The organism is Microbulbifer sp. MCCC 1A16149 (assembly GCF_050368945.1).
Lineage (GTDB): Bacteria > Pseudomonadota > Gammaproteobacteria > Pseudomonadales > Cellvibrionaceae > Microbulbifer.
On the sequence record NZ_CP185959.1, the window covers coordinates 3185763 to 3230000 of the forward strand.

At 56.8% G+C, this 44238-nt stretch carries 35 protein-coding genes and 2 rRNA genes (2 of these 37 running past the window's edge); 14 read left to right on the plus strand and 23 right to left on the minus strand.

Annotation, left to right across the window (positions count from 1 at the left end; translation table 11 throughout):
• The 7 genes from ACONT6_RS13415 to glpQ all read left to right on the plus strand — a co-directional run.
• Window positions 1–403: the final stretch of a hypothetical protein gene (locus ACONT6_RS13415; RefSeq protein WP_428818970.1), read on the plus strand. Its footprint begins 902 nt before the window's first position; only the last 403 of its 1305 coding nucleotides appear in the window; the start codon falls outside the window, past its left edge; the stop codon is at window positions 401–403.
• Window positions 393–1475 (plus strand): VWA domain-containing protein, encoded by a 1083-nt coding sequence (locus ACONT6_RS13420; protein WP_428818971.1) that lies wholly within the window; start codon window positions 393–395, stop codon window positions 1473–1475. The genes ACONT6_RS13415 and ACONT6_RS13420 overlap by 11 nt, the downstream gene beginning before the upstream one ends.
• Window positions 1472–2473, plus strand: a complete 1002-nt coding sequence (locus ACONT6_RS13425) for a vWA domain-containing protein (protein ID WP_181252308.1) — start codon at window positions 1472–1474, stop codon at window positions 2471–2473. The genes ACONT6_RS13420 and ACONT6_RS13425 overlap by 4 nt, the downstream gene beginning before the upstream one ends.
• Window positions 2474–2522: 49 nt before the next feature.
• Window positions 2523–3179 (plus strand): hypothetical protein, encoded by a 657-nt coding sequence (locus tag ACONT6_RS13430; protein WP_428818972.1) that lies wholly within the window; start codon window positions 2523–2525, stop codon window positions 3177–3179.
• A gap of 104 nt (window positions 3180–3283) precedes the next feature.
• The gene (locus ACONT6_RS13435; RefSeq protein WP_428818973.1) at window positions 3284–3958 is read left to right on the plus strand and encodes a hypothetical protein; all 675 of its coding nucleotides are present in this window, start codon (window positions 3284–3286) and stop codon (window positions 3956–3958) included.
• A gap of 43 nt (window positions 3959–4001) precedes the next feature.
• Window positions 4002–5453 (plus strand): M48 family metalloprotease, encoded by a 1452-nt coding sequence (locus ACONT6_RS13440; RefSeq protein WP_428818974.1) that lies wholly within the window; start codon window positions 4002–4004, stop codon window positions 5451–5453.
• 209 nt (window positions 5454–5662) lie between these two features.
• The gene (gene glpQ, locus ACONT6_RS13445; protein WP_428818975.1) at window positions 5663–6775 is read left to right on the plus strand and encodes a glycerophosphodiester phosphodiesterase; all 1113 of its coding nucleotides are present in this window, start codon (window positions 5663–5665) and stop codon (window positions 6773–6775) included.
• 22 nt (window positions 6776–6797) lie between these two features.
• On the opposite strand, the gene ACONT6_RS13450 is transcribed toward glpQ, so the two are convergent.
• Window positions 6798–8762 carry a sensor domain-containing diguanylate cyclase gene (locus ACONT6_RS13450; RefSeq protein WP_428818976.1) on the minus strand — a complete coding sequence of 655 codons (1965 nt, stop codon included), beginning with the start codon at window positions 8760–8762 and terminating at the stop codon, window positions 6798–6800.
• Window positions 8763–9202: 440 nt separating this feature from the next.
• Window positions 9203–9982, minus strand: coding sequence for an enoyl-CoA hydratase (locus ACONT6_RS13455; RefSeq protein ID WP_428818977.1), 780 nt, complete (start codon window positions 9980–9982; stop codon window positions 9203–9205).
• Between the two features lie 313 nt (window positions 9983–10295).
• Here ACONT6_RS13455 and ACONT6_RS13460 point away from each other — a divergent pair, with 313 nt between their 5' ends.
• Entirely contained in the window at window positions 10296–11096 is an 801-nt protein-coding gene (locus ACONT6_RS13460) for a tryptophan 2,3-dioxygenase (RefSeq protein WP_428818978.1), read from the plus strand.
• 75 nt (window positions 11097–11171) lie between these two features.
• On the opposite strand, the gene ACONT6_RS13465 is transcribed toward ACONT6_RS13460, so the two are convergent.
• Together ACONT6_RS13465 and ACONT6_RS13470 are read right to left on the minus strand one after the other, a co-directional pair.
• Window positions 11172–11600 (minus strand): ExbD/TolR family protein, encoded by a 429-nt coding sequence (locus ACONT6_RS13465; protein ID WP_078085178.1) that lies wholly within the window; start codon window positions 11598–11600, stop codon window positions 11172–11174.
• Window positions 11601–11767: 167 nt separating this feature from the next.
• Complete coding sequence (locus ACONT6_RS13470) at window positions 11768–12238, minus strand: methylglyoxal synthase (protein ID WP_428818979.1); 471 nt, start codon at window positions 12236–12238, stop codon at window positions 11768–11770.
• 207 nt (window positions 12239–12445) lie between these two features.
• Between ACONT6_RS13470 and ACONT6_RS13475 the strand changes: the two genes are divergently transcribed.
• Entirely contained in the window at window positions 12446–12877 is a 432-nt protein-coding gene (locus ACONT6_RS13475; protein ID WP_428818980.1) for a hypothetical protein, read from the plus strand.
• 187 nt (window positions 12878–13064) lie between these two features.
• Here ACONT6_RS13475 and ACONT6_RS13480 read toward each other — a convergent pair whose 3' ends face one another.
• On the minus strand, window positions 13065–13997 hold the full coding sequence (locus ACONT6_RS13480) for a hypothetical protein (RefSeq protein ID WP_428818981.1): 933 nt from the start codon (window positions 13995–13997) through the stop codon (window positions 13065–13067).
• Window positions 13998–14120: 123 nt separating this feature from the next.
• Here ACONT6_RS13480 and ACONT6_RS13485 point away from each other — a divergent pair, with 123 nt between their 5' ends.
• On the plus strand, window positions 14121–14978 hold the full coding sequence (locus ACONT6_RS13485) for a hypothetical protein (protein ID WP_428818982.1): 858 nt from the start codon (window positions 14121–14123) through the stop codon (window positions 14976–14978).
• 85 nt (window positions 14979–15063) lie between these two features.
• Here the strand turns inward: ACONT6_RS13485 and ACONT6_RS13490 are convergent, their stop codons facing one another.
• From ACONT6_RS13490 to ACONT6_RS13500, 3 genes are all read right to left on the minus strand, one after another.
• Complete coding sequence (locus ACONT6_RS13490) at window positions 15064–18225, minus strand: efflux RND transporter permease subunit (RefSeq protein ID WP_428818983.1); 3162 nt, start codon at window positions 18223–18225, stop codon at window positions 15064–15066.
• On the minus strand, window positions 18222–19448 hold the full coding sequence (locus tag ACONT6_RS13495) for an efflux RND transporter periplasmic adaptor subunit (RefSeq protein ID WP_428818984.1): 1227 nt from the start codon (window positions 19446–19448) through the stop codon (window positions 18222–18224). Before ACONT6_RS13495 ends, ACONT6_RS13490 begins: the two co-directional genes overlap by 4 nt.
• A 243-nt stretch (window positions 19449–19691) precedes the next feature.
• Window positions 19692–20393: a cyclic nucleotide-binding domain-containing protein gene (locus tag ACONT6_RS13500; protein WP_428818985.1), complete on the minus strand. Its 702-nt coding sequence runs from the start codon at window positions 20391–20393 to the stop codon at window positions 19692–19694.
• Between the two features lie 466 nt (window positions 20394–20859).
• Here ACONT6_RS13500 and ACONT6_RS13505 point away from each other — a divergent pair, with 466 nt between their 5' ends.
• The 3 genes from ACONT6_RS13505 to ACONT6_RS13515 all read left to right on the plus strand — a co-directional run bounded on the left by ACONT6_RS13505 (window position 20860) and on the right by ACONT6_RS13515 (window position 26492).
• Entirely contained in the window at window positions 20860–22077 is a 1218-nt protein-coding gene (locus ACONT6_RS13505) for a TonB family protein (protein ID WP_428818986.1), read from the plus strand.
• A gap of 182 nt (window positions 22078–22259) precedes the next feature.
• Complete coding sequence (locus ACONT6_RS13510) at window positions 22260–24347, plus strand: M13 family metallopeptidase (protein ID WP_428818987.1); 2088 nt, start codon at window positions 22260–22262, stop codon at window positions 24345–24347.
• Between the two features lie 258 nt (window positions 24348–24605).
• Window positions 24606–26492, plus strand: coding sequence for an MFS transporter (locus tag ACONT6_RS13515; protein WP_428818988.1), 1887 nt, complete (start codon window positions 24606–24608; stop codon window positions 26490–26492).
• A gap of 91 nt (window positions 26493–26583) precedes the next feature.
• Here ACONT6_RS13515 and tpx read toward each other — a convergent pair whose 3' ends face one another.
• The 6 genes from tpx to prfC form a co-directional block, all read right to left on the minus strand.
• Complete coding sequence (gene tpx, locus ACONT6_RS13520; RefSeq protein WP_428818989.1) at window positions 26584–27078, minus strand: thiol peroxidase; 495 nt, start codon at window positions 27076–27078, stop codon at window positions 26584–26586.
• Between the two features lie 156 nt (window positions 27079–27234).
• Window positions 27235–28641, minus strand: coding sequence for a M20/M25/M40 family metallo-hydrolase (locus ACONT6_RS13525; protein WP_428818990.1), 1407 nt, complete (start codon window positions 28639–28641; stop codon window positions 27235–27237).
• Between the two features lie 64 nt (window positions 28642–28705).
• The gene (locus ACONT6_RS13530; protein ID WP_428818991.1) at window positions 28706–29053 is read right to left on the minus strand and encodes a hypothetical protein; all 348 of its coding nucleotides are present in this window, start codon (window positions 29051–29053) and stop codon (window positions 28706–28708) included.
• Window positions 29054–29056: 3 nt separating this feature from the next.
• The gene (locus ACONT6_RS13535) at window positions 29057–29824 is read right to left on the minus strand and encodes a TSUP family transporter (RefSeq protein WP_428818992.1); all 768 of its coding nucleotides are present in this window, start codon (window positions 29822–29824) and stop codon (window positions 29057–29059) included.
• Between the two features lie 17 nt (window positions 29825–29841).
• Window positions 29842–30477, minus strand: coding sequence for a 1-acyl-sn-glycerol-3-phosphate acyltransferase (locus tag ACONT6_RS13540; RefSeq protein ID WP_428818993.1), 636 nt, complete (start codon window positions 30475–30477; stop codon window positions 29842–29844).
• A gap of 57 nt (window positions 30478–30534) precedes the next feature.
• Window positions 30535–32118 carry a peptide chain release factor 3 gene (prfC, locus tag ACONT6_RS13545; protein WP_428818994.1) on the minus strand — a complete coding sequence of 528 codons (1584 nt, stop codon included), beginning with the start codon at window positions 32116–32118 and terminating at the stop codon, window positions 30535–30537.
• A 290-nt stretch (window positions 32119–32408) separates the two neighbouring features.
• Here prfC and ACONT6_RS13550 point away from each other — a divergent pair, with 290 nt between their 5' ends.
• The gene (locus ACONT6_RS13550) at window positions 32409–34178 is read left to right on the plus strand and encodes a M24 family metallopeptidase (protein WP_428818995.1); all 1770 of its coding nucleotides are present in this window, start codon (window positions 32409–32411) and stop codon (window positions 34176–34178) included.
• Window positions 34179–34185: 7 nt separating this feature from the next.
• On the opposite strand, the gene ACONT6_RS13555 is transcribed toward ACONT6_RS13550, so the two are convergent.
• From ACONT6_RS13555 to ACONT6_RS13595, 9 genes are all read right to left on the minus strand, one after another.
• Window positions 34186–35316: an alpha/beta fold hydrolase gene (locus ACONT6_RS13555; RefSeq protein WP_428818996.1), complete on the minus strand. Its 1131-nt coding sequence runs from the start codon at window positions 35314–35316 to the stop codon at window positions 34186–34188.
• A gap of 20 nt (window positions 35317–35336) precedes the next feature.
• Window positions 35337–36710 (minus strand): MATE family efflux transporter, encoded by a 1374-nt coding sequence (locus ACONT6_RS13560; RefSeq protein WP_428818997.1) that lies wholly within the window; start codon window positions 36708–36710, stop codon window positions 35337–35339.
• 81 nt (window positions 36711–36791) lie between these two features.
• Entirely contained in the window at window positions 36792–37316 is a 525-nt protein-coding gene (gene rimI, locus ACONT6_RS13565) for a ribosomal protein S18-alanine N-acetyltransferase (protein ID WP_428818998.1), read from the minus strand.
• Window positions 37317–37356: 40 nt separating this feature from the next.
• Complete coding sequence (locus tag ACONT6_RS13570) at window positions 37357–38154, minus strand: hypothetical protein (RefSeq protein WP_428818999.1); 798 nt, start codon at window positions 38152–38154, stop codon at window positions 37357–37359.
• A gap of 36 nt (window positions 38155–38190) precedes the next feature.
• Window positions 38191–39726: a 2-isopropylmalate synthase gene (locus ACONT6_RS13575; RefSeq protein WP_428819000.1), complete on the minus strand. Its 1536-nt coding sequence runs from the start codon at window positions 39724–39726 to the stop codon at window positions 38191–38193.
• Window positions 39727–40217: 491 nt separating this feature from the next.
• Window positions 40218–40712 carry a MarR family winged helix-turn-helix transcriptional regulator gene (locus ACONT6_RS13580; RefSeq protein WP_428819001.1) on the minus strand — a complete coding sequence of 165 codons (495 nt, stop codon included), beginning with the start codon at window positions 40710–40712 and terminating at the stop codon, window positions 40218–40220.
• A complete protein-coding gene (locus ACONT6_RS13585) occupies window positions 40709–41188 on the minus strand; it encodes a glutathione peroxidase (RefSeq protein WP_428819002.1) in 480 nt (159 codons plus the stop codon). The genes ACONT6_RS13580 and ACONT6_RS13585 overlap by 4 nt, the downstream gene beginning before the upstream one ends.
• A 601-nt stretch (window positions 41189–41789) precedes the next feature.
• A 5S ribosomal RNA gene (rrf, locus tag ACONT6_RS13590) occupies window positions 41790–41905 on the minus strand.
• Window positions 41906–42118: 213 nt separating this feature from the next.
• Window positions 42119–44238 (minus strand): 23S ribosomal RNA (locus ACONT6_RS13595); it runs 763 nt beyond the window's last position.

Consider the following 44238-nt stretch of genomic DNA (forward strand, 5'->3'; position numbering starts at 1 on the left):
AAAGCGCTGGCAGGAAATTCACAGCGATAGCGGCAACCTGCGGCTGATTACCAGTATGAGCGCTGCGCCGACTACCGAGGTGGCGGTTCAGGTCAACGCTGCGGCCGAGGCCGGCGCCACCCACCTGCTCTACGGACATCGCGCACTGGCCGCACAGCACCCGCTGTTTGTCAGTTGGCAGGAAGGCAAACTCAATGTCACACCCACCCCACCCAGCCACCCGGCAGCCACCATAACCAATCACGCAGGTCGACTTGCCCTGCGCGTGGATGCAGGTGCGCAACTGATGTTGAACGGCGAGGAAATCTCCGCGCCGGTCAACCTCACTGCCGGCGACCGGATCGGTGCGGCCAACTTTGATGATGTAATCACTGCGATCAGCGTGGAGCATTATGGCGCGTAAAAAACGGCGGTTTACAGCGTTCAGCCTGTCGTTTCTGGACATCATGTCCTGCGGTTTTGGCGCCGTCGCATTGATCTTCCTGATCATCAAACACGGCTCCGACAACGATATTCAGGCTGAAAACGAGGACCTGTCAGCGGAAGTGAACCTGCTGCAGGAAGAGGTCCAGTTCGGGCGCGAGCACCTCGTGCTGGCGCGCAACACCCTGGACACCACCAGTGATGAGTTGGCCAAGGCCCAGGGGCTCGCCCGACGCATCATGGATCAGATTGAGGAGGTAAAGGGCAACATTGCGGAGGTCGACAGCAGTACCGATGAAATGGATATCGCCCGCCTGCAGGAAAAACTAAAGAAACTCGAGCAGGCCAAGAAGCAACTGGAAGAAGAAAACAAGAAACTGGGCAACAACGTGCGCAAGTTTGTCGGCGACGGCGATCGGCAATATCTCACCGGGCTGCGCCTTGGCGGTGATCGCATCCTCATTCTGCTGGACTCTTCCGCGAGTATGCTGGGCGACGAACTGATCAAGGTGATCCGTACCCGCAATATGTCCGACTCGGTCAAACGCGACACGGAAAAATGGCGCCGCGCTAAACAGACGGTGTCCTGGTTGGTGTCGCAATTCCCCCAGGACAGCCAGTACCAGATCTACACTTTCAACACCGGCTTCCGCGCTGCCATTGTGGGCACTGAAGACCGCTGGCTGAATGTAGATGACCGGGACCAGATGGACAACGCGATGAAGGAGCTGGATGCCATAGTGCCGCAAAACGGCACCAGCCTGGAGCGTATTTTCAATGCGGTAAACAACATGTCGCCTCTGCCGGACAATATCATCCTGATTACCGATGGACTGCCCACTCAGGGAATGAAGTCGCCACGCGGGAACACCATTTCCGGCAAGGAACGCCTGAAGCTGTTCCGTACGGCGGTGGACGCCCTGCCCAAGAGCATCCCGGTCAACGTGGTCCTGGCCCCCATGGAAGGCGACCCCTTTGCCGCCAGCGAGTTCTGGAAACTGGCCATGGAAACCCAGGGGTCTTTCCTCGCACCTTCTAAGGACTGGCCATGAGTAGACGTAACAAACGACAACAGGAAGAGTTCAGCATCTCGTTTCTGGACGTGATCTGCTGCGGCTTCGGCGCCATCGTACTGCTGTTAATGATCGCCAAGACTGTAGAGCCGATCGTCCTTGAAGAAGCCGAACTGGATCTGGACGGACAGGTGCAGGAGCTACAGGAGCAGCTGGCGGAAATCCGCGGCGAGACCTCGGTATTGAATCGCGACCTCAATGCCAAGAAAGAGCAGCTGGATATCGAAACCAAGCGTATTGCCAAGCTCAAGGGTGAGCTGGAAACACTACATGCCCAGTACGCCAGGAAAACCGAGGGTGAGTCCGAGGAAGGCAAACTCAAGGGCGAGCTAACCATTGCCCTGCAGAGTATGACCGATGAAATGAAACGGCTGCTGGGAGAAAACTACCAGCGCAAGAACAACGTCATCGGCGGCATTCCCGTGGACAGCGAATACATCCTGTTCATCATCGACACCTCCGGCAGTATGTTCAATTACGGCTGGGACCGGATGATCGACGAGATGGTCAACACCCTGAACCTGTATCCCAACGTGAAAGGTATTCAGGTGATGAACGATATGGGGGACTACATGTTCTCCAACTATCGCAACCGCTGGATTCCGGATACACCGGGACGCCGCAAGGCAGTGCTTGATCGCCTGCGTTCGTGGAACCCGTTCAGCAACTCGAGTCCGGTGGAGGGCATCCAGAAAGCGGTGCGCACCTTTTACGACCCGAACAAGAAAATCAGTATCTATGTACTCGGGGATGAATTTACCGGCAAATCCATTCGCAATGTGATGATGGCGGTAGACCGGGTGAATGCCCAGCGTGGAGAAGACCAGCGCATGGTGCGGATCCATGCCATCGGCTTCCCGATCCAGTTCTCTCGTCCGTTGCACCTGCAGACCACCGGCCTGCGTTTTGCGGCACTGATGCGCGAACTCACTTACAGGAATGGCGGCACGTTTGTCGGCCTGAATGACTTCCGCTGACACACAGCAAAGGATATGCAGAGGGTTGAGAAAGACCCGGGAGCAGCACATGAATCGGATGTTCAATGGAATTGGCGCGCTCAGGAGACTGTCGCTGTTCGCGGTGGCTGGCCTGCTAACGGCCTGCGCTCACACCGTCTCGGTGGATGGAGAATTTCCTGCCCCGGTGGGAAATCCGCATCCGTTGACGGTAGGAGTCTACCTGAGCGATGACTTCAGCGATTTTACTTACAGTGAAAATCGCGACGACCGAGACGAATGGAATATCAACACCGGACGCGCACAGAAAAACCTGTTTGAGACAGTTCTCGGCTCCATGTTCAAGGAGACGATCAACCTGGCGCAATACCCGACTAACCTGCCACCGGGCCTCGATCTGGTGATTGTGCCGGAGGTGCGTGAACTCCAGTTCACCATGCCGCGTGAAACCCGGGTGAATATCTTCGAGGTGTGGATCAAGTACGACATGCACGCCTATAACCAGCAGGGGGATGCGGTGGCCGAGTGGGTCATCACCGCCTATGGCAAAACCCCTACTGCATTCCTGAAGTCACAGGAAGCCGCACTGGCCCAGGCCATCAATGTGGCGCTGCGCGATGCGGGCGCCACCCTGTATACCGGTTTTGAACGGGTGCCGGAACTGCAGGCATTCATTGACAACAAGCAGCGCGCCCTGAGCATGCAGCAGACGGGTGACAACGAATAGTTTCCTTCACATATAGGGAAACCAGGTAACCAGGAATCAGGAGATTCCGTTCGCGGGAATTTCGCAGCTGAAACCCTCGCGAGAATCACAAGGAGGATGTACCGGTGAAATTCCTGAGCGCATTTTTTTCAGTTTCTGTACTGGCATTACTTTCCAGTGGCTGTACTACCGTGGTGATCGATGAATACCGTCGCAGTACCGGCGAGCTGGCCCTGGGGGACTCGGTAGTGATCCTCGGGCGGCGCCACTCCAGCGACTATGAAACCGAGCCGGACCTGATCGACTGCGTGGGCAAGACATTGCATAACCCCAAAGCCGGGGTGAATGTGATTCCGGAGGGTCAGTTTGTCGATGCACTCTATCCCTGGTTCGAGCCGCGCACTGCACCCATGCATATCAAGTCCCTGGATCGACTGATGGATATTCCCGATGTGCGAGATCGCATGGAAAAGTACGGGGTGAAATATATTGTTTGGATTGATGGCTCCACCGAAACCACCTCCAGTGCGGGCTCCATCGGCTGCTCCATCGGCACTGCCGGTGCCGGTTGCTTCGGCTTCGGCACCTGGGACAAAGAATCCGATTATGAGGCGTCCGTATGGGATTTTCGCGATCAGGAGCTATCCGGGAAGATCAGCGCGGATGCCCAGGGTACGTCCTACATGCCGGCCATCGTAGTACCTATCCCTCTGATCGCACGCGTACAGAACAATGCCTGTAAAGGCATGGCCGCACAGCTGCAGGAATTCCTGCTGCCGCCGCAGTCCGCCAGCCGCTGAGCGGGTAACACTCGACTGGAAACAATAACGACAGGAGACCCAGATGCACACGATAAACAAACTACTGGCAGCAATCCTGCTAGCCACTGCAACCGGCTGCGCCTTCAATCCGGCCACCAACCGGCCGGACCTGGTGCTGATGTCGGAAGAGAAGGAAATCAAGATCGGGCGCGAAATGCACGAGAAGCTGGTTGCCAGCACTCCCATCTACAATGACCCGATTCTCAACGCCTACGTAGAGCACGTGGGTCAAAAGGTCGCCAAGGCCAGCGACCGGCCAGATCTTACCTATTACTTTACGGTGATCGACAGCCAGGATATCAATGCCTTCGCCCTGCCCGGCGGCTATGTATATATTAACCGCGGCCTGCTCACCTATCTGCAGTCGGAAGCCGAAATGGCCGCGGTACTCGCCCATGAGGTGGGCCATATCACCGCCCGTCACGCGGTGCGACAGAAAACCGCTGCCACCGGAGCCGGCGTGGCTTCGGTGCTTTCGGTGCTGGTCACCGGCAGCGGTGTTGTGGGCGATGTGACCAACCTGTGGAGTACTGCGGCGGTAAAAGGCTACGGTCGCGACATGGAACTGGAAGCGGACAAATTCGGTGCACAGTACATGTACAACGCCGGCTACGATCCACAGTCGATGATCAATGTGATTGCCTTGCTCAAAGACCAGGAGACCTTCGCTCGCCGACGCGCTCGTGTGGAGGGTAAAAAGCAACAGACTTATCACGGCGTCTTCTCATCGCACCCCCGCAACGACGTGCGCCTGCGCGAGGTGGTAGAAGCAGCGGGCGCGCTGCCCGAAGACAAGAAAATAACCAAGGTCGAGTATTACCGGGAAAAGACCGAGGGCATTGTGTACGGGCAGAACGCCCAGGAGAGCGAGAAAAATCGCTTCAACCACAAGAGCCTGGGCTTTTCACTGTTGTTCCCCGACGGCTGGACGGTAGAAAATCAACGCACTTCAATCGTGGGGACGGCACCGGATAAGTCCGCGACCCTGACGATCAGAGTAGACAAACGGGATGGCAACCAGCCCGCAGATATGGCATTGCGCGGTGTATACGACGTGCGTAGCCTGGAGCAGGACGAGGCACTGAGTCAGTATCGTCTTGAGGGGCACACCGGCAAGCTGCCCGTGGCCGGTGAGAATATACCGGACCGGGTCGCAGTGCTGTTTTACGGCAGTCGCCAGTACATCCTCGAAGGCCGCATCAACAACAAAAAGCAGGATAGCGAAGAGAGCAGCGAATACGATAACCTGTTCCTGAGCAGCATCCGCAGCTTCCGCCCGCTGCGTAAAACCGATGTGGTGAAACCCGATATCAAGCGGGTGAAGTATGTGCAGGCCAACGATAAAACCACATTCTCCTCCCTCGCCCGACATATGGAAATTGGCGAATACGCGGAGGAACAACTGCGGCTGTTAAACGGCTACTATCCGCGGGGCGAACCCAAGCCCGGCGAGTGGATCAAGATTGTGCAGTAACCTCCTTTCCACATGCCCGGGGTAAAACCCGGGTCTCAAACCAGGAGAGCTATTTCCGGCTACCCGGTTTGTATCTATCCTGCCGCAGGACTTTCCTGCGCATAAATATTTCAACCTCATGACAATGCGCTCGATTCAGCGCCCCGAGGTTTTATCCCTTCCCGAGTAACGGTATGTTTGCGCAATACAGATAAATTGCTGGACTGCCCATGCCCTTCAACCCCATCAAGCCGACGCTCCGTTCTTGCCTGATCGCAGTATTCCTCACCAGTTTTCTTCCACTGGATGCATCAGGTCAGCCGGAAAATACTCCCATAGTGATCGCTCATCGAGGCGCTTCAGGATATCTGCCCGAGCACACACTGGCGGCGAAGGCACTGGCCTATGCCATGCGCGCGGACTATATCGAGCAGGACTTGGTACTGAGCAAAGACAATCACCTGATCGTCATGCACGATATCTATCTGGATAACGTTACGGATGTCGCGGAGAAATTCCCCGGGCGTGCCCGTGCAGATGGACACTTCTACACCATCGACTTCACGCTGGCGGAACTCAAGCGCCTGCAGGTTTCCGGCCCTTTTGTATCCGCAGTAAGCCGGAACTTCCCGAAATATGCAGGACGCTTCCCTCTGTGGAAATCACGCTTTGAACTGGTGACCTTTGAGCAGGAGCTGGAGTTGATCCAGGGACTGAATGTATCTCTGCAATACGACACAGGCATCTATCCGGAAATCAAAAAGCCCTATTTCCACCGTGCAGAGGGACGGGACATTTCCCGCGAGGTACTGAAGACCCTTAAACGTTACGGCTATACCAGCCGCAAACAGAAAGTATTTCTGCAGAGCTTCGATGCTGAAGAGTTACAGCATATCCACAATACACTGATGCCGGAGCTGGAGATGAACCTGCCACTGATACAGCTGATCGCAGAAACGGAGTGGGAAGAGAAGCGTGTACAGCGGGATGGAAAGTGGGTCAATTACGACTACGACTGGATGCGCACCCCAGAGGGACTGAAAACGATAGCGGGCTACGCCGATGGTATTGGTCCCTGGCTTCCGATGTTGGTGGATGAAGCGGGAGGGAGCAAACCTTACGTACCCAACCAGCTGACCTCAACCGCCCACCAGCGCGGCCTTAAGGTTCATCCCTACACTTTTCGCGCTGACCCGCAGCAACTGCCCGACAATCTGGAAAGCTTTGACGACCTGCTGTCGCTGTATCTAGAGGATGTCGGGGTGGACGGGGTATTTACCGATCACCCGGACAAGGTGCGCAAGTTCGTTGACGATCAACGCACGCCCGCGGCAACTCCGTAGGCAGCGCCGGGCAGTCGTCCATTCAGGCAGGTTCCGGGCTTGGCGCTGCCAGCGTGGATTCCGATTCCAGCTCATCTACCAGTTCAATACGCGCCTGCGCCGATACTGCCGCGCCGTGGGGTTCCTGTTCCGGATGATATTCAACCACGATATTGCGCCCTCGCTCCTTGGCACAGTACAGGGCGCGATCGGCCTGCCGCAGAAGCTTTTCTACCGGGTCTCCGGGTGCCCCGTGGGCAACACCGATACTGGAAGTAAACTGGATAAAGCCATCCACGCACGACAGGCGCACGCTTGCGATATTGTCCCGTAGCCGCTCGGCGGTATGCAGTGAATCGGGTTTGGTCTCAGTCAGCAGAAGCGCAAACTCTTCACCGCCGAGACGGCCAAATACATCGGTTTCGCGAATTTTCGTCTGAATCGTCTGGCTGAACAGGCGCAAAGCCTCGTCGCCGACACCGTGTCCGTGATTGTCATTGATGGACTTGAAATGATCGATGTCGAACATCAGCAGGCTGATGGGCTCCCCTTTGCGCTCGGCCCGCTTGATGCATAAATCTGCCTCAGCGAGGAAGCTGCGGCGATTGCGCACGCCGGTGAGCGGATCCGTACGCGCCTCCATTTCCGCCTGAAGCTTGGCTTTTTCCAGCTCCTCAGTACGCGCGCGTACCTGGCCCTCGAGCTTGACCTTGGACTCTTCCAGATGACGTCGGTACTGACGCTCCGATTCCAGCCCCTGCAAACGCACCCGGCGCAACTTCAGCCCCATCGCCGCCATAATGGTCACCATTTCGATAAATGAGCTCAGCGGCGGCAGGTAGTAATTGACCAGATTGTGCTCGACCAACCCGAGATCTCGTAGCGCCTGGTAAAACAGCCCCATCAACAGCAGTGTCCAGCCAACCGCAAATACCGCCGCTTCGCTGGACCCCTGGCGCCAGCGCACCAGTGCGATGACTGTGGAAGCCGGATACAGCAACAGCGCCAGGGTGATACTGATCAATGCCACCGCCTTCACCTGCAGCAGTGCACTGACCAACAACACAGTCGCGTTGATCATCATCAGGATAAGGATGTAATCCAGCCTGGGCGTGTACTTGCGGGTTTGCAGGAAAAGCCGGTCGAAAATGACTCCGCACAGAATACTTACCGCACCGGCGGCGGACATATAGCTCCAGTGAAAACCGTCGCGCAGCACATACTGGTGGGTGAAACCGAGGATGGTTGCCCATGCCACGATTTTGGAAAGACCGTAAACGAAATATGCAAAGAAGCTCGACTCACCTGTGGTCATGCCAACGATCAGTGAAAAAAGCGAAATCAGGGCAATTCCCCCAAACAGGAATGCCACAATCGCCGTTTCACCGGTATGGGACTGACTCAGCTTTTGCGGGCTCCAGATACGCATGGAAGGAAAGACAAAACCGGCCTCTTCCGAGTCAAAGCGCACCAGGAATTCAACCGTTTCTCCAGGCGCCAGATTAACAGGCACCACAAAACGATTGTGGAAGATCGGGCGCTGGGAAAAGGCGTCTCCCATTACCAACTCGGCAATGGGTTCAAACCCACCCTCCGCATGAGGACCTGAGGCCGGACGACGGGCAAACGCCTGCAAGCGGATCAGCTGGTGATCCACATATTCCAGATTCAGGGGCACGGACTTTTCGGTGGGATTTTCCAGCGCGAAATAAGACCAGTAACTGCCCTTCTGCAGGCCTGTCGACCCCGCCCCCGGCAATGGTTGAAAGCCACCGTCTGCCAGTGCCTGCCGCGCATCCGCCAGATCCGCAGTACCGCTGACATCGTGCCAGATTGCCTGCTGTCCAGTCCGCTGATCACCGCTCTCGACTGCACCGATCGCAATGGGGGACAACGGGGTTACCGCAGACGCTTCAGCATGGGCCGCAACAGACAGCAGCAGGGGAATCAACAGGATGGAGACCCGCAATACCAAAGAAACAGCCGGGGAAATTAAAGATGTCGTCATCATTGTCCTGAAAGCCAGGTTGCCGCAGCAACACAACTGCGCGCATGAAGAGTCCCGGCTCATTATTGACTGTTATCCTTGAAGCTCTCATTACCGAGGCTACAAGCCGGGGCCTACCCGACCGGGAGAATATGAGGGGAGTGTACCGATTCGTAAAATTTTTATCATGCCCCTTTTCCCCTGCAGAACCTGGGGCTTCAGGAGATTCACGTTTTTCCGAAAAAGAATCTCGCACCATTGCATGCGAGGGCACAAAACAACCCGCGCGATTAGCCCTAAAGAGCTACTCACGAAGCCACAAAGAGAAATGCATCACACTTTAGTAGGCACAGGAATCGCCAATAAAAAAGGCTGCAAATGAGCAGCCTTTAGAACACTATCCCCAAATAAATCCACCTCTTAAACCTGGAGAACTAAAAGATAAATTTAAAATAGGAAAATCAGTCGAACTTTGAGAAGTCTGCGGGACGCTTTTCCATGAATGCGGTCGCTGCTTCGCGGAACTCATCCGACTGCAATCGCTTCTGGAAATGCCCGGCCTCTTCCCGAATAACCGCAAGGCCGTTCTCCATGGTTCCCTGCCTCAGCAGTTTTTTACTCAGGCGCACCGCTTCCGGTGCTTTTTGCGCGAGCTCACGAGCGTACCCCCGCGCACGACTGAGCGCTTCGCCGGAGTAAACAACTTCATTGAGGATATTTACATCCGCTGCGGTATGCGCGTCGAACTTCTTGCCCAGCAACAACAGCTCAGAGGCCTTTGCCTGCCCCATGATCCGCGGCAGCAGGAAGCTGGAGCAGTATTCAGGACACAGTCCCAGGTTGACGAACGGCATCTGGAACACCGCGTCGTCATCGGCGATGGACAGGTCGCAGTGCAACAGCATGGTGGTGCCAATACCCACTGCCGGACCGCTGACCGAGGCCACAACCGGTTTGGGGAAGTTGTACAGCGCCATCATGAACTGGAATACCGGTGACTCCTCTCCGGTCGCAGAACCGCCCAGAAAATCCGCCAGGTCGTTGCCGCTGGTGAAAGCCCCGCCGGCACCGGTGAGGATGACCACCCGGATACCCGGATCGTTGGCAGCATTATTGAGCAGCTCCGCCATGGCCGAGTACATGGCCATGGTCAGCGCATTCTTGCGCTCTGGCCGGTTGATGGTGATTTCCAGTACCCGGTCGGATACCTGGGCCTGAATTTCTGCACATGTACTCTGCATAGCGGACTCCGCAATCTTGCTGTTTATCACAGGTTATATAGCGCCCACTGGCAGGCGCCAGCTGGCAGGCGGCATGACCTAAAAGACAGATTATGGTCACAACCGGAAAGACACTAGTTTAGCCACTCCCCCTTCTCACACGAGGTCCAATTCGACCAGTTTGGGTTACGGATTCTGAAACGAACTCGGCAATCAGACTTTTCCAATCTGACCTGCATAGACCTTATAATACGACCAAACTTTGCCCGATTTACGCAATTTCAGATTCACAAGCCTGCAGAAACCGGTATAACCATTTCGAAAGCAGGAGAAGATGAGGGAAGCTCTCAATATGACCGTGACTTACAGCTCCTACCTCAAGGTAGACGACCTACTCAAATGCCAGCAGCCACTGTCTGAAGGCCCGGAGCACGACGAACTGCTGTTTATCGTGATTCACCAGAGCTATGAGCTCTGGTTCAAGCAGCTGCTGCATGAGCTGGACTTCCTGGTGCGCCTGTTCAATGCCGGAGAGCGCAATCGCGCCCTGCACACATTGAAGCGGATAGACGCTATTTACCGCACCCTGATCCAGCAAGTGGACATTCTGGAGACTCTGACTCCACTGGAGTTCATGTCATTTCGCGATCGCCTCTCCACCGCCAGCGGCTTCCAGTCCTACCAGTTCCGCGAGCTGGAGTTCCTGTACGGAGCGAAAGATGCGAAGAAGCTGGAAAACTACGAGCCGGGCTCAGAGCACTACCAGCGGCTGCAGAAGCGCCTGCAGGCACCGACCCTGTGGGATGCTTTCCTGCGGTTCCTGGCCCTCGAAGGGCACGAAATTCCCACGGCAGAGCTGGAGCGGGACTTCAGCCAGGTGGCCTCCCCATCCAGTGCCGTGCAGAAGGTGCTGATCGACGTCTACCGGAATGATCCACTGGTAAGCGATATCTGTGAGGCGCTGGTAGATATCGATACTTCCCTGCAGCAGTGGCGTTACCGGCACGTCAAGATGGTGGAGCGCACTATCGGTAGCAAAATGGGCACCGGTGGCTCCAGCGGTGTGGGCTACCTGCAGAGCACCCTATTCAAGCCCGTATTTCCGGACCTGTGGGCCATCCGCTCCGAGTTCTGAGGCCCAAACCGCAGACATAAAAAAAGCCAGCATTTGCTGGCTTTTTCATCCTGTGAGGGCAATACCGTCAGAGCATTATCTCTTGTCGTCGAACGGTACCAGTGAAACCTGAATGTTCGGGTTCACCTCTTTCGCCGCATCGGCGATGGTCACGTAAGTGTCCGCGCTGGACTTGTTGTGCGCGCGTACAATCACGATGGCCTGCGGGTTTTCCGCAAACATCTGAGCAATACGGGCACGTACAGCACGGCTGTCAATGCGGTTCTGGCCCATCCAGATCTCGTCGGCAGAGTTCACTGTAATCAGGATATTCTGCTTATCGGGATCGGGCGGAGTCTGTTCAGTCTGATCAGGATCCGGCACGTTCACGTCCAGCGCCTTCTCTTTTACGAAGGATGCCGTCACGATAAAGAAGATCAGCATGATAAACACAACGTCCAGCATGGGCGTCAGGTCAATATCGGCCTTTTCTTCTTCTACGGCCTTACCGCGTCGTCTACTCATAAAACACCGTACTGTTTTCTAATTCGAATTCGCCGGATACACCGGTCTAATCAGGGGGGGAAGATTGCCGGGAAATGGCCATCAATGCAAGTGCAACCTGCTTTTGGCGCTTATACTCCTTGAAAATCAAGGGGTTACACCATCCAAATCCGGGCAAGGCTCACATTTTATACAGCCAATTCGTCCTTTCGCGCCGCCAGATAGCCCTGATAGTCAGGTACTTGACGGGGGAAACTGCGGGTCATCAGCTCTGAATGGATCATCATATCGGCACTGCTGGCATTACAGGCCACCGGAATATTCCACACCGCGGCGATCCTCAACAGGGCCTTGACGTCCGGGTCGTGGGGCATCGGCTCGAAGGGATCCCAGAAAAACACCAGGATATCCACTTCACCCTGACAAATCCTGGCTCCGAGCTGCTGGTCCCCGCCCATGGGGCCGCTGAACAACTGCTCCACCGGCATACCGGTAGCCGCCTCGATTTTACTGCCCGTGGTTCCTGTACCCAGCAGGTGGTGCTGCTCGAGTATGCTGTGATGCTGACGACACCACTCGATCAGTGCGGTCTTGCGGTTGTCATGCGCCACCAGTGCAATGCGCTTCTGCGCGGCAATCGGCTGATCAATATAATCCACATAGCCCCCAGAGGAATCTGCTGTATTTGGTTTTGCACTCGCGATATGCCGGGAGCACCGGGTGATTATGCTAAATTCCGCGCCCTGCATCCAATGCGAAGGCTCAACGTTCAATGCCGGGTACAGCATACCGTCATGGTGCGTATAATCCGCCCCACTGTGAATGCATGCTCTGCTATGCGCATGCCTACCTATAAAGGAGTGAGTATGAGTGTCGGTGCCTGGGAACCAGACAACCAAGCTTCCAACGATCAGCCGCGCAAGGAAATCGACCACGCGCTGATAAACCGCATCATCGATGCGATCAATGAGGCAGACGGTGCGAACACGGAGGGGCACGACGAACCGGAACTCAAGTCCTTCGACGAAGAGCTGCAGTCTGCCAGCTGGCTTGCCGGCCTCCCCGCCACCCAGTGGCTGGAAGAGGCATCCCGCTGGGACAGTGCGCAGATCTGGGCGCTGATCCGTTTCTTCACACTGGCAGAGATGCAGTTGCAGGACTGGCAGGGTGGCGCCGAGTCACCGGTCATCCCTCTGGCCAAATCCCTGCGCCAGCGCAAAGCGCCGCTGCAGCGGGAGCAGTTGCTGTGGATTCGTCAGCATTCCGACAACCGCTACCTGCCTTACGGACCTCTGTAGTTCACCCAAGCCTACGCATTGCGCACTGACTCTTACGAGCTATTGTTTGGGAAGATTGCGACATAACCGCAATTGATACTGCCCAATAAAAAAGGCGTAGTGGAATATCCACTACGCCTTTTTTATTGGCAGCAGCCGTCTCTCGGGTGGAGCAAGTTCAGATGGACTCCCTTCGCAAAGATATCACTCAGTCATCGATGCGAAACAGCTGACCGCGCAGCGTCCCCACACTCGCCGGTAACCGGTAATTCGCCGAAAGCTCCCGCCAGAGGACAAAGCCCTCACAATCAATCAGCCAGGCACTGGGACGCGCAGCATCCCGCACCCACGGGCGCAGAATAAGCGGGGCCGCAGAGCGAGCCACAAACGCGGAAGTATTTTCACTATCTGCATCCAGCTGCAGCAACGGGACCACTTTGGCATCGCGCGCTGCGTCGCTCGCTACCCCATCGTCTTCACCATCCTCGAAATCACTATCCGTGCTGGCTCCTGGTCTATGACGGGGATAAATATCTGCAATCAACTGCGCGGGCCATTTGTGTTCCGGCTGGGTGCTAAACAGGATCAAGCCGATATCCCGTCGAGCCAGGTCCGGCATCAGCGCCCGGATCTGGTGCAATTGATCTCGACTGCCCGCGCAATAACTACCGCGCAAAAACACCGCCAGCACCCCACGCAACTGTCGCTCGCAACAAAAGTCCTCAGCCTGCCATTTTTGGTCACCCGCAAGCACAATGGCAGGAAACTGCGTATCTACCGCCGGCGTTTGCGGATGGCCCACGGCACTCAGGTGATACAGATAAACCAGCAATACGAATAGATTGCACAGGGACAGATAAATCGGCAGTCCGCGCTCGATATCCGTCAATAAAACAATTGCCAGGCCGAACAGCACACAGGAAAAAGCACCCGGTTCGCGCAAATCGCCCGTAAATGTTTCCGGTTTCAGATAACGCAGTAGCATCCATATTGGCAGCGCCCAGGCATTAATTAACAGCCCGAACCACGCCGATAGAGAAGTACCGGTATCCCCCACAGCAATCGCGTAAATAGCCCCGAATCCGCAGAGCAACAACCAGAAAAACGCGATAAATGTAAAAAAAACCTTAAATTTATTCATTACAGAGTAAAAACGCCCTTAAAACACTTGCATTCAAGCATATAAATAAGCTGCAATTAGCGCGATGAATTCCACTCATCCAAAATAACACCTAAATACTAAATTTAGATACAGGGATATTTTATGGCCGCACGTAAAACAGCCAAAAAAGTGAATGCCGTTGCGAAGTTGGAAGCGGAACTCGCCTCTTTGAAAGCCCAGCTGGATAAAGCGCGCAGCACGCAAGAAGCTGCTGCTAAAAAGGAAGCTGATAAAGCCTCCAAAGAAGCTGACAAAGCTGCTAAAAAAGCTCAAGCAGCTGCCGCCAAGGTGAAAGCAGCGCGGGCGAAAAAGAAATCTGCTGCTCAACAGAAGCAATTGAAAGCCGCTCAGACCGCCTCTGCAGCTGCTAAAAAAGCCGCCACCGCCGCCAAGTCCGCCGCTACCGATGCCAAGTCCAAGCTGGCCACCATCAGCGCCGACAACCAACTGGCCACCAAAATTGCCAAGGCTGTAGCCAAGGAAGAGGCCGCCATCACCAAGAAGCTGGCCGCTGCCGAGAAGAAGAAAGCTGCTGCTGCTGCCAAGAAAGCTGCCGCTGCTGCCAAGAAGAAGGCCGCAGCAGACAAGAAGAAAGCCGCTGCTGCCGCCAAGAAAGCCGCTGCCGCTGCTAAGAAAAAGGCCGCCGCTGCCAAGAAGAAAGCCGCTGCTGCCGCCAAGAAGAAGGCTGCTACTGAGAAACAGAAAGCTGCTGCTGCCAAGAAAAAGGCTGCTGAAAAAGCCAAGAAGGCCGCTGCCAAGACCAAGGCTAAAGCCAAGACTGCAGCTAAAAAGAAGCCAGGTCGTCCGGCCAAGAAAGCTGCGACCAAAACTGCCGCTAAAAAGCCTGGCCGCCCGGCCAAGTCTGCTGCAGCGAAGAAAAAGCCTGGTCGTCCGGCCAAGTCAGCCGCAGCCAAGAAAGCACCGGCTCGTCGCGGTCGTCCGCCTAAAGCCAAGTCCTAAACTGTCATTACTGGCAGATAGAACGAAAAAACCCCGGCAAGCCGGGGTTTTTTCGTTCTGGGCCAAAGTAAATCCAATAGCTTCCTCAGGCCTGGGACTTTTCGCGTATCCGCACAGAGAGAATCTTTCGAACAATGTCACCCAGTGCCGGCGGCAGTGCCAGCATCACCGGTGTAACAATCAGGGTCAGCAGGGTGGAAAAAGACAGGCCGTAAACAATCGCACTGGCGAGCTTCACCCAGAATGAAGCGATCACGCCGTTGACCACTACCGTGCGCCCCAGCATATCCACACTCACCCCCAGCGCCAGGGGTAACAGACCGAGAATGGTCGTTGCCGTGGTTAGGAACACGGGTCTCAGTCGCTGTGCAGCCGCCTTCACCGCCGCAGCGCCGTGCCCCAGCTCCGGCTCAGCCTTGCGCACATAGTTGTAGGTGTCGATCAGCACGATATTGTTGTTGACCACGATTCCCGCCAGCGCAACGATCCCCACACCGGTCATGATCACACTGAAAGTGCTCTGGGTCAGGGTCAGGCCCAGCATCACGCCAGCCGTCGACATGATTACCGATGACAGAATCAGCCCGGACTGATAGAAGCTGTTGAACTGGGTCACCAGCAGGATAAACATCAAGAATAAGGACAACAGGAAGGCCCCCAGCAGAAACACCAGCGACTCGTTCTGATCCTCATCCGCACCACGGAACAACAACTCGACCTGATCATCAACCGGGTGCTGCGTAAGCCACTCGCGGATTTCCCGCACCTTGTCATCCGCCAGCACACCGTCTTCCACGTCTGCCTTGAGCTGCATACGGGTAATACCGTCGATGCGCTCGATCTTGTCCACCTTGGGCCCGGCCTCGGTACGCACAAAACTGCTGACCGGCACCGCACCGCCGGCGGTATTTACCTTGAGTTCATCCAGCGCGGTGATGCCCCGCGCGTAATCCGGGTAACGGATACGGATATCCACTTCCTCATCGGAATCGTCCGGGCGGTACTCCGCCATCAGCACGCCGTTGGTTACCAGCTGTACCGCTCGCCCCACCCCGGTCAGGTCGGCGCCGTACAGAGCGGCCTTGGCCCGATCCACGCGGACTTCCCACTCGATTCCCGGCAGGGGTGCGGTATTGACGATATCCCTCAAGCCATCGAACTCGGACACCATCGCCCGGTGCAGGCGCCAGGTTTCCGCCAGCAATCGGTCGTAATCGCGGCTGCGCAACTCGAGCACAATATCCTTGCCCACAGGAGGCCCACCCTCAAATGGGTTGGCGCTTGTTTTGATCCCGGCAAAGTTTGCCGTGCGCTGACGGATTTCGGCAAAAATCTCCTTACTTTTGCGCTCCCGCTCCATCGAAGGCTGCAGTTCCACCAGCAGGTTCGCGATCTGGTCCGGGGATTTTTCGGTATTGCCGGAAATCCCCCCGGAACCGATGGATGAATACACCACGCGTACTTCTGGCACCTGCATTACCGCAGACTCGACCTGCGCCACCAGCACTTTCTTTTCTTCCAGGGAAAGGTTCCCCTGGGCCCGAACCTCGACATTGCCATACTGCTCTTCGGTCTCGGTAAAGAACTCCACACCGGGATTGAACGCACTGAAAGCGATAAAAATACCGATCAACACCAGGATGGTTGCGCCGAAGGAAGCAAATGGATGACGCACCACCGGATCCAGCATGCGCGCATAGAGCCCAGTAATCCCGCGCATTTCGGTGGGGTTACCATTTTCCAGCTGCTTGAGCTCTTGCTGGATGTTGATGTCCATATTGCTTTTGCCGAACACGGAGCCCAGCACCGGCGCGAAGAAGAGCGCGTAGATCAGGGATCCCGCCAGTACCGAAAATACAGTCACCGGCAGGTAGCGCATAAACTCACCGACCACCCCGGGCCAGAAAATAATCGGCAGGAATGCCGCGAGCGTCGTGCCTGTAGAGGCCACCACTGGCCAGAACATCCGCCGCACCGCTATGGAGTACGCGACCCGCGCAGACAGCCCCTCGGCCATCTTGCGGTCCGCGAACTCGGTAATCACGATACAGCCGTCAATCAACATGCCCAGCGCCAGCAGCATGCCGAACATCACCATAAAGTTGAATGAGTACCCCAGATACCAGGTGATGATGGAACCGAATAGCAGCGAAAACGGAATACCCAAACCCACCAGCAGGCCGGAGCGGAAACCGAGTGCGGCCACCACGATAATCATCACCAGCAACATGGCGGTGAGAATATTGCCCTCCATCTCACTGACCATATCCCGGGCGACTTGCGACTGATCAAAGACAAAGTCGACCTTAGCCCCTCGCGGCAGATAATCGCGTTCGGCATTCACGACCGCGCGCACGGTATCCGCAAGGTCTACGGAGCTCGCCCCGGTGCGCTTTTCCACATTAATGGCGATCCCAGGGCGACCGTTCACGCTGGTAAAGGTAGTCGCGTCCTTGAAGGTGCGGCGGATATCCGTCACCTGCCCCAGGGTTACCACACCGCGCTCGGACTGCTTGAGCGGAATCTGATAGACGTCGTCCGCCGATTCGATCAGGCCGGGGACCTTGACCGAGAAACGCCCCTTGCTCACATCCATCTCACCGGCGGGAATCAGCAGGTTATTGCCCAGCACGGCGTTGATCAGTTCGCCGCTGGTCACCTGGTAGTGCTCCAGGCGTACCGGGTCGATAATGGCTTCCACCACTTCTTCCCGGTTGCCGGTGATATCGGCACTCAGGACTTCACTGATATTTTCAATTTTGCGCTTGAGCAACTGCGCACTGCGCAGTAATTCGCGCTCGCTGATACCGTCCCCCGCCAGAGTCACAACGATCGCCGGAAAAGGCTGCGCAGATGCCTCCTCGACAATCGGCTCTTCGGCATCTCGCGGTAATTCCGCCTTGGCACGATCGACCGCATTGCGGACTTCATCTACAGCCAGATCGATATCCAGTGCCGAATCAAATTCAATCACCAGATACACCAGCCCCTCGCGAGCGGTCGCCATGACTTCCTCGACCCCCTCAATCGCCCGGATTTCCTGCTCCAGCGGGCGAATCAGCAGACGAACGCCGTCTTCAGGAGAGATCCCCTCGTGCATTACCTGCACGATCACAATGGGCGGGTTCACTTCCGGACTCGATTCCACCGTCATCGCGCCACGGGCAATGATCCCCACGATCACGATCAACAACATCAGGCTGATGCTACTGCGGAATCGATCAACCGCATTTTCCAGTAGCTTCATGGACGGGGCTCCTGGACACGCTCTGCGGCCATATCTGTGGCAGATTCAATCGCGGGCTCTACTGGACCATCGCCCACATCCGTTGCTTCCTTTGCACCCGCAAGCGGCGCGGGCAGGTCACCGGCGGACTCTTCCAGTTCCACCTCGACTTTTTCGCCCTCGCTCACATACTCCTGTCCCACGGTAATCAGCGTGGTATTGGACGGCAGTCCGGCAATCCATACGCCCTCGTTTTCATCGCTGACCAGGCGCACATTCACAAATCGTACACGCTGCTCCTCATCCAGGGTCCGCACCCCCAGATCCCCCCGGTCATCGAGAGTCAATAAAGAGGCGTTGATTCTGTGGGCCTGTACCTCGCCAGTAGGCAGGGCCATACGCGCGCTGATGCCACTGCGCAGCGCGCCATCGGGATTGGCCACAGCAACTTCCACCCGGTAAGCACGGGTTACCGGATGCGCTTCCTGGCTCACGTAGCGCAGTCTTCCCTCGACAAGCTGCCCCAACTGCAACTGGGCACTGGCCTTGGACCCCGGCTGCAGGTTTGCGACCTGCGATTCGGAGACTTCACCCACCACAAGTATCGGATTCAGATCGAGAATGGTCGCGCACTCTTCTCCGCGACGGACGAAGTCTCCCAGCTCCACGGCACGGCTGTTTACCAGGCCGTCAAACGGCGCGCGGATTTTAAGGTTTTGCACATCTACCTGAGCGCGCTTCAGTTCCGCCCGTGCATTGGCCAACGCCACTTCCTGCTGGGCCATGGCGGCCTCCGATTGCAACCCGCGACCCTGCAGTTTTTTGGCACCGGCAAAATCCAGCTCCGCCTTGCGCAGGGCCGCGCGCGCGCGCGCCAACTGCTCCGGTCTGTCTTCCGCAGCAATCTCACAAATCACGTCGCCCCGGGATACCCGCTGCCCTTCTACCACCGGCAAGGCTGCGATGACCCCGTCGAGTTCCGCCCGCAGGCGCACACTGCGATTAGCCTCGGTGCGGCTGTTGACCACCACCCGAGTCATGTAGGGTTGTGCCTGCAACTGCCGCGCCTTGACCCGCATGGCCTCAGCAGGCCGCGCATTTTTCTCGCCGCTCTCCCTGGCGGCCGTTTCTGAATCCCCATCACCTGCCAAAAGGCCGCTCAGCAGCCAGAGCGCTGACAGCAAGGCGACGATGGCTGCAAAACGGTAATTGCGCTGCCGCCAGAGGTTTAACAGAAAATTCATACCTGTAATTCCCGCGAGTTTCTGAAGTTATGTATCCGAGTAATCGGAAGGATACGTATTTTATGTGCAAAGCGATGACTGCATAGGGGCTAATGCTGCCGAATTGCGAAATTCACAGCAGATAAGCCCGCAAAAGGCGCGAATAAAAGCGAAGATTGATGATGAGGTCGATTCAGGAAATGTGCGAAGCGGGAAGTAGGGCGCGTGACCGGCTGGCCACGCTTTTTACGGACTGAGGTTTATTCAGGAAAGGATGGATTCGAGGAAGTCCGTCATGTCGGATTCTTCCGCAGCGAGTTGACCGCTGCCGAATTCCGCGTTCCAGTCCAGCAGGATTCGCGCCAGATCGCGCGCCTGTCCCGCCAGGGCCGCAAGCTCTTCCTTGCTGTTTTTGGGCCCGGTGTACAGCTTGAGCCGGCGATGACTGTTGGCGAGATCGTGCGTCGGGTATTTGGAGCGGTACACCTCAAGCTTCCAGCGCAGGGAGTGCACCATGTTGCGATAAAACACCAGTTTGGTGGGTAGGTGTAACAGGGAGAAGTCTTCCAGGTCACCGAACAGGGTGCAGTCCACAGCCAGTACCTGATTGTCCTGCCCTCCCGGTGCCGCGACAATCGTGGCACTGCGGGGCTCGGCCAGCAGCATTGAAAGATCCCCGAATACCTCACCGGGACGAATCACCGCCAAAGGCCGCTCTTGTGCGGCCGCCGCGGCATCGTCTACATGCACGTGCAACTCTCCGCGCAGCAGAAAATACACCCACTGGTCCACGTCTCCCGCATGCAGCAATGCTTCTCCCGGCGCCAGCGTAGACAGACGGGAACGTTTCAGCAAAACGTCATATTGCCACTCACTGGTAGCGCGAATATCACGAAATAGATGAATGACATTCAGAAGACGGTCCACGGCATCGCGCGGGTAGTCACTAAGCGGCTTGTAATTCATGAAACTCTTGGCTTAATCGATTAGTGCTTTTTGTGATGGCGCGGCCAGTTTTCACACTGGCCGGGAAGATAAATTGGCGGCTGGTCCCTGTCAGCGCCTGCACGGTGCACTGAAAGGCTTCGTCCATCGGCCTATGCACCATCCGATGCCACATTCTAGGCGGAAAGTGACGGCTGTCTGCCCTGTCCACTCGCCGATTTGAAAAAACGAGACATTTTACCCACTTCAGGGTTGAACTCCATTGCAGTTACAGTAGAGTTGAGCATAGCTTTGATTATACCGTGCCAATTAGCGTAGGTTTTTTAACCACCGGCTAATCGCGCAGTTTAGCTGAAGCGCGCACCTTTCGGGGGGAGGGTGCTATATGAAGTCGCTGGAAATTTTTCTGGGGTATTTTGAACGATATTTCAGCGCTTTATCTGCCGGTTTCTGCCCATCCGGCTTTTAAAAAGATACCAAAGCAAAAATGAAATCGACCAACTTCGTCATTGCCGCCCTGCTGTTGTTCGCTACGGCCCTGACTGCAAATGCAGCACCGCTGCTGAACGGTCTGGCTCTGGAACAACAATTCAATAAAGATCGCTATATCGCAGCCGTGTATTCGGAGCGACTCTCTGGCGATGCTAACGCACTTCTCGATAACAATATGCCACGCAGCCTGCAGGTACGCGTTATCGCAGATCGCCTGTCAGCCCGCCGCTTCCGCAACCAGTGGATGGAAGGCATTGCGATCAATAACTCCGGCAACGTGCTTACCGGCCAGGCCGAGAACATGGTGACTTTCGCCAACCTGTTCAAAGGTCGCCTGATAGCCGGGGACCAGCTCCGTATCGACTATGCTGCGGATACCGGTACCACCTCTGTGTCCCTCAATGACATCATGCTCGGCATGATCGAGGACCGCGAGTTTTTCAACACCCTGCTGCGCGCATGGATTGGCCCGGTACCACCTTCCACCGATTTCCGCGATGACCTTATGGGTGCAGGCCAGGTAGATTCAGGATTACTGGCGAAGTATGAAGGCCTGCAGCCAGCAGCGGACCGTGTAGCCCAGGTAACCGCCATGGTCGATGCGCAAGAAGCCAAAGAGGAGGCCGCTGCCGAGCCCGCTCCGCAGAAGGAGGAATCCAAGCCCGCCCAGGTGGTTGCCGCACCCAAGCCGAAGCCGGACCTCTCCGCCGACATCCCGCCGCCCTCACTTGCCGCCATCGGCGCACCGGCCATTGAAAAGCCAGCTTCGACGCGTGCCAATCCTGCACCGAAGCCGGCAGCCAGCGCGCCGGTTTCACAGCCCAAACCTCTGAAACCCACCACCACACGTCCGGCTACTCCGCTGGATGATGAGCTGGACGAGGAAGAAGAGGAAGCACCGCTGACTGCCGACATGATTCTGGCTCGCCAGATCTACCACTCCATGCTGCTGCGTCACACCTTCAAGCACATTCGCTATCCGAAGCGCGCTCAGGAGCGCGGCCAGGAAGGCAGTGTCCGCCTGAATGTGACTATCGACAACAAGGGCATTGTGAAAACGGTAAGCACGCTACAGGAATCCCGCTACTCCAGCCTCAACCGCGAAGCGGTGGAAGCCGTTGAACGCGCAGGTCCCTACCCGGCGACCCCAGCACAGCTGAATATCGATGAGTACAACTTCACGGTACCCATCACTTTCCGCCTTCCGGACTGATCCCAGGCCGGCCCGAAAACCCCGCTCCGCGGGGTTTTTTATTGCCCGAAATCCATCGCTCATCCCCTGCAATTGGCCGCATGTCCGCTTGCCCCGTGGTAATCCCAGTGCATACTATGGGATTGACCCGATTTTCACCGGTCCAATCAACGACCATATATAACAAGCCCAAAAGGCCAACTATGAAAAAACTGCTTCTTCCCCTGGCGATTGCCAGCGCCATTGCCGGAACCACTCTTACCGGCTGCTCAAAGTCCGAAAGCCCGGCTGTGGACAATGCCCAGAACACCCCCGCTTCAGAGGTCAGCGCCTCCCAGGTCGCAACCCTGGGTTCCGGTATCGACCTCAGCGCCATGGACACCAGCGTACGCCCTCAAGACAACTTCTACAGCTACGTCAACGGCAACTGGATGAAAAACACCGAGATCCCCGCGGACAAGTCCCGCTGGGGTGGTTTCAGCATCCTGCGTGACAAAGCCACCGAGGAAGTGAAAGGCCTGATCATGGAAGCCGGCGAACACGCCGAAAGCGCCGATGCCAAGCAGATCGGCGATCTTTACAACAGCTTCATGAACGAGGAGCTGATCGAGAAGAAAGGTCTGTCTGCGGTTTCCGGTGAGCTGGATAAGGTCGACGCGATCGAGTCAATGGACGATCTGACCCGGTTCTTCGCCTATGCCGATATGGCGGGCTACGACGTGCCGTTCGGGGCCACTGTTTATCAAGACCTGAAAAACGTCGAATCCTACATGGTGTTCTTCTGGCAGGCGGGCCTCGGTCTGCCCGACCGCGACTACTACTTCGACGATTCGGAGAAGGGCCAGAAGCTGCAGCAGGCCTATAAAGAATACCTGGTAAAAGTACAGAATATCGCCGGCCTGGATAACGCCGAAGCCAGTGCGGAAACCCTTTACCAGCTGGAGAAGAGCCTCGCGGAGCACCACCGCACCCGTGTAGAGAACCGCGATCCGGACAAGTACTACAACAAGACCGCAGCCAGCGACATGGCCAAACTGATGCCCGCAATCAACTGGGACATCTACCTGGCAGACGCCATGCTGGATGGAGAGAGCCACTTCTCCGTGGGCCAGCCCGAGTACCTGGAAGCCGCCAACCAGATTATCGCCGATACCGATATCGCGACCTGGAAGCGCTACCTGAAAATCAAGGTACTGACTGCCATGGCACCCTACATGCACGGCGAACTGGCGCAGACCCGCTTTGATTTTTACGGCACCACCCTGCGCGGCACCAAGGAAATGGAACCCCGCTGGAAACGCGGTGTGCAGTTCGTAAACGGTTCCGTTGGCGAACTGGTGGGCAAGCGCTATGTAGAGAAGTACTTCCCGCCGGAAGCCAAGGCGCGCATGGTAGAGCTGGTCGACAACCTCAAGGCTGCCTACAAGAGCTCCATCGAGGAACTCACCTGGATGAGCGACACCACCAAGCAGGAAGCCCTGACCAAGCTGGCCAACTTCACCACCAAAATCGGTTATCCGGACAAATGGCGTGATTACAGTGCGCTGGAAGTCAGCGCCGACGACCTCACCGGCAATGTTCTGGCATCCAACCTGTTCGATTCTGCACACGACCGCAGCAAACTGGGCAAACCTCTGGATCGCACCGAGTGGGGCATGTCTCCGCAGACCGTGAATGCCTACTATAGCCCGGCGCGCAACGAAATCGTGTTCCCGGCAGCCATCCTGCAGCCGCCGTTCTTCAACATGAACGCGGACGATGCGGTGAACTACGGCGGTATCGGCGGTGTGATTGGCCACGAAATCGGCCACGGGTTCGACGACAAGGGCAGCAAGTTTGACGGCAAGGGCTACCTGAACAACTGGTGGACCGACTCCGACCTGGAAAACTTCGAGCACCTGACCGGCAAGCTGGTTTCCCAGTACAACACTTTCGAGCCGCTGGAAGGCGAGCACGTGAACGGTGAACTGACCCTGGGAGAAAACATCGGCGACCTGTCTGGCCTGGGTATCGCTTACAAGGCTTACAAGATGTCCCTGGACGGTAAAGAGGCACCAGTGATCGATGGCTTCAATGGCGATCAGCGCGTATTCCTCGGCTGGGCACAGGTTTGGCGCAGCAAGATGCGCGACGAGGCCCTGAGCGAGCGCCTGAAGACCGATCCGCACTCCCCGGCGGAGTACCGGGTACAGGGCGTGCTGCCGAATATCGAGGCATTCTACTCCGCGTTTGACGTGAAGGAAGGCGACGGTATGTACCTGCCGGAAGAGGAACGTGTGGTTATCTGGTAACTCGCACTCCTTAACCAACCCGCCGGTGCATTGTTCCCACGCACTGGCGGTGCCGCTACCGGGGACAGGTTTGCGAGACACGCCGTGGACACATCCCTGGGGGCTCTTCTAAAACATCCCTGTTTTAGAAGGTCTCGCAAACCTGTCCCCGGTAGCAGCACCTTCGCTCCAACTTCTAATCTTCGACCAGACAATTCCCCTGCCTCTCTTGGCTCTAATGGCTTACCATTGTTCGCAAAGGACTTTGGGGAGACCAATATGGCCCACAATAACCAGTTTCAGCTGCTTGGCAGCCGACGCTTCCTACCCTTCTTCTGCACCCAGTTTCTCGGTGCCTTCAATGACAATGTGTTCAAGAACGCGTTGATCGTGATGATCGCCTTCCGCCTTGCCGCCACCGAGGCCAACTTCCTGATCAACCTCGCCGCCGGCCTGTTTATCCTGCCGTTTTTCCTGTTCTCCGCCACCGCCGGCCAGGTGGCGGACAAGACCGACAAGAGCGTGCTGATCCGGCGGATCAAGCTCGCGGAAATCGGTATCGGCGCTTTCGGTGTCGGGGCGCTGTTCAGTGGCAATAACTATCTGTGCCTCACCGTCCTGTTTCTGCTCGGTGTGCAGTCGGCTTTCTTCGGTCCGGTAAAATACGCCATCCTCCCCCAGCACCTGAGAAAAACCGAACTGGTGAGCGGCAATGCCCTGGTGGAAATGGGTACTTTTGTTTCCATTCTGCTCGGCACCATCGTCGGTGGCCTGCTGGCGGGCCGCACCGGTGAGGGAGAATCCGGGCTGTGGTGGATATCTGCCATCATCATGATCACCGCCTCACTGGGCTATCTCGCCGCGCGCAATATCCCGCGGGCCGAGGCGCCAGCGCCGGACCTGAAAATCAATTACAACCCCGTCACCCAGACCGGTCGGATTCTGAAAGAAGCAGCGAAAACACCCTCGGTGTTTTACGCGATTATCGGTATTTCCTGGTTCTGGCTGCTGGGCGCGGCCTACCTTACCCAGATCCCTAGCCTTACCCGCAATGTACTGGGAGGCAGTGAATCCCTGGTTACCCTGCTGCTGTGCTGCTTTACCATCGGCGTGGCAATCGGCTCGCTGCTGTGCGGGCGGCTTTCAGGCGGGCGCGTTGAACTGGGGCTGGTGCCGATCGGTGCGGCGGGACTGACCGTGGTCGGGATTCTGCTGGCTTCCGCCACGGGCAACTACCAGCCACCGGTGGAGTCCACGGTAGCCGCTTTCTGGGCCAACGATGGCGCACTGGGTATTCTGATCAATCTGACCCTGATCGGGATCTTCGGCGGTTTCTTTATCGTGCCACTGTATTCCATGATGCAGGAACGCTCGGAACCCACCATTCGCGCACGTATTATTGCGGTAAACAATGTTCTGAATGCACTGTTTATGGTGGTCGCCGCGGTACTGGGGATTGTATTCCTCAACGTGCTCGAAGCGACCATCCCGCAGTTTTTCCTGATCATCGCGCTGATGAATGCCGCGGTTGCGATTTTCGTATTCAACCGGGTACCGGAATTCGCCATGCGCCTGCTGATCTGGCTGCTGTCGCACACCATGTACCGGGTAAAACACCACGGCCTGGACAAGATCCCCGCGGAAGGTGCGGCGATCATTGCCTGTAACCATGTCAGCTACGTGGACGCGCTGCTACTGGCAGGGGCAGTGCGCCGCCCTATCCGCTTTATCATGTACAAGCCCATCTACGAAATCCCGGTTCTGCATTTTATTTTCAAAACCAGCCGCGCCATTCCCATCTGCTCCAAGCAACAGGACCCGGAAGGTTATGCACAGGCATTTGCCGAGATTGAACAGGGACTGAAAGACGGGGATCTGCTGTGTATTTTCCCCGAAGGCCAGCTGACCAAAGATGGCGAGCTACAGCCTTTCAAGGCCGGGATCGAGAAGATTCTGCAGCGCACCCCGGTGCCGGTTATCCCCATGGCACTGCGCGGCCTGTGGGGCAGTTTTTTCAGTCACAAGGATGGCACGGCGTTCAGTACCCTGCCCCGACGTTTCTGGTCCCGTGTCTGTGTGGTGGCGGGAAATCCGCTGGCAGCAACGGAGGTCAAAGCGGAAGCGCTGCAGGAAACCGTGCTGGATTTGCGCGGACAGCACCGCTAACGAGACAGGACATTACTTGTAAGCCCGCTTAAACAAAAACGCCGCGACAATTGTCGCGGCGTTTTTGTTTATAGGCGGTATTGGCCGGAAATCAGAGCGCGCTGATGGCACCCTCGTAGCTCGGCTCATCCGCGGTTTCTGCCACCTGTTCGGTGTAAACCACTTTGCCGTTTTCATCGATCACAACCACCGAGCGGGACAGCAGCCCTTTCAATGGACCAGTCTCAAACGCCACGCCGTAATCGTCACCGAAGCTTGCGCGGAACGCCGAACCCAGCTTCACATTCTCGATCCCCTCGGCACCGCAGAAGCGGGTCATGGCAAACGGCAGGTCCGCGGACACACAAACCACAACGGTATTATCCAGGGACGAGACCTTTTCATTGAAGGTGCGTACCGAGGTGGCACAGGTCGGGGTATCCACAGACGGGAAAATATTCAGTACCACGCGCTTACCCTTTAGGTCCTCCAGGGTGATCTCGGACAGATCTCCCTGCACCAGGGTAAACGCCGGCGCCTGGCTGCCCACGGCAGGCAGTTCACCAACGGTGGTAATCGGGTTTCCTTTCAGGGTGATATTGGCCATTGCGTATTCCTTGACTTGCCTGATGAAAGTGAAGGCAGCATGACGAGGGGATATGGCATTGTCAATCAAGTGGCGGGTAATACACAGACAATGACTGGAGACAAAAAAGCCCCACAAATTGCGGGGCTTTTAGCGCGAAAACAGGCGACAAGCTGATCAGTGTTCGATCGACACCCGACCAAAGTCCCCTTCCATTTCAGTCGCCAGGAACGACATTACCACCCACGCAGCCACATTCTGCTTGAGGTTGTCCGGATCCACTTTATCCAGCGTGTCGTTGGGCGTGTGATGGTAATCGAAGTAGTCGGTACCGTCTTGATACAGTCCCATGGCGGGCACGCCCTGGGCCACAAATACACTACTGTCCGGTCCACCGGAGGACTTGTTATTGCCGCGCTCGATACCCAGCGGGGCCAGCAGCTGCATCATCTGGTCGGCGATGGCGAACTTGCTCTCCGGAATACGGGTGTCAAAGCGCCAGATCTTGCCGGCGCCGAAATCCGACTCGGACACCATGATAATTTTTTCCAGGTCGTTCTGATGGGCTTCCACGTACTGCTTGGCACCGACGAGGCCAATTTCCTCGGCGCCGAACAGCACCACGCGCAGGGTGCGACGGGGGCGCTGGGGCAATTCTGCAATCAGGCGCGCGGTCTCCATCACCACGGCAACGCCAGCACCGTCATCCAGTGCGCCCGTACCTTCGTCCCAGCTATCCAGGTGTGCACCGATCAGAACCACTTCTTCCGGCTTCTCGCGACCAACCACTTCGCCAATCACATTGAAAGAAGGGCCGTCTGCCAGTGCTTCATTGTGCACATTCAGCTTCACCTCCACTGGCTTGCCGCGCTCCAGCATGGCCTCCAGCAGGTTGGCATCCGGTGCGGACAGGGCCAGCGCAGGCACCGGGTTCTCGACACCATCGATCGACATCATACCAGTGTGGGGGAAACGATCGGAGTCGGTCCCCACGGAGCGCAGCAGCATGGCTGCAGCGCCTTTCTCCGCCGCGGCGCGCATCCCCTTGCTACGTCCCTGTACTGCGGGACCATAGCCCTCACCGGTACGGGCACGCTCCATACGCTTGTTGATGAATGCGATCTTGCCTTTCACCTTGCGTGCCGGCGCCTTCATCAGCGCTTCCACATCGGAAAATTCCACGATTTCAGCGGTAAGCCCGCCTTCCGGGGTGGAAGCCCCGTAGCCCAGGGAGGTCACCACCAGCGGCTGCGGAAAAGGTGCTGTCACTTCCGCGTGCGCATGGCCGCGGGCCCAGCGCTTCACATCGATCTGTTCGGTATAGACCCGGTCAAAACCCAGTGCTTTCATCTTTTCCTGCGCCCAGGCCACTGCGCGTTCATCCCCCTTAGTGCCTGCGCGACGCGGGCCCACTTCCACGGTCAGGGACTCGACGATACTGTAGGCATCAGAGGATTCCAGTGCGCGATCGCGCAACACTTCCGCTACAGACAAGTCTTCCTGCTTCAGCGGGGTAGCCTGGGCAGCCACCGCCACCAGTGCGGCGGCCAATCCGCCGGCAACACTCTTCAGGGGGTTCAACATGATTTCTCCAGTTACAGCATTGGGGTTGTTATAAGAGGGTGTTAAATGAGTTCGTTATCGGGTGTTATTCGGATTCTTCCTGCAATGGCAGTGCCAGCAAGCGCTCCCGAATGTCGCGCAGCTTGTGCAGGCCCGCTTCGGTAAACAGATACGGCTGTTTACCGGTGTATTCGTCTTCTTCAATTTGCAGGCACTCGAGCCGCAATTGTTCCAGGTCCGGGTCATGGCGCATGGGGTAGCCCGTCAGGATCCGCCATTCATTTTCATCTGCCTGTCCGGCAATCACGTCTTCCAGCCCGCGCTGGAAGTCTGCCCTCTCCATCCGGAAACGCGGTGTCCGCATATGCATCAGGCCCCAGATAATCAGGGCAAATATCGCAAAGGAGAGGCACAGGGTTATGACGATGGTCACGGCTCACGCCTCCAGTAAAAGTTTGACCGCCAGTACAAGGGTGGCCACGATGATTACCGGCTTCACCAGTGCTGCCCCACGCGCGATCACCAGGTTCGACCCCAGCCTGGCGCCGACAAACTGGGCCGCAGACATGCACAGGGCCAGGGACCACAACAGGTGCCCGGCAGCCATGAAGATACACATGGATGTGGCATTGGTAGCCAGCACCAGCGGTTTGGTATGTGCCGTGGCCTTGCGCATGTTGTACCCCAGCAGCGCGGCAAATGCGAGTGCGTAGAAGGAGCCCATACCAGGCCCGAAGAATCCGCCGTAAAAGCCGATCCCCCCACCGATCAACAGGTTGAACCAGCCATTGCCCATTCGCGGCTTTGCATCGATATCGCCAATGCGCGGGGAAAACGCAAAATACAGGGAAATGACGATCAGCAGTATCGGCAGCAAGGTCTGCAGCTGTTCTCCCCCGAGCCGGGTTACCGACCAGGTGCCCAGACAGGATCCACCAATGGCCGCCAGCAAGCCCGGCCACAGCGGACGAAAATCCAGGTGCCCTTTCTGGAAGAAATTCAGGGTCGAAGACAGGGTGCCGAATACACTCTGGAATTTATTGGTTCCGAGCGCATCCAGCGGTGGAATGCCGGCCCATAGCAGTGCCGGCAGGGTAATCATGCCGCCGGCGCCGGCAATAGAGCTGATAAAGCCGGCGGCAAAGGCGACTATGGTAAGAATCAGGTAGACAGCGGGTGTCAGGTCACCGGCAAGTTGAATCACTCATTCTCCGGTCTGGTTCAGGCCGCTTCGTCAAAATCCGTCTGGTATTCCGGGTTGCGACCTTTGTACCTATGGAAACGTCTCTGGATTTCACGCATATCGTTTTCCAGATTGCCGGTGGGCCGGTAAACGGAGTCCACACAGATCTGCTTGCTGGGAAAGTCCCACGCAATCAGAACCACCGGCACATCCGCCGCATAGGCAATACGCAAAAATCCATTTTTCCATTTTGCGGTCTTCTTGCGGGTGCCTTCCGGGGTGATAGCGACCCACATTTTCTCATTTTTCCGGAACTGACTCGCTACCTGCTTGGCCATGCCACCCGCAGCAGAGCGGTCGGTGGGGATGCCGCCGAGCCATTTGAACAGGTTTTTGAACGGGAAGAAAAATGCTTCCTTCTTCATCAACCAGGACGCCTTCAGGCCCAGCGCCATGATAAACGGCATCGCCACCACGAAGTCCCAGTTGGAAGTGTGTGGAGCCAGCGCCACCATCACCTTCTTTTCTTTCGGGAATTCACCATGGATACGCCAGCCCAGTGCTTTCACGATCAGCAGGCCAGTGCCACGGGTAAACCAGTTGCCGTTACGTGGCATTTCTTCAGGCAAATGCGCGGGGATAGTGGTTTTCTTGGCAACAGTCACGGTCATCATCTCTTCTCAATGGTTACTGCGTAAGTACTGCTATAGACACAAAATCAAGCCGAGGAATCAGTGTTCCCGCGTTGCATAGAAGCGCACATCCGGATAACGCTCTTCCGCCAGATGCAGGTTTACCCGCGTCGGTGCCAGATAGGTCAGATGCCCCGATCCATCCAGAGCCAGATTGGTGCTGGCTTTGCGCTTGAAGTTTTCCAGCTCTTTGGCACTTTCACTGTCGACCCAGCGCGCGGTGTTCACATTTACATTTTCGTAAATGGCTTCCACCTTGTACTCGTCCTTCAGACGATAGGCGACCACCTCAAACTGCAGCACCCCCACCGCACCGACAATGATGTCATTGTTATCCAGCGGGAAGAAAACCTGGGTAGATCCTTCTTCTGACAGCTGCTGCAGACCTTTCTGCAGCTGTTTGAGTTTCAGCGGGTCTTTCAGGCGAATACGGCGGAACAGCTCCGGCGCAAAGTTGGGGATACCGGTAAATTTCAGGCTCTCGCCCTCGGTAAAGGTATCGCCAATCTGAATGGTGCCGTGGTTGTGCAGGCCGATAATATCACCCGCGATCGCCTCTTCCACATGGGTGCGGTCGCCGGCCATGAAGGTCACCGCATCGGCGATTTTTACATCCTTGCCGATACGTACATGCTTCATTTTCATACCGCGGTTATAGGTACCGGAACACACCCGCATAAAGGCAATCCGGTCGCGGTGTTTGGGATCCATATTTGCCTGGATCTTGAAAACAAAGCCGGAAAACTTGTCCTCACTGGGCTGCACTTCGCGATCGTTGGTAGCGCGGGACTGTGGACCCGGCGCCCACTCCACAAAACCGTCGAGCATCTCGCGCACACCAAAGTTGCCCAGCGCCGTGCCAAAGAACACCGGCGTCAGCTCGCCCGCACGGTAAGCTTCCAGGTCAAACTCGTGGGTCGCGCCGCGCACCAGATCGATTTCCTCGCGAATTTCCTCCGCGTCTTCGCCCAGCAACGCTGTCGCCTCATCGGAATCCAGTCCCTTGATCTGGATATCCTCGGGAATCGTGTGCCCCTGCCCCTGCTTGAACACGTGAATGGTGTCGGTATAGAGGTTGTACACACCCTTGAACAGCTTACCGGAGCCCAGCGGCCAATTGATCGGCGCCGCCTGGATATTCAGGACCTCCTCGATCTCGTCCATCACCTCGATGGGATCGCGGATATCCCGGTCCAGCTTGTTGATAAACGACAGAATCGGCGTGGTACGCAGGCGGCACACGTTCATCAGCTTGATGGTGCGATCCTCGACACCCTTGGCGCCATCGATCACCATCAATGCGGAATCCACCGCGGTCAGTACCCGGTAGGTATCCTCAGAGAAGTCCTCGTGCCCCGGGGTATCCAGCAGGTTCACCACCCGCTCCTTGTAGGGGAACTGCATAACGGAGGAGGTCACGGAAATACCCCGCTCCTGCTCCATGGTCATCCAGTCAGAGCGCGCGTGGGGGCCCTTCTTGCCCTTGACCGACCCCGCCAGCTGGATCGCATTTCCGAACAACAGCAGCTTCTCGGTCACCGTGGTTTTACCGGCGTCCGGGTGGGAAATGATGGCAAAGGTACGGCGGCCATTGATGCCCGCCAAGTTTGAAGACTGACCCATAATGCAACTTGAGACTGGATAAAAAACAGGCGCGCATTATACACGTCTGGCGCGCGGGAATCGCTGGAAATGGCGATTCGAGGAACCTAGACTGCGGCTAAATTTGGCTGGCTCTGCTTCCAGCGACAACAATATGCGATATGAAGGATCCAATGACCGGGGACAACTTGCGGGACCGTCTGCGGCCCGGATGGCCGCAGCCGAGCCCCCAGGGATGGGTTCACGGCGTGTCCCGCAAGTTGTCCCTGGTTATTGGATCCGCCACGGCACTCAATAGACAGAGGTGAATAATGAGTCAGGAACGATTGGAGGCACTACAGCAGGCGCTATCCATACAGCAGGTACAGGGCTTCCTGGTGCCCCGGTGCGACGAGTACCAGAATGAATACGTCCCCGCTGCTGACGAGCGTCTCGCCTGGCTTACCACCTTTGACGGCTCCGCCGGTCTCGCCGCCGTCACCACCGAGCGCGCCGCCCTGTTCGTCGATGGCCGTTACACCATCCAGGCCAAACAGCAAATCGGCACCCAGCCCATCGAGCAGCACAACCTCGCCCCCGCAGACATCGCCAACTGGCTGTGCAGCGCCCTCCGTGAAGGCGACGTCCTCGGCTACGATCCGCGGCTACACACCGAACCCGGCCTCGCGCCCCTGAAGAAACGACTCGAGGAGTGCGGCATCCAGCTGCGCGCCCTGGACACCAACCCCATCGACAGTATCTGGCAGGACCGTCCTGCGGCGCCCTCTGGCCCCGCGCGCCCCCATCCCCAGACCTTTACCGGCGAAGATTCCGACAGCAAGCGCCAGCGTATCGCCCAGTTGCTTGCCGACAAAAACCAGGAAGCCCTGTGGCTCGCCAACCCCGAAGTGTGTGCCTGGCTGTTCAACATCCGCGGCAGTGATATCCCACATTTGCCCGTCGCCCTCTCTATGGGCTTCCTGTACAGGGACGGCAGCGCCACTCTGTACCTGGCGGGAAACGCCATCGGCGACGCCCTGCGCCAGCACCTCGGCCATCAGGTCGAACTGGTGACCGAAAAATCTGCACTGTTTGCCGCCGCCGAGCGCCAGCATGTACAGCGGGTGTGGGCAGACCCCGCACTCACCAACTGCTGGACCCTGCACGAACTCAGAAACCGCGAAATACAGGTACTGCTCGAGCGAGACCCAATCACCGGCGCCAAGGCCATCAAGAACTCTGTGGAACTGGAAGGCAGCCGCGCGGCCCATATCCGCGACGGCGCCGCCCTGTGTGAGTTTCTCGCAGAGCTGCCCGACGCGGTAAAGGGAGAAAATTTTGGTGAACTGGAAGCGGTAAAACTGTTGCGGGAAAAACGCGAACAGCGGGAAGGGTTCACCGACGACAGCTTTGATTCCATCTCCGGCTATCGGGGTAACGGCGCAATTGTGCACTACCGCGTAACCCCGAAATCCAGCCTGCGGATGGAAGCCCAGGGCATTTATTTGATCGACTCCGGCGGCCAGTACCCGGATGGCACCACCGACGTCACCCGCACCGTCGCATTGGGCGAATTCCCTGCGCAGGCAAAAGAGCATTTCACCCGGGTGCTCAAGGGGCATATCGCCATCGCGAGCCTGCGCTTCCCCGTCGGCACCTGTGGCGAGCAGATCGATGCCTTCGCCCGCAAATCCCTGTGGGATGCCGGACTGGATTACGCCCACGGGACCGGACACGGCGTCGGCAGTTTTCTGAGCGTGCACGAGGGTCCGCAACGTATCGGCAAGGCGAATACCAATGTGCCCCTGGAAGCGGGCATGATCGTGTCCAACGAGCCGGGTTTCTACCTGGCCGACGAATACGGTATCCGCATCGAAAACCTGATCTTCGTCAGGGAGAGCCCTGAGCATGCAGGCTTTCTGGAATTCGAGGAACTGACGCTTGCACCAATCGACCGCCAGCTGATCGAGCCGACCCTGATGACGGAAAAGGAATTGCAGTGGCTAAATGACTATCACCGGAAAGTACGCGAAACCCTGATGCCACTGGTGGATGAAAAAACTCAAGTGTGGCTGGATGCGGTTACTCAGCCTATCTATTAAATAGCACTCAGTGAGTGGCACCCGAAGGCTTGGCGGGTGCCTCAGGTTCTTCATTTCTGAGGACAACAATTTCCGGCTCGACCGATTTTTCGGGCCGGTCATCGGACTTCGTGGTATCCCCGTTATGCTCCGACTCCCAAAACGGGGGCAGCACATCGAGTACACGCTCACTGACCTCTGGCTCCAGTGAATGCCCCATCCCCGCTATCATCACCAGCTGGGCGCCGGGGATCTTTTCCGCAGTATCCCGCCCGTGGTCCGGTGGCAGTAGCGGGTCTCGGTCGCCATGAATCACCAGGGTCGGTACGTCGATGGTTGCCAGCATGGGAGAGCGATCACCGCTGGCGAGAATGGCCTGGAGCTGCCGAATTGTTCCCGGTGGATAACTGCCGCGATTCAATACCCGGGCTGCCAGCTGCCGCGCGTATTCTTCATCGAAAAACTCTGGTGATCCAATCGCGCGAGCGATCATCACCCTATTCTCCAGCTCCTCGTCCCGGGCAAGCCCTGACTTGGCCCCTTCTGCCAATGCTGTAATGGCTTCGCGGCTGGACTCCGGCAGGTCCGGTGCGCCGGAGCTGGACATGATGGAAGTAAGACTGGCAACCCGCTGTGGATAGTTGGCAGTCAAAACCTGGGAAATCATTCCTCCCATGGAGGCGCCCACCACATGTGCGCGCGATATTTCCAGCGCGTCCAGTACACCCACCGCATCGACCGCCATGTCCCCGAGGGTATAGGCGGGGGTGGGGTAGAATCCGACCTTGGTGCGCACCAGCGTCCACCAAACTGGCGGCGCGGATAAACCGTAGAATTTCTGCGACAGTCCCGCATCGCGGTTATCCAACAACACAACGCGGTAGCCGCGATCCAGCAGTCCCTGCACCAGCGTATCCCCCCAGTGCAGCATCTGAGCCCCGAGGCCCATGATCAGCAGTACCGGTTCGCCGTCTTTTGGCCCCATATCCTGATAGGCAATGGCGGTGTCATTTACCGTAGTAAAGTGAATCGGGTAACGATCAAACGGACTCTCTTTGGCAGAGAGAGGACTCGCTGAAAGCACGGCGAACAGCAGCAATAAGACACAGGAAAACCCCTTGTGTAGATCGATTGCAGAAAAACGTCCAGCACAGATCATCCGACACATTCCTATTTATTTTACTTAACCGCCACACTGCTGAGCTCGGATTGATGTCCACCCAGATAGCGGCGCAACCACCACCAGGCAGCGCCGCCCAATACCAGGTTGGAAATTAACGTCGCCACGAATAGCCCGGTGATTCCCCAGTAGTGATTGCCCAACCAGGCCAGCGGCAGGTACAAACCCAGCACCCGCAGGAAGGAAATCAGCGTGCCCGGTAGCGGGTGGCCGAGGCCGTTGAAAGCGGCATTAGCAGACATCACAAAACCGTAACCGGCATAACTGAATGGCACCAGGCTGAGGTAAGCGATAGCGACTGCAATAACCTCCGGGGATTCACTAAACAGGGAAACCAGCGATCCCCCGACAAGCCACAAGGTAACCGCCAGCCCCAGCCCAAAAGCGATACAGAACCTCGCCAGCACTGCAACTGTTTGCAGTAGCCGATCGTACCTTCCGGCACCCGCGTTCTGCCCCATAAATGGCCCCACCACCGAAGACAGAGCGTAAAACACGATTAATGCTACCGGCTCAATACGCAGGGCGACACCGAGGCCCGCCACTGCGTCGGCGCCATGCTTGGCAACCAGCGCAACTACCACACCACCGGACATGGGGATAATCACATTGGTGGCGATCGCTGGCAGCCCCACTGCCAACAGGGTGCGCCACGACTCCCGCAGCGCTGGCCACTGCCAGCTGGGTGCCCCCAGAATATGTTCGCGCCGTACCAGCACGTAAAGCGCGATGGCAAAGCTCAGACCGCGGGCAATCACCGTCGCCAACGCCGCCCCTTGCAATTCCAGACGCGGAAACCCGAACAGTCCAAAAATCAGCAGCGGATCCAGTATCAGGTTGAAGAAAGCCACCGCCATCAGAATTCGCCCGGTAATCGCGCTATTACCGATAGCCCGCAATGCCGACAGCGATACCATCGGCACCACGGCGAAAACCGCACCGAAATACCAGGGCACCATATAGTCTGCGATCAGCGGCAGCAGTTGCTCCTGTGCACCGAGCAGGCGGAACAATGGCTCAATGGTGAGCAGGCCTGCGGCACTAACCACCAGTGCGATAAGTAGGGCCAGGAAGGTGGCGTCGCTGACCAGTTGCCGTACCCGCTGCATGTCACCGGCGCCGTAGGCGCGCGCAACGGCGGAGGAAGTCCCCGCACCCAGCCCGATGGCGAGGGCGTTAATGACCATCACCACAGGAAAGGTGAAGCTCATGGCGGCGAGCGGAGCGCTGCCCAATTGCGCAACAAAATAGGTATCCACCACATTGAACGACATGGTGGCGAGAATGCCCCACACCATCGGTAGGGCGAGGCGACGCAGATGGCCCGCGACCGGGCCTTCAAGCAGGGACGGTTGGTTACGATTCGATGGCATGTGTATTCCGGTCAATGGCAGTCCCGGTAAGCGCGGCGAGGAATATTGGCGCGGCCGGAGCGACTGCCCGCTAGCAGGCGCCTACAATACCAGACTCATCAGCAATGCGTCTTCGCGGCTGCCATCGGACTTCGGATAGTAGTTTTTCCTGCGACCGTCTTCGGTAAAACCGAGCTTGTGGTAGAGCCCACGCGCCGCGCGATTGGATACCCGCACTTCGAGCAGGACCCGCGCCACGTCCTCGGGCAGACAGGAAAAAATGTCCTGCAGTAACCGCTCCGCGACACCCAGGCGTCGCCAGCGGGGAGCCACTGCCACGTCAAGAATTTCTATTTCATCAAAAACGCGGCTGACGACACAGCAGGCGGCAATCTCCTGCTCATCGATTACACCCGGCGTCTCATTAGCCGGCGCGTGGAATACCCAGCAGATATGGCCCGACTCGAGGCTATCGCGATATTGCTTTGCGCTCCACGGGTGGCTGTGGGCACTGCGTGCCAGGGTCGCCAGGGCATCGGCATCTGACAGTTGCGCTTGTTGCAGGATTAATGTGCCCACCGCATCGACATCGGGCATGGGACGAGCATCACGGGAAGGAGATTTCAAAAGGCGACTTCCATGGTCGGCCGTTGCCGGGGGCGACAGTTTAGCGACGAGTCTGTTCGGGGTATAGCTTGCGCAGCAGATTCCATACTTCACGCTTGCGGGCCGGTTGCGTCAGCAGTTCGGTCAGGCTGGGCATGGACACTACCGATACGCCCTGCCAGTCGTTTACGGGACCCTCCAAAGTCACTGGCGCGCAGTAACTTTGAGCCTGCTCGCCCATCAACCAGATGGACTTGACCGGCTTGCGCACGCAGGCCGCTTCCAGCCAGCTCGAACAGGTATCACGGGCATCATCGGCCCCGGCGGCTGCAGCGAAAGGGTTTTCTGTCAGCGGCCAGCGCAACTTGTCGCGCCCGGTCGGCAGCTGGTGCCAGCCCAGCGCCCGGGCAATATTACCAAACAGGGACTCCACCGGCAGAGCGGTTCCCGGCTCGCGACTGTCGACCGCGAGCACCTCTTCGCCCAACCACCAGCAACTCAGCACAAATGGGGCCACCTGTTGCTGCGGCGGTGCCACGGGGGCCGCTTTGGCTGTCGCGGTAACTCGCGCTTCGCTGGTAATACTGCCAATTACCCGCCCCAACTCTGGAGCCGGGTCGACGGAGTCAGTGCGCGCGACGATCTCGCTGCGCACTTCATCCGCATTGCCACCACCAGACTGTTCAGGCGCGGCTACTTCAGCCATCAGGGCGGCGCGGGGCGGGGCCTGAGGCGCCTCTTCAGCGGGCGGAGGCAGCGGCGCCTGGATCGGCTCCGCTGCCAGCGGCAAGCGGAAGCGCGGCATATAACTGGTAACTCCCAGTGCCGTCAGATATTCCGTCCGCTGTAGTTCGTTCACATCAGTCCCCGTTTACCGGCCATACCACCGAGGCGATCAAACGCCCTGCGGCTTGTTACTTTTACTGGCCAGCAAGTTTAATGCATCCAGATACGCTTTTGCGGATGCCACCAGAATATCGGTATCCGCACCCACACCATTGACCAGTTTACCATCGCGCTCGAGACGAACGGTGACACTGCCCTGGGAGTCAGTGCCCTGGGTAACGGCATTGACCGAATACAGTTTCAGGTCTGCATTGCTGCCCACCACCGATTCGATTGCCTTGAACGTAGCATCAACCGGCCCGCTGCCTTCGGCACTGCAGGAGTGGCTTTCGCCATCAATGACCACCTGCAGATGCGCCTGCGGGTTGCTGCCGCTTTTGCTGCGCACCTCGAGATCTGCGAGCTGATAGTGCTCCACCGGATCTGCGGCACCGGAAATCAGTGACTGCAGATCCTCGTCGAAGATTTCGTGCTTCTTGTCGGCGAGATCCTTGAAGCGCTGGAACAGCACGTTGAACTCTGCCGGATCGGCGAAAGTGATGCCCAGCTCCTCGTAGCGCGCTTTGACCGCGGCACGGCCGGAGTGCTTGCCGAGAACCAGGCGGTTCTGGCCCCAGCCCACGTCTTCGGCACGCATGATTTCATACGTTTCGCGGTGCTTGAGCACGCCGTCCTGGTGGATACCGGATTCATGGGCAAAGGCGTTTGCGCCAACAATCGCTTTGTTGGGCTGAACCGGGAAACCGGTAATCGACGAGACAAGGCGCGAAGTCGGCACGATATGGGTCGTATCGATACCCGTTTCTACCGGGTAGAGATCCTGACGGGTCCGTACTGCCATCACGATCTCTTCGAGAGATGCGTTACCGGCGCGCTCACCCAGACCATTGATGGTGCACTCCACCTGGCGGACACCGTTCATCACCGCCGACAGGGAGTTGGCGACAGCCAGGCCAAGGTCATTGTGACAGTGGGTGGAAAATATCGCCTTGTCAGAGTTCGGTACATTTTCAATAACGCGCTTGAACATCGCGCCGTATTCCCCGGGTTCGCCATATCCCACCGTATCGGGAATGTTGATGGTCCCGGCGCCGGCCTTGATCACCTCTTCGATGATCCGGTACATGAACTCCGGCTCGGAACGGCTGCCATCTTCCAGGGAGAATTCCACATCGTTGGTGTAATTGCGGGCAAGCTTGACCGCCTCCACAGCCTGACGCAGCACATCCTCCGGATCCATCTGGAGCTTGTACTTCATATGGATGGGGGATGTTGCAATAAACGTATGGATTCGGGAAGAGTTGGCCTTTTTCAGGGATTCGGCGGCACGAATGATATCCCCTTTTACCGAACGGGCCAGACTGCACACGGTGGAGTCCTTTACGGCTTCTGCCACGGCCTGCACGGCTTCGAAATCGCCCTGACTGGCGATGGCAAAGCCGGCTTCAATCACATCTACACGCATACGCTCGAGCATACTGGCGATGCGGACTTTTTCGTCTTTGGTCATTGACGCGCCGGGGCTCTGCTCACCGTCGCGCAAGGTTGTATCAAAAATGACTAATTTATCTTTATTAGTGTTCATCAGGGCTCGTCTCCTAGTCTTGCCCGAGGCTAAACAGCGGTGACGCCGCTGTCTATGCACTGCTCAAATTAAGTACGGAATTCTGTAGAGAGGTATGGGGATAAAATTATATGCCGCGGCGCGGCAGTCGTAGCAGGCTTGCTAGTCGTAGGAGGGCAGCTGGGATCTGGGTAATGGCATTCGCCAATACGGAGTTGGGGCGCGACGCGCGCACGAAACAAGATCTGGAGGCCTGTGGCCTCACGACCGACACAGGCTGGTCGACAGGGGCTGCGGGATACATGGCTGCTTCAACTTTCTGGGAATATTGATTCTCGGAACGGACATCGAGCCATCCCGACCGGCTCCGCCGAGACGAATGTCCGGGAAGCTCAGGAATGAACTATAAGTCTCGAGCCCCCGCACATCAACAGCCATCCTAATTTTTGCAGGCAAAACCAGAATCAATGCAAAATAAAATTGCCTAATTACCACAAAAGGAAAGGCTTATCCTATTTTGCACTAGCAGCCTGTAGTGCATCTAATAACTTCCAAAGCTCCCGGTGCAGTGTTTCCAGCCTACTCTTGGGCACAGCCAGTTCGCCCAGCGCACTGTCCCGCCAGGCCTTCACTTCGCGCCTCAGGGCGCGCGCCGTATCCGTAATTTCTATCAACGTAACACGCTCATCCTGAGCACTACGCCGACGGTGCAACAACGCCTGGCTCTCCATTCGCTTCAACAGCGGCGTCAGGGTACCGGAATCGAGCATAAGCTCGCTCCCCAGGGCGCTAACTGTCCACAGCTCCGCGGCGTGCCGCTCCTCATCCCACTGCCACAGCACCAGTAGCACCAGGTACTGTGGATAAGTGATGCCGAACTCGCGCAGCATTGGCTGATAGGCACGGGTCATCGCCCGCGAGCTGGCGTAAAGGGCAAAGCACAGCTGCCGGTCCAGGCGCAGGGAATCCGTTCCCTCGCGATCAGGTTTGGGTTCAGATCGACTCAAAGCAGGTTCTCAATGTCCGCGGCCAGGTCTGCAGGCTTGTCTTTAGGCGCATAACGGTTCACCACTTCCCCGTCCCGGTTTACCAGGAACTTGGTGAAATTCCACTTGATCCCCTCGGTGCCCAGGATGCCCGGTGCACTTTTCTTCAGCATGGAAAACAACGGGTGCGCATTGCTCCCATTCACATCCAGCTTTGCGTACACCGGAAAGCTCACCCCATAGTTCAGAGTACAGAACTCCTGGATTTCGCTATCACTGCCGGGCTCCTGCTGGCCAAACTGATTGCAAGGAAAACCGAGTATTAGCAGGCCTTTGTCTTTGTACTTTCGGTACAGCTCTTCCAACCCCTTGTACTGCGGTGTGAAACCGCACTTGCTTGCGGTATTCACAATCAACAGTACTTTGCCCTTGTACTCTTCCAGAGTGGTGGGCTTACCGTCACTGGACTGAACCGGAATGGAATAGATATCGGACATGGGGACTCCCCTGATTTGGTCGTGATTTCAATAATCTTCTGCACAATTTGATTGTGCACAATTTAAATTCATAATGCAAAACCTGCAGATAAGTTAGTGCTGGTATCGAGCAGGGTTTTGTAGCCGGATTTTTCTTACAAGCTTGTGGATTGAATTTAATAACGTTTTTTCAGTTATACACAGGCGTGTTACTCACAGAAACTCTGGACAGAGCTGTGGGTAAGTGTGGGATATTGGGTGTGAGTGGCGTGGTTGTTGGGTTGCGGAAAACGTTTAAAAAAGCGACGGTGTTTTTTTGGGCGGGTTTGGTTTTGTAGGGGTGTGTAGATATAAAAAAGGCCCTGGTCGCATTAGCGATCGGGGGCCTTTTTTTTGTGTTCGGTCTGGTGGTGCCGGTGGCTGGAAGTCTGTGGACCTACACTGGGTGGCGAGCGGTGCTCGCCATCGCGGTGCGACGCCTTCGGCGCCCCCGGCTTTACTCCTGCGGAGCATGGCCGGTCACATGGCAGCGCTTTGGCGCTGCGTGGTAGTGGCAGTAATTCAGCGTATCCTAAATAAAAAAAGGGCCACCCAAATGGGTGGCCCTTTCTTTTATTTAGAAGCCTGACGATGACCTACTCTCACATGGCGAAACACCACACTACCATCGGCGATACTGCGTTTCACTTCTGAGTTCGGCAAGGGATCAGGTGGTTCCACAGTTCTATGGTCGTCAGGCAAACTGGCTTGGGTTGGCTTGGTCTTATGAGCTCTGTGCTCGGCGCTGCCGCTTGATTGTTCGTTTGCCACTGCTTTCGCAGCTAACAATCAACCCAAATAAGTCGGTAAAACATTCTGTAGTAATACACCGCAAGATCTGTATGTCTCGTCTCGCGCACAATCCACTGATCGATCATCTGATCAGTAATCGTTAGTAACCATCTCTGTTGTATGGTCAAGCCGCACGGGCAATTAGTACTGGTTAGCTCAACGCCTCACAACGCTTCCACACCCAGCCTATCAACGTGGTAGTCTTCCACGGCCCTTTAGGACTCTCAAGGAGTCAGGGAAATCTAATCTTGAAGGAGGCTTCCCGCTTAGATGCTTTCAGCGGTTATCCCGTCCGAACATAGCTACCGGGCAATGCCACTGGCGTGACAACCCGAACACCAGAGGTTCGTTCACTCCGGTCCTCTCGTACTAGGAGCAACTCTTCTCAAATTTCCAACGCCCACGGCAGATAGGGACCGAACTGTCTCACGACGTTCTAAACCCAGCTCGCGTACCACTTTAAATGGCGAACAGCCATACCCTTGGGACCGGCTTCAGCCCCAGGATGTGATGAGCCGACATCGAGGTGCCAAACACCGCCGTCGATGTGAACTCTTGGGCGGTATCAGCCTGTTATCCCCGGAGTACCTTTTATCCGTTGAGCGATGGCCCTTCCATACAGAACCACCGGATCACTATGACCTACTTTCGTACCTGCTCGTCATGTCTGACTCGCAGTCAAGCGCACTTATACCATTATGCTCATTGCATGATTTCCGACCATGCTGAGTGCACCTTCGTACTCCTCCGTTACTCTTTGGGAGGAGACCGCCCCAGTCAAACTACCCACCATACACTGTCCTCGATCCGGATAACGGACCAGAGTTAGAACCTCAAACATACCAGGGTGGTATTTCAAGGATGGCTCCACAATGACTAGCGTCACTGCTTCAAAGCCTCCCACCTATCCTACACAAGTAGGCTCAAAGTTCAGTGCAAAGCTGTAGTAAAGGTTCACGGGGTCTTTCCGTCTAGCCGCGGGTACACTGCATCTTAACAGCGATTTCAATTTCACTGAGTCTCTGGTGGAGACAGCGTGGCCATCGTTACGCCATTCGTGCAGGTCGGAACTTACCCGACAAGGAATTTCGCTACCTTAGGACCGTTATAGTTACGGCCGCCGTTTACCGGGGCTTCGATCAAGAGCTTCGCCGAAGCTAACCCCATCAATTAACCTTCCGGCACCGGGCAGGCGTCACACCCTATACGTCCACTTACGTGTTTGCAGAGTGCTATGTTTTTAATAAACAGTCGCAGCCACCTGGTCACTTCGACCGGCCTCAGCTTAGGGAGCAAGTCCCATCACCAAAACCGGCGTACCTTCTCCCGAAGTTACGGTACCATTTTGCCTAGTTCCTTCACCAGAGTTCTCTCAAGCGCCTTGGTATTCTCTACCTGACCACCTGTGTCGGTTTAGAGTACGGTTCGCAATTGCCTGAAGCTTAGAAGTTTTTCCTGGAAGCATGGCATCAACCACTTCACTTACCGAAGTAAGCTTCGTCATCAGCTCTCGGCCTTAGGGACCCGGATTTGCCTAAGTCCCCAGCCTACTACCTTAAACACGGACAACCAATCGCCGTGCTGGCCTAGCCTTCTCCGTCACTCCATCGCAGCAATTGCAAGTACAGGAATATTAACCTGTTTCCCATCGACTACGGCTTTCGCCCTCGCCTTAGGGGCCGACTAACCCTGTCCCGATTAGCGTTGGACAGGAACCCTTGGTCTTCCGGCGGGGAGGTTTTTCACCCCCCTTGTCGTTACTCATGTCAGCATTCGCACTTGTGATACCTCCAGCAAACCTCACAGTTCACCTTCAGCGGCTTACACAACGCTCCTCTACCATGCTCATAAGAGCATCCGCAGCTTCGGTTATCAGTTTGAGCCCCGGTATATCTTCCGCGCGGGCCGACTCGACTAGTGAGCTATTACGCTTTCTTTAAAAGATGGCTGCTTCTAAGCCAACTTCCTAGCTGTCTGGGCCTTCCCACATCGTTTCCCACTTAACTGATATTTGGGACCTTAGCTGGCGGTCTGGGTTGTTTCCCTTTTCACGACGGACGTTAGCACCCGCCGTGTGTCTCCCGCGATTGCACTCCACGGTATTCGGAGTTTGCATGGGGTTGGTAAGTCGGGATGACCCCCTAGCCCAAACAGTGCTCTACCCCCGTGGGTGAGACGCGAGGCGCTACCTAAATAGCTTTCGAGGAGAACCAGCTATCTCCCGGCTTGATTAGCCTTTC

Coding starts and splice junctions, on each gene's coding strand:
- ACONT6_RS13420 (WP_428818971.1), top strand. CDS start 393: ATGGCGCGTAAAAAACGGCGGTTTACAGCGTTCAGCCTGTCGTTTCTG.
- ACONT6_RS13425 (WP_181252308.1), top strand. CDS start 1,472: ATGAGTAGACGTAACAAACGACAACAGGAAGAGTTCAGCATCTCGTTT.
- ACONT6_RS13430 (WP_428818972.1), top strand. CDS start 2,523: ATGAATCGGATGTTCAATGGAATTGGCGCGCTCAGGAGACTGTCGCTG.
- ACONT6_RS13440 (WP_428818974.1), top strand. CDS start 4,002: ATGCACACGATAAACAAACTACTGGCAGCAATCCTGCTAGCCACTGCA.
- glpQ (WP_428818975.1), top strand. CDS start 5,663: ATGCCCTTCAACCCCATCAAGCCGACGCTCCGTTCTTGCCTGATCGCA.
- ACONT6_RS13450 (WP_428818976.1), bottom strand. CDS start 8,762: ATGACGACATCTTTAATTTCCCCGGCTGTTTCTTTGGTATTGCGGGTC.
- ACONT6_RS13455 (WP_428818977.1), bottom strand. CDS start 9,982: ATGCAGAGTACATGTGCAGAAATTCAGGCCCAGGTATCCGACCGGGTA.
- ACONT6_RS13460 (WP_428818978.1), top strand. CDS start 10,296: ATGAGGGAAGCTCTCAATATGACCGTGACTTACAGCTCCTACCTCAAG.
- ACONT6_RS13465 (WP_078085178.1), bottom strand. CDS start 11,600: ATGAGTAGACGACGCGGTAAGGCCGTAGAAGAAGAAAAGGCCGATATT.
- ACONT6_RS13475 (WP_428818980.1), top strand. CDS start 12,446: ATGAGTGTCGGTGCCTGGGAACCAGACAACCAAGCTTCCAACGATCAG.
- ACONT6_RS13480 (WP_428818981.1), bottom strand. CDS start 13,997: ATGAATAAATTTAAGGTTTTTTTTACATTTATCGCGTTTTTCTGGTTG.
- ACONT6_RS13485 (WP_428818982.1), top strand. CDS start 14,121: ATGGCCGCACGTAAAACAGCCAAAAAAGTGAATGCCGTTGCGAAGTTG.
- ACONT6_RS13490 (WP_428818983.1), bottom strand. CDS start 18,225: ATGAAGCTACTGGAAAATGCGGTTGATCGATTCCGCAGTAGCATCAGC.
- ACONT6_RS13495 (WP_428818984.1), bottom strand. CDS start 19,448: ATGAATTTTCTGTTAAACCTCTGGCGGCAGCGCAATTACCGTTTTGCA.
- ACONT6_RS13500 (WP_428818985.1), bottom strand. CDS start 20,393: ATGAATTACAAGCCGCTTAGTGACTACCCGCGCGATGCCGTGGACCGT.
- ACONT6_RS13505 (WP_428818986.1), top strand. CDS start 20,860: ATGAAATCGACCAACTTCGTCATTGCCGCCCTGCTGTTGTTCGCTACG.
- ACONT6_RS13510 (WP_428818987.1), top strand. CDS start 22,260: ATGAAAAAACTGCTTCTTCCCCTGGCGATTGCCAGCGCCATTGCCGGA.
- ACONT6_RS13515 (WP_428818988.1), top strand. CDS start 24,606: ATGGCCCACAATAACCAGTTTCAGCTGCTTGGCAGCCGACGCTTCCTA.
- tpx (WP_428818989.1), bottom strand. CDS start 27,078: ATGGCCAATATCACCCTGAAAGGAAACCCGATTACCACCGTTGGTGAA.
- ACONT6_RS13525 (WP_428818990.1), bottom strand. CDS start 28,641: ATGTTGAACCCCCTGAAGAGTGTTGCCGGCGGATTGGCCGCCGCACTG.
- ACONT6_RS13540 (WP_428818993.1), bottom strand. CDS start 30,477: ATGATGACCGTGACTGTTGCCAAGAAAACCACTATCCCCGCGCATTTG.
- prfC (WP_428818994.1), bottom strand. CDS start 32,118: ATGGGTCAGTCTTCAAACTTGGCGGGCATCAATGGCCGCCGTACCTTT.
- ACONT6_RS13550 (WP_428818995.1), top strand. CDS start 32,409: ATGAGTCAGGAACGATTGGAGGCACTACAGCAGGCGCTATCCATACAG.
- ACONT6_RS13555 (WP_428818996.1), bottom strand. CDS start 35,316: ATGATCTGTGCTGGACGTTTTTCTGCAATCGATCTACACAAGGGGTTT.
- ACONT6_RS13560 (WP_428818997.1), bottom strand. CDS start 36,710: ATGCCATCGAATCGTAACCAACCGTCCCTGCTTGAAGGCCCGGTCGCG.
- ACONT6_RS13575 (WP_428819000.1), bottom strand. CDS start 39,726: ATGAACACTAATAAAGATAAATTAGTCATTTTTGATACAACCTTGCGC.
- ACONT6_RS13585 (WP_428819002.1), bottom strand. CDS start 41,188: ATGTCCGATATCTATTCCATTCCGGTTCAGTCCAGTGACGGTAAGCCC.